Genomic DNA, 57,671 nt, shown 5'->3' with positions numbered 1-57,671 from the left:
GACAGAAGCACTAACTCTCAATCCCGAAACCTTTTATTTAACATTTACGCGATCGCGTTGTATTGTGTGTGAACAGTGTATTCCCACCTGTCCCCTACAAGCAATTTCCACCAATTTATAGTTTCGTAGCCATGAAATCCCATCAGATCGCGCCTATGCTTTGGGTGTCAATTTTCTTACTGATGCTCACCTATATGGTGTTTGGGTGGGATTTATTTAACCGACAAATAGAGTGGCACTTCTGGGTAATTATTAAATTAACTATTATCTTACTCGCCCTATTTTTCACAGTTCCTTTAGAGAATTTAAGCCGTCCTCTCAATCGCTGGTTTCAGTCCAATATTGGCGCTTTTTTATCTGTAGTTTTTGGAGCTTTCTTACTGGTAGTATTAGCCACCAGGATGGAAATTTTTACCACTCTTCTGATGTCTTTATCCGCCACCATTCTCACCCGTATGGAACTACAAACCCACAGCACCAAAAACTGGCAGGCATTTTTAGTCCTGTGTCTCGTGTCAATGCTGGGGTTAGTAGTCGGCTGGCAACTTCATCACCTAGCGAGTATAATTTAGGTGTAGGTAACGAGGAGTTCCGGTTGTAATACTTGATTTAATTTACCACTACGATATCCTTCTAGGTCTAAGGTAACATATACAAAACCCAATTCCTGAAAAGTTTTCACTAAAAGTGGCAAATCATTTTGAATTATAAACTCCTGAATTTGTGCTGGTGGCAGTTCAATCCTAGCCGTGTCTCCCTCGGAGCGCACCCGCAGATTTTGCCAACCCAAACGGCGCAAATAAACCTCAGCACGTCCGACCCTCTGCAATTTAGCGATCGTGATTTCTTCTCCATAGGGAAAACGGGAACTTAAACAAGGTTGAGAAGGCTTATCCCAGCAACTTAACCCCAGATATTTAGAGATTTCCCGCACCTCAGCTTTAGTAACTCCCACCTCTGCTAAAGGCGATCGCACTCCCCTTTCCTTAGCGGCTTTCACTCCCGGGCGATAGTCCTGCAAATCATCAGCATTCACACCATCAACTATGTATAAATAACCCCGTTGTCTAGCTAAGGGTTTAAGCTGATCATGCAGTTCACTTTTGCAGAAATAACAACGGTTAACCGGGTTAGCGGTGTAATTAGGATTAGCCATTTCCTGAGTGTATATTTCCTCATGAGATATGCCAATCATCGCCGCCTGAATGCGAGCATCTTCCAAATCTTCCGGTAACAGGGAAGGCGAAACAGCCGTGACAGCTAAAGCGCGATCGCCCAAAATATCATAGGCAATTTTCGCCACCAACGTACTATCTATTCCTCCCGAATAGGCAATTAATGCCTGCTCCATTTCAGCAAATAGGGATTGAAGTTGTTGTAATTTCTCGATCACCATAGTTTTTTGTGTTATTTACCCCTAATTACAGGTTATCATCTTCCCTCGGTTATGGCATACCCCCTCTCTACTAGGAGCGATCGCACAGACAAAAATTGAGCCGGGGGGTTTCGCATCAGGAAAACTCCGGCTCATGTTCTTAATTCGCAATTGCTAAGATCAGATTCTCATTATCGGTTATATCGCTTAATATCCTAACCCACCCACTCTAAAACGGCTTCCTCGCGGGTATTAGTGTGACGTTCGGGAGTTTCACGATTAAACTTCATGTGAATCGAACGGGTTTGCTCACCATCAGCAGCAACGGCCATAATTGGATAGTCAAATTGACCATCAGGGAAATACATTTGGAATCGGAACGTACCATCAGGATTGAGTTTAATCGGTCGTCCGCCAATACTAACCTTAGCATCAGGCTCAGTTGCACCATAAATGATTAACTCAGCATCAGCCACCAACCAGAATTTACGGGGACGAATGGGAGGCATTGATGCAGCCATCCCAATACCAGACATCCCGATACCGGACATAGAGTAGCCTAGGGCGGAACCGGACATAGTGAAACCGATACCAGACATCCTTTCCGCCATACCGACACCGGACATTCCCACGCCGGACATGGAGTAGCTTAGGGCGGAACCGGATTCGGTCATTCCCACGCCGGACATGGAGTAACCCATACCGACACCGGACATTCCCACACCGGACATGGAGTAACCTAGGGCGGAACCGGATTCGGTCATTCCCGCGCCGGACATGGAGTAACCCATACCGACACCGGACATTCCCACACCGGACATGGAGTAACCCATACCGACACCGGATTCGGTCATTCCCACACCGGACATGGAGTAACCTAGGGCGGAACCGGATTCGGTCATTCCCACACCGGACATGGAGTAACCTAAGCCGACACCGGACATTCCCACACCGGACATGGAGTAACCTAGGGCGGAACCGGATTCGGTCATTCCCACACCGGACATGGAGTAACCTAAGCCGACACCGGATTCGGTCATTCCCACGCCGGACATGGAGTAACCCATACCGACACCGGACATTCCGACACCGGACATGGAGTAACCTAAGCCGACACCGGACATTCCCACACCGGACATGGAGTAACCTAGGGCGGAACCGGATTCAGTTATCCCTAAGCCGACACCGGACATTCCCACGCCGGACATGGAGTAACCCATACCGACACCGGACATTCCGACACCGGACATGGAGTAACCTAAGCCGACACCGGACATTCCCACACCGGACATGGAGTAACCTAGGGCGGAACCGGATTCAGTTATCCCTAAGCCGACACCGGACATTCCCACACCGGACATGGAGTAACCTAAACCGACACCGGATTCAGTTACGCCTAAGCCGACACCGGACATTCCGACACCGGACATGGAGTAACCTAAGCCGACACCGGATTCAGTTACGCCTAAGCCGACACCGGACATTCCGACACCGGACATGGAGTAACCTAAACCGACACCGGACATTCCGACACCGGACATGGAGTAACCTAGGGCGGAACCGGATTCAGTTATCCCTAAGCCGACACCGGACATTCCCACACCGGACATGGAGTAACCTAAGCCGACACCGGACATTCCGACACCGGACATGGAGTAACCTAAGCCGACACCGGATTCAGTTACGCCTAAGCCGACACCGGACATTCCGACACCGGACATGGAGTAACCTAAGCCGACACCGGATTCAGTTACGCCTAAGCCGACACCGGACATTCCGACACCGGACATGGAGTAACCTAAGCCGACACCGGATTCAGTTACGCCTAAGCCGACACCGGACATTCCGACACCGGACATGGAGTAACCTAAACCGACACCGGACATTCCGACACCGGACATGGAGTAACCTAGGGCGGAACCGGATTCAGTTATCCCTAAGCCGACACCGGACATTCCGACACCGGACATGGAGTAACCTAGGGCGGAACCGGATTCAGTTACGCCTAAGCCGACACCGGACATTCCGACACCGGACATGGAGTAACCTAAGCCGACACCGGACATTCCGACACCGGACATGGAGTAACCTAGGGCGGAACCGGATTCAGTTACGCCTAAGCCGACACCGGACATTCCGACACCGGACATGGAGTAACCTAAGCCGACACCGGATTCAGTTATCCCTAAGCCGACACCGGACATTCCGACACCGGACATGGAGTAGCCTAAACCGACACCGGATTCTGTTATCCCTAAGCCGACACCGGACATTCCGACACCGGACATGGAGTAGCCTAAACCGACACCGGATTCTGTTATCCCTAAGCCGACACCGGACATTCCGACGGCGGACATGGAGTAGCCGAGACCGACACCGGACATTCCGACACCGGACATGGTTTCACCGACACCTGATGCCCACTTACCGACACCAGAGGGGAAAATATAGGAACTGATGCCATGTTGGAAGCTAGAAACATGGTGCATGGAACCAAATAGGGAACCAGCGATGCGTTGAGCTTCTGCTTCTTTGGCTAGATTGAAGAGGTCGTCGTAAATGCGATCGCCATAAGATAAGCCAGGGGGTGATAGTTGGGCAAAAGTTTGACCCTTGAGTTCATCACCCCAAGATACTGTAATGAATTGGTCATCAATCCACTCAGAGGGATAAATGGGGGGAACCCGAACCGCCTGGGAACGGGCCATAGCTAACCAGCGACCATCAGCGCAACGGTAGCCAATTTCGATCACATAATCGCGATCGCTTACAGGAATTGGCAAATACCATTCCCGCGCCATTTCATCACAAGGGTATTCCTGAACGCTGTGGGGAGTCTGATTTCTTAGATTTATATCTGTTACGTCATAAATCCGTAAAGCCAGTTGTTGCCCACCTAATCGCCGGAATTGTTCTTTTTGTTGACTGGAGATATCCCAGTAAGCATAAGCCCATTCCGGGTCTCTTGCCATCAGAACTACGCGACTTTCACTATATCCGCTGCCAAGTTCCACTAGATTTTCATCAACTGAGGACAGGAAATCATCTGTTTGTTCTTCCTGGCCTAATGTAAACTTTGCTACTTCCACTTCTGCTTTTGCCTCCAAAGTACGGGATTGACTAGGGGATGAAAATCTTTGACGTTCAATATCTTGAATGGCAGCTAAAAGCTGGGCTTTACGCATTCGGCTATAGCGAGAAATACTGTACTCGCTGGCGACTTTGCGTAATTGTCGCAATGTCATTTCTTCCAAGGGGGGTCTTTCTTTGGCCATAGGTTGGTGATCTCCATGTGTTCAGACAGCAGGCTGTTGGCTCTGTAGATTTTCTTTGGGATCGTGGGGATCGCCCTCGTTAATCAACATATTGCAGAAAATATCCAGAGGGGTCAAGGGGTAATCCAAAAAATTATAAGTAAATATACTGTTTTATAAGGTTTTTGGGATCATTATGTCATAGTTTCATGATATATCATGGAATTGGGGATCGTCTGCATCCCCAAAAAAATCCCCAGCGTGGGCCTGGGGTTGTAGGTAGATTCTTGAAAAGTGGAGTGGGGGGTTGGGAGTGGCCAAAGCTAACGAATTATGTCCCAATCCCGTATCCGCCAAGGACCCTGATCCCGGACGAGTTGATATCGAACCTGTAGGGTGCTATCCTCAGACCTCTCCATTTGATTACCTTGATAGAATTGGGTAACTTCCCGCACCTGAGCATCAACAGTACCTTGATTGGGATTATTCTCATTGACATCAACACTCTGGACCCTAACTTCATGCTGAAAACGCCTGTGGGAATTTTCCTGCCTCAATGACTCGGAAACCCCCATCCACCGAGTCAGGGAAGGCTCAACCAAAATTTCCCTTAATCCTTCAGTTTGATGTTCAGGACCCAGAGCGACAGATTTAGCAGTCAACCACTGATTAAGTACCTGTTGCGCTACAGTGGGATCCAGGTCAGCCGCTAGGGGGTTCTCTGGTTCGGGTTCAGGAATAGCGATCGGAGAATTATCAAGGCGGATTTCGGGTCCATCGACTGTCAATCTCGGCCCACCCATTCCCTCTAGGGCATTACCAATCCAACCAAAAATGGCACTCAAAATCATCCATAATAACCAAATCCCAAACAATCCCACCAAAGCTACCAAGATTAATCTTTTAACCTTGTAGTTGGATTCATGAGTTGACTTACCCCTACTTCGTCTAGGAGAGTGAGGCTGAGGGCTACCCTGACCCAGTGGTGGCAGATTAGCCGTAGGAGTACCGTTTAATCCGGCGCTAGAAGATGCCACCGCAGAGGGTTGATGAGATGTGGATGAACTCCCTCTGGCTGGTTTTTGTAGGTAGGTCGATTCATTAGTAGATTGATTGAATCTACCTGGCGGGGTGGTTTGGGGAACCTGTGCGGAGGGAGAATTAGCACCACTATAAGATGACTGAGATCCTGTAGGCATTCCCACAGAACCGGTAGGCTTAGGCACATTGCTTAGACCATCAGGACTAGAGGAGTAAGGTGCTGATTGAGCGGGATTTGCAGATGTTGAAACTGCGGGGGTCGATCCGGATTGTGCGTAAGTCAATTCATTATCTGACCTACTGCTGCGGCGAGGTTGTACTACTACCCACTCATTTGATGTGGCACGCGCCTCGGCGGGAAGTGCCTCTAAATAGGATTGAACCTGCTTATTAGCAAAATATTCTTTCAGAGAAACTGACTGATTTTGCAAATCCCGGAAATGGGGGAAAACTTCTTCGGCTAACCAGTGTTCTGCATACAGACATAACCCGGGTAACAGGTCTGGCGAATCTACAGAATTTTCCCGAATAAAGGCGATCGCTTCCTGTTCCTGGCTCAAATCTAAGGCTCGACTAGCTTCTTCAGTTTGTCCTAGTAACAGACAACAAACTGCTTTTTCTAAATGCACATCCTGGCGGCGACCTAACTGCATTAACATTAACTTAGCTTTGCGAATCAAAGCAGGTTGGGCGCGTGCAAATCCCTGAGCCAATAAAGCATAAACAGCCAGGTATGTGCTAACGGCGGAGGGACGATGAGCCTCCATCTCAAATAGGGTCTGTTGTTCGGTGGTGGTTAAAGAACTACGCAATTGCTGGATAAAGCGTAGAAAATCTTCGACATTCAGACCAGAGCGATCGTCACCGTGACCATCAATACCCCCCCTTTCGTGGAGCATTTCCCGCAACAATTGCAATCCCCGCCGACGTTCATCAGCTTTTTGTTCTGGTAGTTGCAGCAGTTCGATGATACGGTAGGGGCGCAGTTTATAAAGGTCTGCCTGCATTTCTCCCCGTAGACTCGCAAACAGGCTTTCTCGTAACAGTAAATCTTGACCCGATTCTAGGGAAATAGCAGCGTTTTCATATTGCCGAGACTGCCACTGTTCCCGACCTAGTTCTAAATATGCTAGGGCTACGGTGAGAATTATATCCGGCAAAACCAGATCAGGATCTCCAAACCGACCATCTTTCAGACCAATACTGCTGGTTCCTATCAAGGGACGAGTCAGGGCGACAACTTGTTCATATTCCCCTAATTCTTGCAAGATCAGCAATGCGCCCACAAACTGGCGATCGTCTATCTCTATACTGGCTCGGTGAGAATCTGCGTCCTTTCCACCCCCGGCCCCCGACAGGCTCATGACATTCGGGCCTCCGAGGGTTCTCACGGTACGCGAGCCAGGATCGTAGGTCTTGGCTAGAAAACCCATGTCATAGGCCCCGCGTTGGTCTGGGTCTGACAGGACTGCGTAGGCTTCATCAATTAACTGCTTTCGAGCATCGATCGCCAGATCAGAATACTCCCGCCTGGGAAGCTGCTGTTGGCGATCGCCTCGAGCCTGCTTTAACTGGTCCGCAGTCGCTTGGATTGGTAAGCCTAAAATTCGGTAGTAATCTAGTGGAATACGCATTCTGGTTCATCCCCAAGGGCGAGCGACTGATTTAGGGCGGGTTGGGCATCTTCCCGGACCATGCCATCTCACTGTCCGGGATATAGGGCAGGGGTCAGGAGGAGTGGCGGAAGACGGAGTAGGGAAAAAAATTGTCGGTTTACTATTCCTATTCATCGGGTCTTTCCGAAAAACCAGTTTAACCGACCCCTACCAGGCGAGTTCGTGTGGCTTATCTGTCACGTAAAACTCCTGGGAGGGTTGGAAGCTCCGTGATTGATCACGGAGAGGAAAACCGACTCAAGCGGCTTTAGCCGCCAGCACCCCCTTGCGGGGTGGAGGGGTATGGTTGCCCCTCCATGGAGCTATGGTTGGCTCCGACTCCCTTGCGGGGTAATGTTTGCTTCGCCAATGTTCAGAGTCGGTACTATCCAAATCGCACGTCCTTAACCCCTTAGAGATGTTTAACGATTCGGTTCTAGAGCCTGGAACTAGCACGCATTCCAGGGTAGGAACTTTAACTCTTGCTCTGAACGGAGCCAGTTAAGGCTATAGCTGGTCAGCTACCTGAAAGGGGGGCACGAAGCCCCCGTGCTTCAGCCGGGGGTGCTGACTACGATCTACCGGGCGTGAACCCGTCCCCACTGTCCCCGCGAATAAACCAACGGGGATTTTTAATTATATCCTACACAATGTGGTGCATTCTACCCCAAATATTAGGTTAATTATAGGTTAGTCCTTGCTATTTATCCCGTCCTCGATCGCCTACCCTGAAAAAACTTCGTTTTGCCCCTATTCCTATAGAATAGTCTCTAGCAGCGGCGGGTTTATGTGGCGGGGAGGCGGCGGGTCTATGTAGTTCATCTGTTACTGGGATCTACCGGGCGTGAACCCGCCCCTACAAATTACCATATACCCCGTGAACCCGCACCTACTTATAATTAATTGGCAGCACGCAGCAGTAAACAGTTTCACAAGGTAACGCAATGGTTAAGGAACGCACAGTACCTAGTTTTCAAGTCGATTCTGTAGTCATCACCCGAGAGGAAGGGTTGATGCTTTATGAGGATATGGTGCTAGGGCGCTTATTTGAGGACAAGTGCGCTGAAATGTACTACCGGGGTAAAATGTTCGGGTTTGTTCATCTTTACAATGGACAGGAAGCCGTCTCTACCGGGGTAATTCGCTCTATGCGCCGCGACCAGGATTTTGTCTGTAGTACCTATCGCGACCATGTACACGCCCTCAGTGCTGGAGTTACCGCACGAGAGGTTATGGCTGAATTGTTTGGTAAAGCCACTGGTTGCTCTAAGGGTCGTGGCGGTTCGATGCATATGTTCTCGTCTCAACATAATTTGCTCGGCGGCTTTGCTTTTGTGGCGGAAGGTATTCCTGTGGCTACGGGGGCCGCTTTTCAGAGTAAGTATCGCCGGGAAGTAATGGGAGATGAAAGTTCTGATACGGTCACGGCTTGCTTTTTTGGGGATGGAGCCTGCAACAATGGACAGTTCTATGAGTGCTTGAATATGGCAACTCTCTGGAAGTTACCTATTTTGTTTGTGGTGGAAAATAATAAGTGGGCTATTGGTATGGCTCATGAACGGGCGACTTCTGACCCGGAAATTTATAAGAAAGGCCCCGCTTTTGGAATGCCTGGTTATGAAGTTGATGGTATGGATGTTTTGGCGGTTCGAGAGGTGGCTCAAAAGGCGATCGCTAGAGCCCGTGCTGGTGAAGGTCCAACCCTGATTGAAGCGTTGACTTATCGTTTCCGAGGTCACTCTTTGGCTGACCCTGATGAATTGCGCGATCGCGATGAAAAAGAGTTTTGGTTTGCTCGTGACCCTATTAATAAGTTTTTCGCCTATTTGACTGAACATAATCTCGCTGATAGTGACGAGTTGAAGGCGATCGACAAAAAGGTTCAGGATCTCATTAATGACGCGGTTGAGTTTGCTCAGACTAGCCCTGAACCTGACCCTAGCGAGTTATATCGCTACGTTTATGCTGACGACTAAGGGATGGGTTGATACGCCACCCAATAGGGCGGGTTGATACGCCACCCAATAGGCGGGTTGATACGCCACCCAATAGGCGGGTTGATACGCCACCCAATAGGGCGGGGGCGGGGGCGGGGGCGGGTTTATGTGACTGATCTGTTACTACCATATAGCCTGGTGAACCCGCCCCTACAGAAGACCCCGGTGAACCCGCCCCTACAGAAGACCCCGGTGAAACCGCCCCTAAAAGGCGAGTCGGTTGCTAACCTAGGATTTTAGTAAATGCCAGCATTCAGTGGCGATCGCCCAATCTTCCTCAGTGTGGATCACAAATATCGGTACTTGGGAATCACTGGCGGCGATGTTACCATCTCCTTTAATGTTGCGGTTTTTATCGGGGTCTAATTTGAGTCCGATAAATTCAAAATCTTTGCAGGTTTCTTGACGCACTAAACCTGCGTGTTCTCCAATACCTGCCGTCAACACTAAACCATCTAGTCCCCCTAAACTGGCTAACATTGAACCTATCCCAGTTCGCAGGTGGTGAATAAACATCTCAAAGGCTAATTTAGCCCGTTCGTTGCCGCTACTCTGTTCCTCTTGAACATAGCGCATATCTCCAGATATTCCGGTAATTCCCTTTAACCCCGATTGTTGATTTAGCATTTGATTAAGGCGATCGCTATCCCACCCATATTCACGCATCAAAAAAATCAAAATTGCTGGGTCAATCGAACCACTCCGAGTTCCCATCATCAAACCTTCTAAGGGGGTAAATCCCATAGTAGTATTCACACTAATTCCATCCCGAATAGCCGCCAAAGAACAACCATTCCCTAAATGGCAAGTAATTAACCGCAAAGACTCCAATGGTTTCCCAATTAATTGAGCTGCTCTCTGTCCGCAATATTTATGGCTTGTACCATGAAAACCATAGCGCCTAATTCCTTTGGTAAACCATTCATAAGGAATCGGATAAACTGCCGCATATAAGGGAATTTGACTATGAAAGGCTGTATCAAATACCGCCACCTGTGGCACATTTCCTAACACCTTTTCTATGGCTGAAATTCCCTGTAAATGAGAGGGGTTATGAGCCGGAGCTAGGGGGATTAATCGGGCGATCGCATCTTTCACCTGCTCATCAATTATGGTCGCCCTAGAATAGTCAGTTCCTCCATGTACTACCCGATGACCAACTACATTAATTTCCCCCAGACTATTGAGGACTTTAGTCTCCCCTTCTATCAGGCTATTTAACATTTTGCCAATGGCTTCTGCCTTCTGTTCCGAATCAATTTTACTCTCCGATTTTACCCCATTAGCTTTCACTTTCATTTCCCCAAAAGGTGGCATTCCCCAATCAATAGCCGCCTCCCAAATCGGTTCTAGGGGAGATGCTGGTAGGCTATCTCCGCTAATATCATATAAGCAGCTTTTTTGGGAACTTGAACCAGCATTTAACACAAAAATTTTCATAGTTTAAATTTATGCTTTAATAATAGTTTATTGATGGCTTTTTGGGGTGTTTTAGTGATGACGGGCTAGTTGATTGGCCGGGAGAGGGCTGCGGGAGAGGGCGGGTTGATCTGGCTTATCTGTTACTACCATATATCCCCGTAAACCCGCAAGGAAAGGAACCCCGACCATATTGGTTTAACCGTTTGAGCAACATTTGGCTACTTCTATTAATGGAATTGGCGATAATGGAGCCACCGAACTAATTAGTTAATGGAATGATGATCAGCAGCAAAATTTACCTTAAAATAGACTAAAGACCACTTAAAGTCAAGTTAAAATCAGGTTAAATCTTGATAAACATCACCCAATTAATCATGAAAACTTGCAATTTCGGGAATCTTAGGATATTAATAGAGAAACTCCGTCCTATCGGATCATCCAGAATGTTAGCATTAGCCTAACCTACCGGGAAATATCTATCTAAAGTAGGATGTCAATAAGGTAAATCAAGGTAAATATTTATGGTGGCAGCACCCTCTCAAACGTTAGAGACAACCTATCCTCTCAGTGACGAAGAGATACGGAAAACTCATGCCTACTGGCGTGCTTGCAATTATCTTTGTGTAGGGATGATCTACCTGCGAGATAATCCGTTACTAAAAGAACCCTTAAAGCCTGAACATATCAAATATCGCCTTCTGGGTCATTGGGGGTCTAGTCCCGGTTTAAGTTTTATCTACATTCACCTAAATCGGCTAATCAAAAAATATGACCTGAATATGATCTATATTGCTGGTCCAGGACACGGCGCGCCGGGTGTTCTCGGTCCGGTATATTTAGAAGGAACTTACTCGGAGGTTTACCCGGATAAAAGTCAAGATGCTGAAGGGATGGGAAAATTTTTCAAACAGTTTTCATTCCCTGGCGGTATCGGTAGCCATTGCACCCCAGAAACCCCAGGTTCTATCCACGAAGGGGGGGAACTAGGTTATAGCCTTTCCCATGCCTATGGTACAATATTTGACCATCCAGAACTGATTACCGCGGCAGTGGTGGGAGATGGAGAAGCGGAAACGGGACCCCTAGCAACAGCTTGGCATTCCAATAAATTTATCAATCCTATCCGCGACGGTGCGGTGTTGCCGATACTACACCTAAACGGGTATAAAATTGCTAACCCCACCATTCTGTCAAGAATTCCTAATGAGGAACTCAAAAACCTATTCCGAGGCTATGGTTATACTCCCTATTTGGTGGAATGTAGCCAAGATGAGGATTATGGATCGGCTCATCAGAAAATGGCCGCGACCCTAGAACATTGTATCAACGAAATTCGCGATATTCAACAACAGGCTCGTAGCAGTGGAAAGGCTACCCGTCCCCAATGGCCGATGATTATTTTGCGATCGCCTAAAGGTTGGACAGGTCCGAAAGAAGTAGACGGTCACAAAGTTGAAGGTTTCTGGCGCGCGCACCAAGTCCCCATGTCTAATGTCATTGGGAACCCCCATCAAATGAAAATCCTAGAAGACTGGATGCGAAGTTACCAGCCAGAAGAACTCTTTGATGAAAACGGAACTCTTATTCCTGAACTCAAGGAACTAGCGCCAACGGGTGTCCGTCGCATGAGTGCTAACCCCTTTGCTAACGGTGGTATTTTGCGGCGTGACTTAAATATGCCAGACTTCCGTAAGTATGCTGTAGAGGTTCCTAAACCGGGTCAAAGTGAGGCGGAAAACACTCGACCTCTCGGCAATTTCCTCCGAGATATCATGGGTCAAAATATGACGAATTTTCGGATGTTTGGACCTGATGAAACTGCCTCTAATCGCCTTAATGCTGTCTATGAAGTCAGTAAAAAAACCTGGATGGGTGAGTTCTTAGAGGAGGACTTAGACGGTAGCGAATTAGCCACTGATGGTCGGGTTATGGAAATGTTAAGTGAGCATACCCTCCAAGGCTGGTTAGAAGGCTATTTGCTGACTGGATGTCATGGTTTCTTTCATACCTATGAGGCTTTTGCTCATGTGGTCGATTCCATGTTTAACCAACACGCTAAATGGTTGGAAGTTTGTAAAAAAGAGGTGCCTTGGCGCTCTCCGATCGCCTCTCTGAATATCCTACTCTCTTCTACGGTTTGGCGACAAGACCACAATGGTTTTAGTCACCAAGATCCCGGTTATGTGGATTTGGTTACTAATAAGAGTCCTGATGTGGTTCGGGTTTATTTTCCCCCTGATGCTAATTGTTTACTGTCCTGTGCTAATCATTGTCTCCAAAGCAAAGATTATGTCAATGTCATTGTGGCGGATAAACAAAAACATCTACAATTCCTGAATATGGATGATGCTATTAAGCATTGTACTAAAGGAATTGGGATTTGGGAATGGGCTAGTAATGATGATTGTGGTAAAGACCCCGATATTCCTGATGTGGTGATGGCTTGTTGTGGTGATGTCGCCACTAAGGAGTCTTTGGCGGCGACCGCCATTCTCCGGTCAGAATTTCCGGAGTTGAAAATTCGCTTTATTAATGTGGTCGATCTGTTTAAGTTACAACCGGATACTGAACATCCACACGGTTTGTCTGATTGGGATTTTGATAGTTTGTTCACGACCGACAAACCTATTATCTTTAATTTCCATGGCTATCCTTGGTTGATTCATAAGTTGGCTTATCGTCGCACTAATCACCCTAATTTGCACGTGCGCGGCTATAAGGAAAAGGGTAATATTAATACACCCTTGGAATTGGCGATCGAAAATCAGGTCGATCGCTTTAATTTGGTGATTGATGTCATTGACAGAGTTCCCAAATTGCGATCGGCGGCGGCTTATGTTCGCGAACGCATGAGAAATGCTATCATCGAAAATGTCGCCTATGCCTACGAACATGGTCGGGATCAGGAGGAAATTAGTAATTGGAAGTGGCCTTTTTAGCTGATACCATCTCCGGGTCAACTGCTGACCCATTAGTAGGATAACTTAACTTGATTAGGCGATTCGCTGACAGTTGGTCTAACATATACTCATGCGATCGCCTTTTTTTATCCTCAGCATAGACGGCTGATCTCATCACTATTTCAGGAGACTAAAAACATGACCATTATTCTCGCAGGAGACATAGGAGGAACCAAAACTATTTTATCCTTATTTGACGCAAATTCTCTCGATACCACCGCCGCCGTCCCCCAAGTTAAATCATTATTTGAGCAAATATATCCTAGTCAGAATTATATTGATTTAGTCCCCATAGTTAAAAAATTTTTAGAAGCAGCATCTCAGCAAGTTCCTGAATACGCAAAACCGGAAAAAGCGACTTTTGGGATTGCGGGTCCTGTGGTCAATAATAGCTGCGAACTCACTAACTTGAGTTGGTCTTTGGACAGCGATCGCCTTCAGCGAGAACTAGATATTTCCCCAATGAAACTAATTAATGATTTTGCTGCTATTGGTTATGGCGTAGTCAGTTTATCACCATCAGATTTACACATTCTCCAACCCGGAAAACCCGATGTTTCTGCGCCTAGGGCTGTTATAGGTGCGGGAACAGGTTTAGGAGAAGGTTTTGTGATTCCCCTTTCCCAAGGCGGCGGTTATCAAGTCTTTTTCAGCGAAGGCGGTCATACTGATTTCGCACCCAGATCCGAGTTGGAATTTCATCTCCTAGGCTATTTACGAGAACTCTATAATATTACCAGAGTATCCGTAGAAAGAGTAGTCTCGGGGATGGGAATTACCGCGATTTATCAATTTTTGCGCGACCATGATATTTCTCAAGAATCTCCCGAAATTTCCGGAATTTATCATACATGGAAACAGGAAATCGGACAAGAACACAAAACTGTAGACCTCGCCGCCGAAGTCTCTAAAGCCGCCTTGGCTAAAAGTGATTATCTCTCGGTTCAGACTATGAAAATTTTTGTGGAAGCCTATGGCGCAGAAGCCGGAAATCTCGCCCTCAAATTACTACCATACGGCGGGTTATATGTGGCTGGGGGAATTGCTGCTAAAATTCTCCCCTTAATACAGGAAGGAAACTTTATCAAAGCCTTGAAAGATAAGGGTCGCGTTAGTCCTTTATTAGAACAAGTACCTGTCTATATTGTTCTTAATCCTAAAGTCGGTTTAATCGGTGCCGCATTATGTGCAGCACAAATCTAAACAAAAAACTATTTCGGTTTGGGGGTTGACTTGCGGTGATGTTTATGCCATAATTATTAACATGGGAAAAGGTGGCGGAATATATAAGCTAAAATCTATGGCTGGGCTAATCGATAGTGAAGCTAATCGATAGTGAAGCTAATCGATAGTTAAACGGTCAACCCTTGAAACGATAGCCGGAGTTAAGAGATAGAAGAGAGATAATTATACTCAGATAGAAACAATTAAGAATTGTGGAAGTTTCCGGGGTTGAGCAACTATGATGTGTTATGAAGGGAATACGAAATGCGATCGCATAATCTCCTATGGTAACAATAGGCTTTTCCCGTAGAATCTGGAAGCGGTTTTTCCTAGTCTCGCTGTTTATCCTCACCATAGCCGGGTGTCGAATTTTCAGCAGTCAACCCGTTGGTGAACCGATGGTCAACATATCCCCACTACCTCTTCCCCAACTTCCCGAGTGGATAGAAGAAATTAGTCCTACAGAGGAAGCCACATCTTTAGGTCAGATTAGAATCACTTTTAGCAACCCGTTAATTCCGGTTGAACGTCTGGACTCTCCCAACCAGAGACAACAACTCAGACACTTTGACATCAACCCCAAAATACCGGGAAGATTCCGATTTCTGACACCCCGGATGGTAGGTTTTCAAGCGGAAGAAGCCATTCCCCTAGCCACCCGCTTTCAGGTGACGCTAAAAAAAGGACTCAGCGACCTCAGCGACCATCAACTAGAGTCAGACATAGCCTGGACTTTCAACACTCCAGCCATTCAACTGTCAAACCTTCCGGGGACGGAAGATAACCCTGGTTTCCCTGACCAACCGATAGGTTTAGACCCCACCCTAAAATTTACATCTAACGTAGAACTAGATCTCGCCTCAGTCAACGACCATATTAGAGTCATTTCCGACAAGACCAAAAAAGCCATTCCTCTACGGGTAACACTAGATAGACCGGAAACTGATGGGGGGGATGTGGCGCGAGAAGACAGAGATAGGCTATTTTCCCATAGCTGGGATTATAACATAAAATTTCAGCAAAAGCTAGAAAAAGCCAGCCGTTACACCCTAGAAATCACACCCGGACTGCAATCAAAAACGGGAAATCTAGCCAGCCAATTTCTAATTTCCCACCCAATTTACACCTACGAACCCCTACAGTTTCAAGGGATACAATTTTATGGACAACCTGGGGAAGGTGGAACCTATGGAAGATTTACGAATGGGAGTCCTCAACTGAAATTTAATAACGGAATTACGGCGCAATCAGCCAGAGAAAATATCACGATAAACCCGCCACCAGCAGCAGATGCGCCGCCGCTGATACAATCATACGACGGTAACGATACAATCAGCTTAAATCCCTGGTCTTTGCAACCTCAAACAAATTATGTAATTACCATTGGCGCTAACCTGGAAGATACCTTTAATCAAAGGCTAGAGGAACCCATAAACCTTAACTATAAAACCGGAAATCTTGCGGCTGACCTGTGGACTCCTTCTGGTTTAAATATTTTTCCATCTGGTAACAATTTACAAATTAAAATTTCTACTGTTAATATACCCGAATCCAGCTATCAAGCAGCTTATGCAATTATCCAGCCAGAAGATTTAGTCTATGCAGATCAAGCCTATCCGAGTCGGGAGGGTAAAAACTTACTACCCACCTCAGATAAATGGCAAACTTTTAGGATTAATGATGGTGCGACTAATCAAACTATCGAAACTTCGATTAATCTGCGAGACAGGTTACAAGGGAAAACGGGAATGTTAGCCTATGGAATTAAAGCTAAAACGACTTCCTATCAAAAACATGGTGTGAATCAATGGAATGAACCTAGCTTTTATGGGATGGTTCAGTTAACTAACTTAGGTGTGTTTTCCCAGTGGTTTCCAGAGTCGGGAATGGTGAGAGTTAATCATTTAGATGACGGTTCACCAGTAGCATCAGCATCGGTGGAAATATATCAATCTCAACTGAATGCTAGATCATTTCCTAAACCAACTGCTTGTGCTAGGGGAATTACTAATAACCAGGGATTGCTATTGTTAACGGCGGAAAACCTCCGGGGGTGTATGGGAGGTAATCGGTTTAATGAACCTCCAGAACTCTTGGTAATTGCTAAAGAAGGGGAAGACTGGGCATTCACTCGCAGCTACTCCTACAGTGGCGCTTATGGCTATGGAGTTTATGCGGGTTGGGATGAAAATCAACCGATTTCTCGCGGAACTATTTTTTCAGACCGACAACTATATCAACCGGGTGAAGCTATAGCTTTAACGGGAGTGGCTTACTATTTACAAAATGGAGAATTACAGCCAGATAAAAATACGGTGTATAATCTCACGTTAGAAACTCCGACGGGGGAAAAACGAGAATTAGGGGATTATTCAACTAATCAATTTGCTACGTTTTCGGTAGAATTTACGGTGAAGCCAGATGACCCTTTGGGGAATTATGTAATTCAGGGTAAAGGTATTAGTGGGGTAGAAATTTTTGGTAATTTTCGGGTCGCAGAATTTAACCCCCCTAACTTTAAGGTTGATTTGAGTCTTGACCGTCGATTAGCTGTGGGTCAGGATAAGGTTATGGCGACAGTTCAGGGAGATTATTTATTCGGTTCTCCGGTAGTTGGTGGTGAGGCTAAATATTATGTGACGCGGACTGCTAGTGATTTTACTCCCATAGGTTGGGAAAAATATCATTTTGGAAGACAGTGGTTTTGGCCGGAAGAAAAACCGACGATTTCTAGTGATGTCTTACAGCGATCGCAAAATTTAGACGTGGCGGGTTCGGGAAGTGAAATGATCACTGTTAGCGGTGATGTTCCCTATCCCCTCAGATATCAAGTTGATGTGGAAGTGACAGATGTTTCTAACCTGTCGGTCGCGGACTCCCAAAGTTTTACGGTCTTACCTAACCATCAATTGATTGGACTGAAAAGCAAATTTGTAGCTAATGTTAATCAGGCTTTTCCGGTGGAAGTGATTGTTACTGATGTTGAGGGTCAATCAATTAATAATGTTCCGGTGAAGCTGGAATTGCAGAAAATGAATTACAGCAGTATTACCCGGGTGGTAGAAGGGGGACAAACTAACCGAAATCAACTGGAATATCAAACAGTGGATACTGTAGATGTCAGGAGTGGTAATACGGCGAAAACTGTAGAATTAACGGCGAGGGAATCGGGTTCTTATCGCATTCAGGCGAGATTTGCTTCGGACCCATTAAATACACCGAAAGCTACTGATATTCAAATTTGGGTAACGGGTGATGGTCCGGTGAGTTGGGGAAATCGTTATGATAACCGTCTCGAAATTAAACTAGACCGCGATAATTATCAACCCGGAGATATAGCGACGGCTTTAATTCAATCACCCTATAGGGAGGGAGAGTTATTTTTCGCAGTAATTCGCGATCGCATTTTGTATCAAACCCTAATTCCGGTGAAAGGCGGCGCACCAGAAATCCGATTTCAAGTCACACCCGAAATGCTACCTAATGTGGCTGTAGAAGCGGTATTAGTCCGTCAGGGAGAATCTCTATCACAACTGGAACCGGGAAGTATAGATAATCTGGTATCTATCGGAATGACTCCGTTAAATGTCAGCAAAAATAGCAAATACTTACAAGTCAAAATTAACCCGAATCAACCGGAATTTCAACCGGGTTCCCAAGCTACGATTAACCTAGAGTTAACGAAGGATAATTATCAACCGATTAGCGGACAAATTACTTTAATGGTGGTTAATGATGCGATCTTGCAACTTAACGGCTACCGACCCCCCAACTTAGTAGATACTGTATATGCTGAACAATCAATATCGACCCGATTAACAGATAACCGTCCTGATGTGGTAGTACAATCATTAATGTCACCGTTAGCTAAAGGTTGGGGTTATGGTGGAGGATTTTCCGCCGCCACTGTTGATACATCTAAGTTGCGTCAAGACTTCCAAGCGTTAGCCTACTATAACGGTTCAATTATCACGGACAACCAGGGAAAAGCCACGGTTAATTTTACGTTACCTGATAATTTAACCACCTGGCGAGTTATGGCGATCGCTACTGACGAAAATTTAGAATTTGGGTCAGGGGAAGCGACATTTATCACCAGTAAATCCCTATTATCTAATCCGATACTACCACAATTCGCACGGGTAGGCGATCGCTTTTTGGCGGGAGTTTCCATCACCAACCGAGACCACCTGAAAGGACAATTAGACATCACCGGAGACCTGAGTGGTGGACTGTTATTTTCAGCGGGGAATAAAACCAGCCACCACCTGAAAACCCAAGCCGAAGTAGACACGCAAGCCTATCGTTTTCCGGTGTTAGTTGAACAAGTGGGAAATTCCCAGGTAAAATTCACCAGCAGACTGCAAAATCAAACTGATAGTTTTCAAGTTCCTTTGGAGGTAAAACCCCTAGAAACAACGGAACAGGTAATCGCCTCAGGGACTACCCGCGAAACTGTTACCATTCCCATTAATATTGATGAAAAGGTAGTCCCAAATGCGGGAGGTCTAACTATTTCCCTGGCTAATAGTTTAATCCCCCAATTAACCCAACCTGCGACCCAAATTTTCCAACAGCCAACTTTACCATTCTTAGAACCAATAGCCAGTCGTTTATTAATAGCAAGTAATCTCCAACTTCTGGATAAAAATCCTAATGATTTATCCGGCTTAAATTTGGAATTGCAAGCTAATGATGCTATCACCAGATTAGCAGGTTTACAAAAAGAGGATGGCGGTTTCGGCTATTTTTCCGCCGCGAATATTTCCGATCCTGTCCTATCTAGTTACGCCGCAGAAGCCTTAGCAAAAGGATCTCAGGCTGGATTTACGGTTAATAATAATATGATTAACCGCCTGAGAAATTATCTGAATCAAGTAGTTGCTAATCCTGCTGATGATGGCTTCTGTGTTGATAATATATGTAAAAGCCGCCTGCGTCTTGAAGCCTTAATCGCCTTATCCTACTTGGGAGAAACCCGCAGTGATTTCATGGCAGAAATTTACGGCAATTGGCGGGAATTTGACCCCGCTACCCAAATTAAACTAGCTGGTTATTTAGCCAACTTCCCCCAATGGGAAACGGAATTTAATACCATTTTCCAAGATATCCAAAAACACATTTATCAAACGGGACGGACAGCGACGGTTAATTTACCCCCCGGATATCAATGGTTAGCCTCTCCGACGGTTTTACAGTCTCAAGCATTACGCCTATATATAACCCAAAACCAACAGCCAGAAACTATCAGTAGATTAGTCGAAAGTCTGTTAAACTTGCGTCGTGAGGGAATTTGGCAAAATGACTATGATACCGCCGAGGCGTTAACGGCGTTAGTGGCTTATCAACAAACCCAAACCACGTCGGAAAGTTTCCGGGTTAATTTGCAAGTAGGGAACTACATATCACAGCAAATCGAGTTAGGAAATGATGGTAATTCTAGCTTTAATCTTAACCTACCTATGGCAGAATTACCCCAAGGAAATTATCAACTATCGATTCAACCTGAGAATTCGGGTAATTTGCATTATTGGATCAAATACAGTTATCGCTTAGAAGGAAAACAACCGGGTCAACTTAATGGTCTTCGGGTTATTCGGACTATTCGACCAGCTAACGAAACTCAAATTTGGCAAACCTATAGCCTCGCAGCGGAGTCTAAACCTTTAACGGTCAAACCGGGACAGGTCTTTGATATTGGCTTGGAAATTATCGCAGATCATCCCGTGGATAAAGTGGTGATTGTTGACCCCCTCCCGGCGGGTTTAGAAGCGATTGATAGGAGTTTTGATACCAGTAATCAGTCCTTACAAACTCAGGCTGATAGTTGGGAAATTGCCTATCAAACTATTTATCGCGATCGCATTATGGCTTATAGCGATCGTCTCATACCTGGTGCTTATCATGTTCATTATCTAGTACGTTCTGTCACCCCCGGCGAATTCATCTGGCCGGGTGCAGAAGCCTATCTACAATATAACCCAGAAGAGTTCGGACGAACTACCTCTGGATTGTTAGTGGTATCCGATAGATAGACTCGGAAAAGCTCCGCCTATTATACCATAAATGGAGGATAATAGCAAGTAATCATAATCAATTATGTTAAGACTTGGTGTATAGTTTCTACAAGTTGTTCAAGAAAATCAACGCAGTCGCTAACTAGACGGTCATCAATAGGCCATCTGTTTCCGATGCCAAAAGAAGGGTCTATATCAGCTTGATGAGCAATTTTATTTCTGCGATCGACTATTGCACTAAGTTGTTGTTTGATATCTTGTGCTGATTTCCCCATTTGCTGCGCTACCTCATCCCACAATTTTTGCTCATAAATAAGACGAATAGCATCGGCTATTTTATCTGGTTTTTGAAAACTCTTATATCCCAGGTTTTCTCGGAGTTCATCATTGAGTAATGAAGTCTGATTGAGTTTATTTTGAATCGCGCTTGATATCAGCGGAAGCAAATCTGATACACTGGGAGATTCTGGCAGAAATGACCCGGCTTGGCTTAACTGAATTTCTGTTTCTAACCAAGATTCAATATTCATCAGCATTAATCTGTCATTGGTAGTGTTACCTAATGACACTTGAAAACGTGAAAAGGCGGCAGTTTGAGGACGTTCACCTTTATAAATTTCTAACATTCCCAGGGTGACAACTTCATGGATATAGTAATCTAACGCACTTACGGCTAAAACCAGGGATGCTCGTAAAATATCAGATAAATCTAAAGCCGGGGTCGATTGAGATTTAATATAGTTATGAACATCAATTAAATCCCTAACACGAGCAATACTGACCCGAAATTGGTCAAGCGCTAATTGCATAACTCTGAGAAGTTAATCCGATAATTTTATCTGCTAGGTCGGCAAATACCTGATAAAATTCTTGCTGTTTTTTCTGATTGTTTTGGTAAACTTTGCCAGCTTGTTTTAATTGCTCACGAGTTAAAGCATAAATCGGAGTTTGATGCTGTTGAGACAGAGCAATCAGACTATTAAAGTTAGAAATCTTAGTTAAAGTAAAAGTTTCGCTAATACCTTGCTCAAGATAACTGGGAGTAGGTAACATTAAACCAGATTGTCTGAACACAGGAACCAATTTATCCTTAACATCTGCCTCGATTCTATCAATCCATTTTTGAAAAGCTACAGTTTCCCTACCGTGAATAATGCGATAATTCTGAATAATAGTTCCCAGAAACCGAAGTTTAAAATCAGGAAATGGATATATTGCCTCTTTTAAAATCGGTAAGGAACTGGCTTTTTTCGCCCATAATGACCATTTTGGCAAAATTTTACTCAAGGATTCAATCGCCATCACGGAGAAGAAATCAGCGGTAGTAGGAATGATAAAAAAGTCGCTGGTCATCAACAAATTTTGATTAATTGAATTTAAGCTAGGACTCATGTCAATTAAAATATAATCCGCATTAAACCGCGCGGCAGTTTTGTTAAACAAGTCAGTAATAGACCCGGGTAAATTTTGGAGTGTTTGAATCGAACTACTTAACTCTTGAGCAATACCTAGGGTAACTTCATACTCAGCAAATCCTACATTACCCGGAAGTAAAAATAAGCCTTCTTGACCTGATAAAGGAACACAATTTACGGCGGCAATGGGTTTGGGTTGACCTTCAAAAGCTGGCGCGAGTCCGGTTTTAATGTTGGAATGTGTATTGTAGATAGCTTCGATTCTCCCTTGGTCATCTTCGGTATCTTCACCTAAAGCCATACCAGTTAAATTACATTGTGGGTCAGCATCTACAATAATCACTTTTTTGCCTTTTGCTGCTAACATCCAACCTAAGTTAAATGTAGTGGTGGTTTTACTGACTCCGCCTTTGTGATTAAATAGGGCGATTTTCTGAACCATGATATTTACCCTGTTTTGAACTCCCCAATAATTATGGCTAATTATAGCAAATAATCATTGCCCCAACTGTCAATAATAATCTCTATGGAGGTTTGAGACTCAGTTCAGATGCTGTCTGATGTTGCTGTATCAATTCTGAGGTGATGGTGAACAGGTGAGAGTGGTTGGGGTCTCTGTGGATATGGGGAGACTCATGGCTAAATTTTATGGGTCATGTTAGGATGGAGCCAGAGGCGCGGCGGTGGCGGTTATGGTTCTAGGGGCGGCCGCGAAATCTATGGAGCCGTAAAAGGCTGAAACGCTTACCCAGAGGCAGATGAAGCCCCAACCAGAAAATTTTTTAAAAAAAATAGGCAAAAGGGTTGACATAAGTTGAAAGATTCGCTAAGTTAATAAAGGTGAGAGCGACACAAGCTCGAAACGAAAAGGCGAAACAAAACACAAGCCCCCATCGTCTAGAGGCCTAGGACACCTCCCTTTCACGGAGGCGACAGGGATTCGAATTCCCTTGGGGGTACTCAAAAGTTAAGATTAGGGTAGAGATTGCGAGAGTGGTCTCTACCCTTGTCTCTTTGGTGATAGTTGGCTAACCTCAAGGGAGGATCTGGCGCATATAATTGCCCCATAATTGGGCTGCATTAGCGCTACTGCCAAAAGTAGGGGAATTGTCGTCATTACCGAGCCAAATGCCTGTGGTGAGTCTCTGACTGGGTATGTAGCCAATAAACCAGAGGTCAACATTGGAGTTAGTGGTGCCAGTTTTTCCGGCTTCCCCTAAACCCAAACTAGCATCCTGACCTGTACCCCAACGAATTACCCCTTGTAGCATGGAGGTCATGGTTTCTGTGACGAGGGGAGAAAGGACCTGGGGGACTCTGGGATTTTCCCGATCATAGGCATAAATGACCCGACAGCTATTAATATCGATGGGGTCGGTGCAATCACTGCTATCTAAAATACGTCTAATGGCGTGGGGATGGTGAGCCAAACCTCGATTACCGATGACATTAAAAGCGCCTGTCATCTCTAATAGGGTAACTTCACTTTGACCCAAAACCAAACCGGGAACGGGATTTAAATCGGAGCGAATGCCTAGCCGTCGTGCCATATCGACGACGGAATTTAAGCCGACTTCCTGGGCGACTCGTAGGGCGGTGACATTTTCAGATAAAGCCATGCCGCGATACATATCGACAGACCCACTACTACGATCGCATCCTCGAAAAGTTTGCCCTTGCCAAGTCAGAGGTTCACAGGAATAGGTTCTACCTGGGGGGATACCCCTATCTAAGGCGGCGGCATAAGGAAACAGCTTAAAGGTAGATCCGGGCTGTCGTAGGGCTTGAGTCACGCGGTTAAATTGACTATCCCCATAACTGAGTCCTCCGACCATAGCCATGACAGCGCCATTGCTGGAGTCGAGAGTTACTATTCCCCCCTGAGAAAAGCCAGCGCCCGCCCCGACAGTAGCTAGATGTTGTTGCAGAGACCTCTCAGCGACGGCTTGCATTTGAGGATCTAAAGAGGTTTCGACAATAAAGTTACCCTCTCGCGCCAATTGACGGCCGAGAAGTTTCTCGATTTCGGTAAATACATAATCATAAAAGTAGGGTGCAATGGTACTTTCGAGAATTTCCCGCGCCTGGGGGTTAATTTCAATACGCGATCGCCGCGCCCGATCTGCCTCTTCCGAGTTAATCATTCCCAGGGCTTGCATTCTCGCCAAAACGCGATCGCGATACTGAACAGCTAACTCATAATTTTGAATAGGATTAAAACTATTGGGGGCGGGCAGAATCCCGGCGAGGGTGGCGGATTCCGACAGGGTTAAATTAGCGGCGGATTTGCCAAAATAGAACTGAGCGGCATTTTCAAAACCATAGAGGTCTAAGCCTAAATATACTCGGTTTAAATAGGTAAGTAACAGGGTATCTTTGCCGTAAAAAGTCTCTAATTTTAGGGCAACGATCGCCTCTCTAGCCTTGCGCCCGGTGGAATCTTCTGTGCCGACATACTCCCTAAATAAAGTCCGGGCTAACTGCTGGGAGATGGTACTACCACCTTCTCGAATTTCACCCCCTTGTAAATTGGTGACAAAAGCCCTTAAAATCCCGATGGGGTCAATACCCAAATGCCAATAAAAACGGCTATCTTCTGAGGCGATAACGGCATTGGGTAGGTAAGGCGAAAAATCGGATAAAGCCTCCAATTCCAGTTGTAAATTATTGTTAGTGGGACCCCGCAGCGGCTGACGATCGCGGGAATAAACGACGACGGGACCATTGATAGAGCGAGGGAGAGGTCGCACTGTAAAATATTGCCACTGCCACAAGACGACCAAGGCAACTAAAGCACTAATACCACAGAAGGCATAAAGACCAGAGCGCAGTAACCGCAAATACACGCTAGGGGGATCTACATACTGAACCCTAACACCATTAGCAAGTTCTGGGGGACCCAAGGTAATGACATCCCCATGACGCAGGGGAAAAACCTCAAGCCGCCGCCGTCCCTTATAGATCCCATTGGTTGAATTTTCGTCTTGGATCAAAAATTGTCGAGAGGGATGTTCTCCAAAAATGGTTTTATGTGGTGGTTGTCGTAGTAAACACAGATGCACTTGACTAACGACCGGATTGCGAACCACGATATCACTAGATCGCGAAGAACGACCAATGATATAGCGATCGCCCAATAGCGGATAAACATCAGCCTTATCCGCATCGGCATTTTGCACCCAAAGTTCAGGAACCCTACTATTAGGCCTTAGCACCAGCCGGGAGAAGTTGACTCTGGCGTGAAGGGTCTGCACAACCTGGGTGATGGCACTTATAACTGTATTTGACTTCGGGTCCGGCTTTTTAGATGACATATTTGGCGACATTTCGCATATAGCCGTTATTTGAGACTCAGTGGCGGTAACCGACTCGGAAAATTATACACCTACTTGTCCTAGTCCGTCGAGTAGTGATTCACGGTTGGGGCAAATCAATGGATAATCCTATAGAGGGTATCACGCTGGAGGGGTTTTCGTTGAACGGAGGCGATCGCCTCTTTCAGGTCTTCTACGGTCCTACAGGTTCCTCCCTTCGCCCCTGCCATAGTGGTGATATGTTCTTCCATTAGGGTGCCGCCGATATCATTACAGCCCCATTTTAGGGCTTCTGTGGCACCGGATAAACCCAATTTTACCCAACTAGGTTGATGGTTAATAATCCAGTTACCGAGGAAAATACGGGCTACAGCCATTAATCTGAGGCTATCAGCTAAAATTGGTTGGTCTCTTCCTACTCGGCGGCGTAAGGGGGGAGGTGCTTGTTCCCCGACAAAAGGCAGAGCAATAAATTCGGTAATTCGGGCGGGATAATTGCGATCAATGGCTTTTTGTTGTAGCGATCGCAATTTGTGCAAGTGGTCGATCTGCTGTTGGGGGGTTTCAATGTGACCACATAATATGGTGCTAGTGGTGGGAACTCCTAGACTGTGGGCGGTTTCTACAATTTCCAACCAGGTGGCTGTATTAATTTTTTCTGGACAGATGATCTGGCGAATGCGATCGTCTAATACTTCGGCGGCTGTTCCTGGCATAGAACCGACTCCCGCATCCCGCAGTGAACCTATGACTACATCATAACTGAGGCGATCGCCACGGGCAATAAATTGCACTTCCTGGGGGGAAAAAGCATGAAGGTGTAAATTGGGAAACTCGTTTTTGATGGTTTTCACCAACTGGAGATAGTAGGGTAAAAACTGACCGTTAATCTGAGCCTGGGGATTTAATCCTCCCTGCATACAAATTTCAGTCGCCCCCCTTTCCACAGCATCTTGGGCTTTTTCGAGAATTTGCTCAAAACCCAACCAAAAGGCTCCGGCTTCCCCTTCATCACGCCGGAAAGCGCAAAAATTGCAATGCTGTTCACAAATGTTGGTAAAATTCAGATTGCGATTAATTACATAGGTTACAGCATCTCCACAATCACGCGATCGCCACTTGTCTGCCACCTCTCGCAGACGTTCGGTAACTTTCGGGTGATTTGCTTCCAGTAGGGTTAATCCTTGCTCTGGGGATAAATCAGCCCCTTCTGAGGCGTAATCTAAAATAGCATCAACGGTTTGAGTTAACATACAATCTAATCAATAGTCTCCCAAGTTAAATCGGTCAGCATATTTACCCAAGTTCTTTAGTTAATTGGATGACAGCAATGATATTACAATCTGCTTTATCTATTCGAGTTCCCAGACCACAACTGCTCTGGTTTTCCCCCAAATTGGGGAATGTACCGATGGTGATGCTTATGGGTGCAACTATGTTCCTGTTCACGATCGCACCTATTCTAGCTCAGGAAGAACCCGCACCGGAATCGTCCCCCACTTCCGAAATCGATCGCCCCTCTGTTGATCATAATCAATTACACAATCAGGGAATTGAACAATTCCATAAAGGGGAACATCGCGAAGCCCTAGACAGCCTAGAACAGGCATTGCAAATTCGCCGCCAACAAGGCGATCGCCTGGCTGTAGCAGAAACACTCAATGCTATTGGTGAAGTTTACAGCAATTTTAACGAAAGCGATCGCGCTTTACCAGCTATTCAAGAAGCCCTAGAAATTTATCGCCAACAAAACCCCCAAGCCGCCTCGGAAACAGATCTCGTCCAAAAGGGTCAAGCCCGCAGTCTCAATCTCCTCGGTTTTGTTCGCCGCCAACAGGGTGAATTTTCCGAAGCCCTCCAACACCACCAAGAAGCCCTCAGATTAGCTCAAAGTGCAGGCGATCGTAGTGAAATGGGGGAATCCTTACATAATATCGCGGCTGTCTATGCTAGTCAAGCTCAACCTACCCAAGCCCTCGACTATTATGAACAAGCCAGGGCTATCCGTCAAGAGGTGGGAGATTTACGGGATCTTTCTCGCACCCTGAACAATTTAGGCGCACTTTATTTTAGCATAGGACAAGTAGAAAAAGCCCTAGAAATTTATCAACAAGCCCTAGCTTTTCGCCGCCAAATAGGAGACCAAGCGGGGGTAGGGCGGTTATTAAGTAATATGGGTTATATATACCGCGAAAATGGAGATGATTTCCAATCCTTAGTACATTTTCAGCAAGCGGCTCAACTCTTGGAACGCATCAGAGATAACGCTGGGGCGGCTCGTATCTTGAATTTAATGGGGATGATCTATGAAAATTTAGACCAGGTTCCCCAAGCGATCGAAACCTATCAGCAGGCTGCTAATTTGGCTAAGGAAGCTAATGATTTGGGTCTAGCGGGGACGGCACTTAGCCAGATAGGTCGCCTTTATAACAGTCAGGAAATGTGGGAAAAAGCCCTGGAAATTTACCAGCAAGCCCTAGAAATTTACCAACAGTCAGACCAGCAGCCAGAGATTAGTCAAATCCTCAATAATATAGGTTCCATTCATGAGAACTTGGGGAACTATTCCCAGGCGCTAGAAACTTTAAAAAGTGCGTTATCTATCATCCAAGAAGCTGGAGACCCAGAAGCTGCACAGGCGACTCTCAACACGATTCAATCCCTGGAAGAAAAGTTAACGGAAAATGAAAATGAATAATTAATAATTAATAATTAATAATTAATAATTAATAATTAATAATTAATAATTGTAGGGGCGCGCCTCCGCAGTTAGTCAGAGGAATGAGCGACGCGCTTAATAAACCCGCCCCACCCCACCGGGGAATTAATAAACCCGCCCCACCGGGGAATTAATAATTAATAATGAATAATTAATAATTGTAGGGGCGCGCCTCCGCAGTTAGCTATAGGAATGAGGGAAGCGCTTAATAAACCCGCCCCACCCCACCGGGTAATTAATAATTAATAATTAATAATTAATAATTATTAATTAATAATTGTAGGGGCGGGTTCCGCAGTTAGTCATAGCAATGAGGGAAGCGCTTAATAAACCCGCCCCACCCCACCGGGGAATTAATAAACCCGCCCCACCGGGGAATTAATAATTAATAATTAATAATGAATAATTAATAATTGTAGGGGCGGGTTCCGCAGTTAGTCATAGCAATGAGGGAAGCGCTTAATAAACCCGCCCCACCCCACCGGGGAATTAATAAACCCGCCCCACCGGGGAATTAATTGTTAATTGTTAATAATGAATAATTGTAGGGGCGCGCCTCCGCAGTTAGCTATAGGAATGAGGGAAGCGCTTAATAAACCCGCCCCACCCCACCGGGGAATTAATAAACCCGCCCCACCGGGGAATTAATAATTAATAATTAATAATGAATAATTGTAGGGGCGCGCCTCCGCAGTTAGTCAGAGGAATGAGGGAAGCGCTTAATAAACCCGCCCCACCCCACCGGGGAATTAATAAACCCACCCCACCGGGGAATTAATTGTTAATTGTTAATTGTTAATTGTTAATTATGGTTGATGGCAATGTCGCAATAGGTTTGGGTAGTAATTTGGGGTTGTCTGGTCAAACAGTAGAAACCGCCCTAGAATTACTGGAAGGCTATGAGGGAATTAGGGTGAAAAAACGATCGCATTGGTATCGGACAATTCCTGTGGGACCCCCTCAGCCGGATTATATCAATGGGTGTGCTATTCTGGAGGTGACTGTCTCCCCTCAGTCCCTCTTGGAAACTCTGCTAGAAATTGAGAAGACATTGGGGCGGGTGCGTGGGGAAAGATGGGGACCGAGAACCCTAGATCTTGATTTATTGCTGTTCGATGATTTAATCTTGAATACACCTACCCTAGAAATACCACACCCGAGAATGCGCGATCGCGCTTTTGTGTTAGTCCCCCTAGCGGAAATAGCCCCGGAGTGGATAGATCCTATCAGTAAAAAGGCGATCGCCCAATTGCTGGAAACTATCGATCAGTCAGGAGTCCAAAAACTAACTTTAACTAACTAATGAAACTAGGTTCAGAACCCCCCGAAATTCTCGCACAACAACTCTTTTATCGAGGTCGGAAATTTAACTTTGATGTCCACCGCCTTCGCCTTCCTAATGGGGCGATCGGTCAGTGGGAATGTGTTAGACACCCCGGAGGTGCTTTGGTAATTCCCGTTACCCCAGAAGGTAAATTGGTATTGGTCAGACAATATCGATTTGCAGTGGAAGGGCGGACTTTGGAATTTCCAGCCGGGACGGTAGAAGTTAACGAAGACCCCGCCGAAACCGTCCGGCGCGAAATTGAAGAAGAAACAGGCTACCGCGCTCATAAGTGGCGTAAACTAGGGCAATTTGTCCTCGCGCCGGGTTATTCTGATGAAATTATTTACGCCTTTCTCGCCGAAGATCTCGAAAAACTAGAAACTCCCCCCGCACAAGATGAAGATGAGGATATAGACACGGTTTTGATGACTCCCCAAGAGTTGGAAAAGGCGATTTGGGAGGGGGAACCTGTGGATGCTAAATCTATCGCTAGTTTTATGTTGGCTAAACCGTTTCTATAACTCTGTGTGTTTATGTCGGATTTAATCTTATTTTGGCATCGTCGAGATCTGCGGATTTCCGATAACTGGGGACTGGCGGCGGCGCGTCGGGTGACTTCTCAGGTGGTGGGGGTCTTCTGTCTTGACCCGGAAATTTTGAGCGGTGATGATATCGCCCTGGTCCGTGTGGCTTATATGATCGGCTGTCTCCAATGTTTACAACGCGACTACCAACGGGGGGGGAGTCAATTACTGATTATTCAGGATAACCCGGCTCAAGGTCTGCGAAAATTGGCGGTGGCTTTGGGGGCGATCGCTGTTTATTGGAATCAAGACGTTGAACCCCTCGCCAGACAACGCGATCGCTCTGTAGAAGAGTCTCTCACAGAGGTGGGGATTAAAGTTGAGACTTTCTGGGATCAGGTTTTGCATTCCCCAGAAGCCATTTTTACCGGGTCTAAGGAACCCTATAAGGTTTATACTCCCTATTGGCGCAAATGGATTCAGCAGTCGAAACCAGAACCCTGTGATACCCTAAAATCTAGGGGGCTGACAGAGGCTCAGGAAAAGGCGGCTCTGGAGGCGGGAGCGATCGCTTTACCCACCGCTAAGGATTTGGGATTTATCTGGTCGGAACCTTTTATCCTAGAACCCGGAGAAACGGCCGCGAGCGATCGCTTGCAACTCTTCTGCGATCAAGCCATTTATGAGTATGACGAAGGGCGGAATTTCCCCGCTATTGATGGCACTTCTCTGTTGAGTCCGGCTTTGAGATTTGGGGCGATCGGTATCCGTACCTTATGGCAAAAAACCCAAGAAATTATGGCTTTAACTCGCAGTGACGAAGCCCGCCACCATATTCAAACTTGGCAGCAGGAAATCGCTTGGCGGGAGTTTTATCAACAGGCTTTATATCACTTCCCCGCCTTAGCCACGGGAGCATTTCGTCAGCCTTTTGACCGTTTTCCTTGGTCAGATAATCAAGAACATTTCCAGGCGTGGTGTCAAGGACGCACCGGATATCCTATTGTTGATGCCGCTATGCGTCAACTCAATGAAACCGGATGGATGCACAACCGTTGTCGCATGATTGTCGCCAGTTTTTTGACCAAGGATTTAATCATCAATTGGCAATGGGGAGAAAAGTATTTTATGCAAAGACTTATTGATGGGGATTTAGCCTCAAATAATGGTGGGTGGCAGTGGAGTTCCTCCAGTGGGATGGACCCTAAGCCTTTGCGGATTTTTAACCCCGCTTCCCAAGCTCAAAAATATGACCCGGAAGCTGAATATATCCGCCAGTGGTTGCCAGAATTGCGGAATTTGGACACCGCCCACCTCGTGACTGGCAAAATTTCCAGTAGCGATCGACAAGCCTGTGGCTACCCACAGCCCATTGTAGACCACAATCGACAACAAAAATTGTTTAAGTCGATTTATTCCCAATTAAAGGCTTGACAAATTCCCCCAACTATGGCAGGATATTAAATTGTGCCAAACAAATACACCCACTCATGCGGAACTGGCGGAATTGGTAGACGCGCTAGATTCAGGTTCTAGTGTTCGCAAGGACTTCCGGGTTCAAGTCCCGGGTTCCGCATTTGGAAGGAAATGGGCTGGGGAAAGTTGGGCTGATATATGCCACTGTTAACCGTGTTGGCATTTGCACTCGTTTTACACTCACTCCCAATAATGCGATCGCTTTTGAGTGCATCAGTGTGATGGTAGAATGGGGGCTCAAGTTCCGGGTTCCGCATTGGGAAACAAACCCCGTTGGGCTGGGGGAAGTTGGGTTGCGCTGCGCTTCACCCAACCTACTAAAGCTAAGAGTCGGGGGCACAGGCTACCCGAAAACCGTAGTTGCTGTTGAGGTTGCCCGGGTCGAGCCTGTTGCGGTAGGCACAACGGCAGTTTACTGGATAGTAGTCCCACGAACCGCAGCGCAGCACTCGTTTTTCTTTGCTTACCAAAAACTTGACTAAATATTCAATAGGATTTTGATAACGATTATCGTTCCCAACATCCCACACACCACCATCCGAAGGCGCACCATTGTAGCTGTCGTGCCAGGGGTCAGCGCACCATTCCCAAACATTTCCGTGGATATCATACAAGCCAAAGGCGTTGGCGTGTTGAAACTGACCGACGGGGGTGGTTTGTTGGCGGCAGGCTCCCTTGAGTCCTGAGCTATAGGTGTAGTTGCCATTGTAGTTGGCGAGGTCGGTGGTCAGGGTATCACCGACGTGAAAGGGGCTAGTAGTTCCGGCGCGGGCTGCATATTCCCACTCCGCTTCACTGGGTAATCGGTAGGGTTTGCCAATTCTTTTCGAGAGGCGGGCGCACCACTCGATTACATCATACCATGAAACTTTTTCAACCGGAAGATTTAATCCTTTAAAATATGAGGGGTCTAGGCTCAAGTCCCGTTGGAGTTTGGGGAAACTAGCCACTTGTCGCCATTGTGCTTGGGTAACCGGATATTTCCCCATGAGGAAGGGTTTAATGGTGACTCGGTGTTGGGGTCTTTCATCATCAGAACTTCCAGCTTCACCACTCGGCGCACCCATAATAAAGGTTCCCCCCGGAATTAGCACCATCTCCAGGGTTACACCATTTCCCAGGTCTTCGATAATACATTCAGCCTGACCGCGACGGCAGTTAATTTCTTGTCCATTTGAATTTACCGTAACGATGTCAAATTTAAACTTCTGGATTACCGGTTGAAAAGTTTTATTGGGAGTCTGTTTAACAGTCGGTGGGATGACGGTTTGAGGAGTTGTTGGGTTGGTCGGTTTCCCATAATATCGCTGTAAATCTGCCCATACTTCGGCTACAGATTGATAGCGTTTTTTAAAGACTGTCTCAACCAAACGCTCTAAGATTTTGCCTAATTTATCACTCACCTGATTGCCATTTAAATAGTCACGCCACACCCATTCGGCTTCTAAGGAGTCATATAAATCGAACGGACTCACTTGGGTTAGCAGATATAAACAAGTCACCCCTAAACTATATAAATCACTCCCATATTGAGGTTTTCCCATAGCCTGTTCCGGGGCGCAATATTCCGCCGAACCGATAACCGTTCCCGTGACGCTAAGAGATGTGCGCCGCACCTGTTTAGCCGCCCCAAAATCCACTAGGACTAACTTGTTATCACTGGCGCGTCTAATGATGTTTTCGGGTTTAATATCCCGGTGAATTACTTGATTTTGGTGGACGAAATCCAAAACTGGCAATAAATCCTTGAGCAGCGAAATGATTTGATTTTCGGTAAAAGCGCCTTGATTATCTAACTCCTGTTCTAGGGTTTCCCCTTCGATAAACTCCTGAATTAAATATTGACGGTTATCAGCCGTAAAATAAGCCAAAAGTTCCGGGATTTGGGAATGTTTGCCGAGGAGTTCTAAACGTTGGGCTTCTTGGTCGAATAATTGGGCGGCTTTTTCTAGGGTAGCGGTTCCTTGCGCCTGGGGAAGGAATTGCTTAATCACGCAGGGAGGTTTAGAAGGTTTGAAGTCATCCACTGCCAGAAATGTGCGTCCGAACCCACCTTGTCCGAGGATGCTTTTAGCATAGTAGCGTTCTGCCAGTCGGAGTTGACTGCCACATTTTTGGCAAAACTGGGAACCGTCGGGGTTGATGTGGAGGCAGTCTGGGTTGAGACACTGGCTCATAATCAGGATGGTTATTGATACCTGATTCTACATTACCATAAATGCCGAAAATTAACCCGCTTTTTCACAGACACCTGATTTATCACGGCTGGCTGGGAAGTTGGGTTTCGCTGCGCTTCACCCAACCTACATCGTTGTTGTTTACACAAGGGCAATTTAAATTTAACATTTCTTTACACACAAATCCATATTTATGGTGTAAAATTGGGGAAATATAAAAAAAGCTCGCTGCGATCGCTCAAAAGGGTAAATGGCTAACAGGGTAAAGGGCAAAAAAACAAAAGCGCTAAGGGCTAAGAGTCGGGGGGGCACAGGCTACCCGAAAACCGCTGTTGTCGTAGAGGAGGTCCGGGTCGAACCAGTTGCGGTAGGCACAACGGCAGTATTCTGGATAGTCGTACCACGAACCGCCGCGCAGCACACGTCTTTCTTGGCTTCCCAAAAACTTGACTAAATATTCAATAGGTTTTTGATAACGATTATCGTTCCCAACATCCCACACACCACCATCCGAAGGCGCACCATTGTAGCTGTTGTGCCAGGGGTCAGCGCACCATTCCCAAACATTTCCGTGGATATCATACAAGCCAAAGGCGTTGGCGTGTTGAAACTGACCGACGGGGGTGGTTTGTTGGCGGTAGGCTCCCTTGAGTCCTGAGCTATAGGTGTAGTTGCCATTGTAGTTGGCGAGGTCGCTGGTCAGGGTATCACCGACGTGAAAGGGGCTAGTGGTTCCGGCGCGGGCTGCATATTCCCACTCGGCTTCACTGGGTAATCGGTAGGGTTTGCCGATTCTCTTCGAGAGGCGGGCGCACCACTCGATTACATCATACCATGAAACTCTTTCAACGGGAAGATTTAATCCTTTAAATCTTGAGGGGTCTAGGCTCAGGTCCCGTTGGAGTTTGGGGAAACTAGCCACTTGTCGCCATTGTGCTTGGGTAACCGGATATTTCCCCATGAGGAAGGGTTTAATGGTGACTCGGTGTTGGGGTCTTTCATCATCAGAACTTCCAGCTTCACCACTCGGCGCACCCATAATAAAGGTTCCCCCCGGAATTAGCACCATCTCCAGAATCAAACCATTTCCCAGGTCTTCGATAATACATTCAGCCTGACCGGGACGGCGGTTAATTTCTTGTCCCTTTGAATTTACCGTAACGATGTCAAATTCAAACTTCTGGGTTGCCGCTGGGGGAGTTGTATTGGTAATCTTTTTAACAGTCTTGGGAATGATGTTTTTAGGATTCTTTATGATAATCTGTTTCCCATAATATCGCTGTAAATCTGCCCACACTTCGGCTACAGATTGATAGCGTTTTTTAAAGACTGTCTCAACCAAACGCTCTAAGATTTTGCCTAATTTATCACTCACCTGATTGCCATTTAAATGCTCCCGCCACACCCATTTTGATTCTAAGGGGTCATATAAATCTGACGGACTGGCTTGGGTTAGCAGGTATAAACAAGTCACCCCTAAACTATATAAATCACTCCCATATTGAGGTTTTCCCATAGCTTGTTCCGGGGCGCAATATGCCGCCGAACCGATAACCGTTCCCGTGACGCTAAGAGATGTGCTATGCACCTGTTTAGCCGCTCCAAAATCCACTAGGACTAACTTGTTATCACTGGCTCGTCTAATGATGTTTTCGGGTTTAATATCCCGGTGAATCACTTGATGTTTGTGGACAAAATACAAAACTTTCAATAAATCCTTGAGCAGCGAAATGATTTGATTCTCGGTAAAAATTCCTTGATTGTCTAACTGCTGTTGTAGGGTGTCTCCTTCGATAAATTCCTGAACTAAATATTGACGGTTATCAGCGGTAAAATAAGCCAAAAGTTCCGGGATTTGGGAATGTTTGCCGAGGAGTTCTAAACGTTGGGCTTCTTGGTCGAATAATTGGGCGGCTTTTTCTAGGGTAGCGGTTCCTTGCGCCTGGGGAAGGAATTGTTTAATCACACAGGGAGGTTTAGAAGGTTTGAAGTCATCCACCGCCAGAAATGTGCGTCCGAACCCGCCTTGTCCGAGGATGCTTTTAGCATAGTAGCGTTCTACCAGTCGGAGTTTACTGCCACATTTTTGGCAAAACTGGCAACCTTCGGGGTTGATGTGGAGGCAGTCTGGGTTGAGACATTGGCTCATAATCAGGATGGTTATTGATACCTGATTCTACATTACCATAAATGCGGAAAATTAACCGGCTTTTTCACAGAAACCCGGTGGCTCACGGCTGGGGAAGTTGGGTTGCGCTGCGCTTTACCCAACCTACTAAAGCGCTACCCGAAAACCGACGTTGCTGAGGAGGTTGACCGGGATGTCCCCGTCGCGGTAGGCACAACGGCAGTGAGCGGGAATGTAGTACCACGAACCGCCGCGCAGCACTCGGCTTTCTGTTTTTCCCAAAAAGTTGACTAGGTATTCTACTAGGTTTTGATAACGATTATCATTGCCATAATCCCACACACCACCATCCGAAGGCGCACCATTGTAGCTGTCGTGCCAGGGGTCAGCGCACCATTCCCAAACATTTCCGTGGATATCATACAAGCCAAAGGCGTTGGCGTGTTGAAACTGACCGACGGGGGTGGTTTGTTGGCGGTAGGCTCCCTTGAGTCCTGAGCTATAGGTGTAGTTGCCATTGTAGTTGGCGAGGTCGCTGGTCAGGGTATCACCGACGTGAAAGGGGCTAGTAGTTCCGGCGCGGGCTGCATATTCCCACTCCGCTTCACTGGGTAATCGGTAGGGTTTGCCAATTCTTTTCGAGAGGCGGGCGCACCACTCGATTATATCATACCATGAAACCGATTCAACGGGAAGATTTAATCCGGCAAATTTGGAGGGGTTATAGTTGAGGTCTCGTTGGAGTTTGGGGAAACTAGCCACTTGTCGCCATTGTGCTTGGGTAACCGGATATTTCCCCATGAGGAAGGGTTTAATGGTGACTCGGTGTTGGGGTCTTTCAGCATTATAACTTCCCGCTTCACCACTCGGCGCACCCATAATAAAGGTTCCCCCAGGAATTTTTACCATCTCCAGAGTCACCCCATTTCCCAGGTCTTCGATAATACATTCAGCCTGACCGCGACGGCGGTTAATTTCTTGTCCCTTTGAATTGACCGTAAGGATGTCAAATTTAAACTTCTGGATTACCGGTTGAAAAGTTTTATTGGGAGTCTGTTTAACAGTCGGTGGGATGACGGTTTGAGGAGTTGTTGGGTTGGTCGGTTTCCCATAATATCGCTGTAAATCTGCCCATACTTCGGCTACAGATTGATAGCGTTTTTTAAAGACTGTCTCAACCAAACGCTCTAAGATTTTGCCTAATTTATCACTCACCTGATTGCCATTTAAATAGTCACGCCACACCCATTCGGCTTCTAAGGAGTCATATAAATCGAACGGACTCACTTGGGTTAGCAGATATAAACAAGTCACCCCTAAACTATATAAATCACTCCCATATTGAGGTTTTCCCATAGCCTGTTCCGGGGCGCAATATTCCGCCGAACCGATAACCGTTCCCGTGACGCTAAGAGATGTGCGCCGCACCTGTTTAGCCGCCCCAAAATCCACTAGGACTAACTTGTTATCACTGGCTCGTCTAATGATGTTTTCCGGTTTAATATCCCGGTGAATCACTTTATGTTTGTGGACAAAATACAAAACTTTCAATAAATCCTTGAGCAGGGAACTGATTTGATTTTCGCTAAAAGTCCCTTGATTATCTAACTCTTGTTGTAGGGTGTCTCCTTTGATAAATTCCTGAATTAAATATTGACGGCTATCAGCGGTAAAATAAGCCAAAAGTTCCGGGATTTGCGGATGTTTGCCGAGGAGTTCTAAACGTTGGGCTTCTTGGTCGAATAATTGGGCGGCTTTTTGCAGGGTAGCGGTTCCTTGCGCCTGGGGAAGGAATTGTTTAATCACGCAGGGAGGTTTAGAAGGTTTGAAGTCATCCACTGCCAGAAATGTGCGTCCGAACCCGCCTTGTCCGAGGATGCTTTTAGCATAGTAGCGTTCTGCCAGTCGGAGTTTACTGCCACATTTTTGGCAAAACTGGGAACCTTCGGGGTTGATGTGGAGGCAGTCTGGGTTGAGACACTGGCTCATAATCAGGATGGTTATTGATACCTGATTGTACGTTACCATAAATGCGGAAAATTAACCGGCTTTTTCACAGACACCTGATTTATCACGGCTGGCTGGGAAGTTGGGTTTCGCTGCGCTTCACCCAACCTACAATGGTACACTGGGGAAGTTGGGTTTCGCTGCGCTTCACCCAACCTACAATGGTACACTGGGGAAGTTGGGTTTCGCTGCGCTTCACCCAACCTACAATGGGGAAGTTGGGTTTCGCTGCGCTTCACCTCACCTACATACTCGCCTAACCTACATACCTCGGAAAGTTGGGTTTCGCTGCGCTTCACCCAACCTACATATTCACACAACCTACAATGGGAATGGACAATTGACGACTAATTGGCGATAATCTAGTGGTGAACATTAATCCTCTGCTGGGAAAAAGGCTTTGTTATGCTTACCCTTGAAACTTTATTTGATGAAGGGTTTTATTTGGCACAAAATCAGGACGTTCAAGATGCGATCGCTAACGGGGTTTTTCAGACCGCCTTTGAGCATTTTTCTCGCTATGGACAATTTGAAGGACGAACACCTAACCCGATTTTTGATGGGGAATTTTATCTGGCACAAAATCCCGATATTCAGTCGGAAGTAGAGGCGGGAATTACCACTGCAGCGGCTCATTTTGTTAATATTGGACAAACGGACAACCTCAGCCCTAATCCCTTTTTTGACCCGGTTTTTTATCTACAACAAAATCCTTCAGTCGCTCAGGGAGTAGCTAACGGGGAATTTACGGCATTTGAGCATTTTTTCAAAATCGGACAATTTCAGGGGTTGGACCCTAGCGAGTCCTTTGATACGGAGTTTTATCGCGATCGCAATTTTGATGCTGTTCAGGGTATAGAAGAAGAGATAATTGGCAGCCTTTTTGAGCATTTTTTTCGGTTTGGTTCGCCGTTGGGGAGGTTGGGCGCACCCCCACAGTTCGGCGATGACCTCAGTAATGCGATCGCTTTAGATACTCTCTTGGGAAGTCGGACTATAGTTAACTCGGTTACGGATGATAACCCGGTCAATATTTATGAATTTATCATTCCCAATAATGGCAGTGAGTTTAGCCTATTTCTGCACGGTTTAAAAGCGGATGCTAATGTGGATTTAATCCAAGATTTTCATCAAAATCAAGCGGTTCAACCTGATGATATTATCGCCTCTTCAAATAACCCGGCTTTGGCTACAGAATCTATTGAGATTGACCTATTGCGACGGGGAACCTACTTTGTGCGGGTTTCTCAGTTTCAAGGGGAAACTATTTATGCCTTGGAATTGTCAGCCATTCCCCTGGATATTTGAACCCCATGGCTAACTGATAATTGTTAATTATTAATTGTCTGGGAAGCCCGCAGTTGACCGCAGGCGGCATCAGCATCTAAACCGCGAGAATAGCGAACGCTGACTGCTACCCGTCGCTGTTCCAATTCCTTGACAAAATCCTGTATTTGTGAGGGACTAGGGCGCTGATAATCCACCTCATTAATGGGGTTATAGGGAATCAGATTAACATGACTTTGAAAGCCCCGCATAAGGCTGGCTAATTCCGTGGCGTGGGTGGGTAAATCATTAACTCCAGATAACATCACATACTCAAAACTTACCCGCCGCCCGGTCAATTTCACATAATCTCGACATTCAGAGATGAGGGATTCTAGGGGATAGGTTTTGGCGCTGGGAATCAGTTGTTCTCGGAGAGTTTGATTAGAAGCGTGTAAACTAACAGCCAGGGTAATTTGTAGCTGATATTCGGCTAATTGGCGGATGCGGTTGGGAATGCCTACGGTGGAAAGAGTAATCATTCGCTGTCCGATACCAATATCTCTATTTAAGCAGGTAATAGCAGCGATCGCATTTTGAGTATTAAGTAAAGGTTCCCCCATACCCATAAAGACAATATGGCTGACACGGCGTTGGAAGTCTTCCTGAACCGTGAGAACTTGATCTACAATTTCATGGGTTTCCAAGTTACGGAAAAACCCCCCCTTTCCGGTCGCGCAAAAATCGCAAGCCATGGGACACCCCACCTGAGAAGAAACACAAACCGTTAAGCGGTCATGGGTAGGAATGCCGACAGTTTCAATAATTTGACCATCGGATAATTTCAGCAAATACTTAATCGTGCCATCACTAGCAACCGCGCGATAATGAATAGTTGAACGACCAACGGGTATGGTGGCTAATTGCGATCGCCACTGTTTCGGAAACACAGTTATTTCCTCAAGGGATTTAGCCCCTTTCTGATAAATCCACTGATATAATTGCTTTCCCCGATAAGCTGGTTGTCCCTGTTGCTGAACCCAATCAGTAAGTTCAGGTAAAGATGTCCCCAGTAAAGGTTTAAAAGCTGGTTCAACTGCGATCATAAATAGCTACCCTGTGCTTAAAAATTAATCCGCTGATTGTGGCTTTTTAGTTAACAGAAATTCCCGTAACTGACTGAGATTAACCGTTTGTCCTAAATTGAGAGGTAACACAGAAACACCTTCTAAGCGAGACTGTACCCAACCCTCTCCCCAATACCATTCATGAAAGCCATCAATCCCCCCACTGAGGAGAAACCGCAAACAGTTAGACTCAGCCACATCAACATAATGTTTAATTGTCACCGGACCCAGTGAACTGGTGAACTTGAGACCCACATTAAACTGTTGGGGGAGTCCTGATGAAAATTGCACAGGCCACAACCACTGTTGAACGTGGTGGGGATACAACAGACTTTCGCGAATAGTCGCCTCGGAGGCATCTACCTCAATCCTTAGACTGCTTTTTTGAAAACTACCCAGCATAAGTCACCATGATCAAACCAGTTAGCGATCGCACTTATCGGATCACAAACGACTCCCCATTATAGCAGTTCTAGTAGGGTGCGTCAGAACCCGAAAATGGCAATCATCACCGCCAATCTACCCAACTGACGCACCTCACACCTGGTAGCTTGTCGGGTGCATAATCATGAGTAAACCCGCCTCGCCCTTCCGGCTATCAGGGAACAGGGACAGGCAGGAACTAAATGGATAATGGATTATGGATAATTGTAAGTTGTAAATTGTAAATTGTCAATCATCAACTTTCCGAAAACTATGGCTGATCAACTGATACGTGCTACAGCCGCCGACGGCGGTATTCGCGCTGTGGGGGTAATTACCACTCGTCTAACCGAGGAAGCGAGAAAACGGCATAAACTATCCTATGTAGCCACAGCAGCCCTAGGACGGACAATGGCAGGGGGTCTGTTGCTGGTTTCTAATATGAAGCGTCCCGAGTCACGGATAAATATTCAAATTCAAGGGGACGGACCTTTAGGAGGTATTGTAGTCGATGCGGGGCTCGATGGCACTGTGCGGGGTTATGTTGGCAACCCAGAAATCGAGTTAGCGCCTAATGCTTGTGATAAACTAGACGTAGGCGGCGCAGTGGGTAAAAATGGTTATGTTTATGTAGTGCGGGATGTTGGCTATGGTTATCCTTACTCCAGTACAGTGCAACTGGTGTCAGGAGAAATCGGCGACGACCTGACTCATTATCTGGTATCATCAGAACAAACCCCATCAGCCTTAGTGTTAGGGGTATTTGTGGATAAAGAAGGGGTACAGGCTGCTGGAGGGCTGTTATTGCAGATCCTCCCCAAAGCCGCCACTGATTTAGCACTGATAGAGTTATTAGAATCGAGAATTGGTGCTTTATCTGGTTTTACCCCTCTGTTGCGCGCCAGTCAAACTCTCCCCCATATTTTTGAGCAATTGCTAGGAGATTTGGGGTTAAATGTTCTGCCGGAAACCCAATTGCTACAGTTTCATTGTGGCTGTTCTTTTGAACGGGTTTTAGGTGGTCTCAAGATGTTTGGACAAGCTGAACTGCGAGATATGATTCAAAAGGATAGCGGCGCAGAGGCTAAATGTGAATTTTGTGGCCAGACTTATCAGGCCACTACGGAAGATCTGCATGAGTTGATCCGAGACTTGAACCAGGATCACGATCAGTTGTCCGAAAAGATTGGCAGGGTTTTATAGAAAACTTCCCTAGGGGATTAGAAGCGAAGGCTAAAATACAACCTGTTCAGAAATCATCTGATCACCTCTCAAAGTCCCTCTCCGTCTCTGGGAGAGGGATTAGGGTGAGGGTAATGTATTAAGCGACTGGTGAACAAGCTGTAATTCCCTAGGTGGGGTGATTGCGATCGCTTTCCTAACAGTGCTATAAGAATCAAGCAGCACCTTACTTTTTCCCCGTGGATAGTTGGTAGGGGGTGAATGCAGCGTGAGGATGGCTTAACCTATGATTGACAGGAAACCGAAACAAAACCGTTGGCTGGAATTGCGTTCCCCAAAAGTGGCGACACCACCAGCGATATCTGACAGAGTAGGGTCGCCACCAAAATTGGTGCGGGGAAGTTCTGAACAAATACAGCCTGAACGTAAAAGCCGTAAAGAACGGTTAAAAGAACTGCGGATGCTGTTAGAATCGGAAACGATCAAAAGGCAACCCTCACCACCGCCAGAACCGGAAATCAAGCCAGAACCTACTGTATCATCAACTTTGGTGACAGTGGTTCCCCCAACTGTTGAACCGGAAACGCCTTCACCAAAGAGAAATAACCCCATTATGGCATCTCTACCCTTGTTGGGGTTGCTGTTGGTGTTGGCGACTCCCCCAGGGGTGGCTTATGTGGCTAGTACGTTACTGTTGCGATCGCCTGCTTTACCTAACTGTCCTAAGATTTTTTGGCCACTGGCTTCGGCATCTCTGCGTCTGTACTGCGCTGAAATGGCTGCCAGTAAAAACACTTTAGATGATTTCCTCCTAGCCTTTGAGTTGGTGAGTGTCCTGCCAGAAGACCATCCCCTCCGCCCGGAAATTAACCGCCACATTGACCAATGGTCGATGGGTATTATGAATTTGGCAGAGTCTCAGTTTCAAGCCGGAGAATTATCTGAGGCAATTCGGATAGCGAAAAAGATTCCCCCGCAAACTTCCGCATCAGCTAGTGTAGAACAGCAGATTAAACAGTGGCAAGAAATTTGGAAAAAGGCTGAGGGTATTTACGGCAAGGTTGAAGATTTGATGCGCCGAGAAGAGTTGAATTTGGCATTTAGGGAAGCTACCCAGTTATTGAATGTGGGGAATAATTACTGGGAAACGGTGCGATATCAGAAATTAACGGATTTGCTACAGATAGCCAGGGAAGATAGTCGGAAATTGGCAGAAGCCCGAAGTTTGGGGAATCAAGGGGGGGTTAATAACCTATTACTGGCAATTAAAAAGCTAGAGGAAATTTCTGATCAGAGCTATTTGCAAGAGCCGGCGAAAAAAGAAGTTTCGGCTTTGAGTAAGTCGATTATGACTATAGCGGAAGATATCCTGAATCAGGGTCAATGGCAAGAAGCGATCGCTACGGTGAATAAAATTCCCAGCAGTGCTAACCTGACGGAGGAGGTTAAGGATTTTATCGTTTTAGCCCGCGCCCATGTTCCGGCGCTGCTGGATACCCCAGAAGGACTCACAGATGCGATCGCTCAAGCGGGTACTATTGAACGTAATCGGCCGTTATACTGGAAGGCACAACAATATATTCGGGGCTGGCAGCAGGAAATTGCTGATCTGACAATTCTCAATGAGGCGGAAAGATTAGCCCGTAGCCAAACTATACCGGATTTAAGGGCGGCGATCGCTAAATTACAACTAATCCCGGTTTCTCATTCCCGTGGTAGTGAAGCCCGGAAAAATATTAGCCAATGGAATCGGAAAATTGAGGAAATCGAAGATAGACCATTATTGGATATGGCGGAACAGTTGGCGAGTTTTGGGGATGTTGATTCTCTCAAGGCGGCGGTAGAAAGGGCTTCTCAAATTGGTCGCGGTCGGGCATTATATGATGAGGCTCAAGAACAGATTAAAGAGTGGCGTGTCAGAAGTGAGCGCCTAGAGTTTCAACCGGTTCTCGACCGCGCTCAAGAATTAGCCGCCCAGGGTGATTTTGCTAATGCTATTGCTGTGGCTGAACAAATTAGACCCGGTTTATTGATGTACGAAAAAGCCAGGGCTGATATTAACCAATGGCGATCGCAATTGCAGGATATCCAGAATTTACAAAATGCCGAAACTTCTGCCATTCCTGGCACTATAGATGGGTTAATTCGTGGCATTCAATTAGCCGACCGAGTTTCTCCTTCTAGTTCGTGGCGTTGGCGTGCAGATCAGCTCATTAATGATTGGAGTCAAACCTTATTTACTCGCGGATTAGATCAGGCGATTTATGATATACCTGGGGCTATAGAAACCCTAAAAATGATTCCCCCAGGTAGTACCGTTTATAATTCCGCTCAAGCTCAAATTTCCGATTGGCAATCTTGGTTAAACCCACCGACTCCGGTTCCCAATCAACAGCCTACTCCGCCTAGGTCAGTATCTCCCAATATTGAATTTGAGCAGCCACCCGATCTAAACAAACCAATTAGATGGGATAACTCCATTGATGACCCTCAACCACGCCTTTAAAAAATTCGCCCAAAAATTAACCACAATTGGGGTTGATTGACCTTATAATTGGGAGCAAAAGAACTACAGGCATGACTTACTGGGACAAACCATTACCCCATAAAATCCTAACCCCCGCCGAACTACTCCAGCTTTATGCTAGTGGTAAACGAGGGTTCATCGGCGTAGACCTACAAGAGGTAAACCTCGAAGGAGCCAATTTAAAAGAATTACTCCTCTGGCAGGCTAACCTCAAATCCATTAATCTCCGTCGCGCTAATCTTAGCAACACCCATCTATTTGCTAACCTCTGTAAAGCTAATTTGTCCGACACCGATTTAAGCAATGCTAAACTACTTTATTCTGACCTGAGAGAAGCCAACTTGACCAGAGCTAAATTGTTCAAAACCAATCTCAAAGGGGCAGATTTACGCGGCGCAAATTTAAGCTACGCTAAACTAGCATACGCTGACTTAACCGAAGCAGATTTACGCGGCGCAAACTTCTATAATTCCGTTCTATTTTCAGTCACCATAAATCGCGCTCATATTGAAGATGTTGATTGGAGTAAAACTACTTTAGTTAAAACCAATCTCCGGGATGCACTATAATTCAATTAGCTTCTGTCTCTGTCTCCCCCCAAGGAAGTGAGTCAGTTACATGAGTCACCGCTCACCATAGACCTCATAACTTTCTCGTCCCCACTCAAGACTGGTACATCAGCTAACTCAGAAAACCGATATTTAACCCATATTCAACGGAATTGTCGTTGATATCTCTGTAAAGCTAAAATACCAGTTATAGTAGTTACTCAATAATTATGGCTTCCATTGCTCGCAAAAACCTCATCGAAGATATTCCCCGCTTCCTAGCGGCTCAGGCTGGGATTATGTTTGCGGTGAGTTTAGTTACCATTCAAAATGGTATTCTTAACGGGTTTGTGCAATCCTCATCCCTGCTTATTGATAAATCTAGCGCCGATATTTGGATTACCTCCGAAGACATGGTGCATCTCAATCTCACCATGCCACTAGCCCTAGAACAACTTACCAAAGCCCAAAACGTTCCCGGGGTAGAACTAGCAGAACCTCTAATTTTTCAAAGTGCGCGTTGGCGCGATCCGACTGGTCAAATTCAAGCTATTAATTTAGTCGGTTCTAACCCTGACGGGAAACTGTTTGCTCCCTGGAATATTATTGAGGGAGATTTGGAATATCTCAAACAACCATATCGGGTAATAGTAGATGAGAGTAATTTAAACTCCCTACAGGTTAGCGGCGTGGGAGATACGGTTACTATTTCTGGCTTAGAAGCCAAGATTGTCGGATTAACTCAAGGGACTCAACCCATTGTTAATAGTATTTTCGTCTTTGCTTCCCTGAAAAATGCTAACGCCTATGTTAGCGTACCTCTACAAACTCAGACCCGATGCACTTTTGAGAATGGCAATCTTAACTGTGTTAATGTTTTTGATGATTCTGGCGATCGCCAAACCCAAACGGATATTTCTCCTGAACCTAGACCCCTAACATTAACCGACCCCATTACTTATATTTTAGTGAAAGCTAAACCCAATCAAGACTTACAGGAACTACAAGCGGCATTAGAAGCTACTCTCCCCAATACACGCGCTTATACCAGAGAAGAAATCGCCGAAAAAATCCAAGAATACTGGCAAAAACGCACCGGAGTGGGTTTCGTTTTGAGTTTAGGGGCTGTGGTCGGAATTTTGGTCGGTATGATTGTGGTAGCTCAAATTCTTTATGCTTCCGTCGCTGACCATATCAAAGAATTTGGTACTCTCAAGGCTATGGGCGCTCCCGATCGCCTGCTTTATTCTGTGATTTTAGAACAGGCTTTTTGGATGGCTGTTCTCGGCTATATCCCCGGAATGGCTCTCTGTTTAGGTGTCGCTAGTTGGGCTTCTGCTACCCAAGGTATTTTGATTTTGATTACCCCGGCTTCTGCTGTAGGGGTGTTTTTCTTAACTTTAGTAATGTGTGGCGGTTCAGCTTTCTTTGCTATCCAAAAAGTCACTCGCGTAGACCCTGCGATCGTCTTTAAGGCTTGAAAATTTCTATATAAAAAGGTTGACAGATACAAGAAAATTATGCTATTTTGGTAAGAAACCGGGTTTCTCAATATCAAGTAGCGATCGCATTCCCGGTGACTCAAAGAAACCCGGTTTTTAGTTAGGCGATCGCATTGTGGGAAGAAGAAGGCGATCGCTCCAAGATTTGTTAAACTATAGGTATAATTATAATTAATGTTCCCGGTTGATTCACGGCTAATGCAAAAAACTCGACAGTTAACTGCAATTATTGAGAGAGAAGGCGACGGATATTTTTCTTTGTGTCCCGAACTCGATCTGGCGAGTCAAGGTGACACGGTGGAAGAAGCGCGATCGAATTTAATGGAAGCGATCGAACTTTTTTTGGAGATGGCTGATGCTTCGGAAATTGAACGTCGTTTCAATAATAATGAGGTTTTCGTTGAGTCGATGGAGATTACAGTTGGGTAAGTTGAGGGTTTTATCGGCGAAGGAAGTGTGCAGAATTTTAGAAGAACAGGGTTTCGTCGAGTTAAGGGTGCGTGGCAGTCATATTATCATGCAACGGCGGGAAGCCGAATCAACAATAACCATTCCCGTTCCCAATTATAAAGAATTAAAAATTGGAACTTTGCGATCGATTATTCGACAGTCCGGTTTGTCTCGTTCTTTATTTGAGATTGATGAATGAACCGGACGTTATATAAGAAGCCTGGTTGATAAATTGTGCGATCGCTTTTTCGAGAAACCAGAAACCGGGTGTATCTAAAAATCTACTTAGCTCTAAATTGAAAGTTTTTGGTATTTCCCAGAAAGTCACTGCCACAGTAGGTTCTAACTTTTCCTTTATAATTTCCACGATTGAAATACCTGTTGGGAATATATAAATTAAAATTAGTGTACACGCTGTATTGATATGTAGGACGAAAAGTTGCACTGGTTGACAACTGATTATCCCTGGTTTGATACCCTCGAATCGTGCTTCTTACCTTCCGCCCATTTTGATGATAGAAATAAGTAATAGCTCGACAATTACTATTTTTCAGGTGAGCCGTCTTAAAATCAATAACTATTCTCATGTTTCGACCAGACGACCTTCTGACATTATGGTAAACGTTTAGATTGGTTATTCTCACTCTAGGCTGACTTTCCCAAGCGTAAAAACCCAAAAAAGCCGTAATTGCAAAACCAACAATAACTGAAAAAATTAACCTATTTTTATCGGCTAATTTTGTCCGTTGATGTTTGGCAAACGCTGCGATGATTCTGCGGCTCAGTTCTTGTTCATCATTCATCGAAAACCTCATCCTTTTTTCGTGACAACTCTGCTTTAATTTTTTCTCCGATTTCCTTTTTTTGTTCAGGACTTAATTCTTGATTTTGGTCTTTGTTGGAAACATTAATCCGTGATTTTTTAATCGCTTCTATGGAGCCTAGGAAGTCCGGTAATTCAATTTGGTTTCTCCCCTGTCTAGCCACTCTCATTGCAGCATCAATCACCGCATTTTTGATATCGCGACCACATACATCATCAACTTTAGCCAGTTCTGCTACTGACACATTTTCTGCTTTTGGCATTTTGGCGGGAAGATGTTTCGCCCAGATTTTTTGACGACAAATTTCGTCAGGCATGGGAAAATTTACATGACGGACTCTGGTTTCAAAGGCTTTATCATAGTTTTGCACCAAATTAGTCGAAAAAATGACAACTCCCCGAAATCTTTCCAAGCAGATTAGTAACTGACTTCGCATTGAGTTAATGGCTTGTTCTGAGCCTTGATTAACGCTAGTGAGTCGTTTAGACAGTAAAGAATCAGCTTCATCGATAAACAGCAAGGCTTTTTCTCGCTCTGCTGCCATGAAAATTGCCTCAACATTTTTCGGCCCTTCCCCGTGATACATACTCTCAATTTGAGCGTAACTGGCGACCAAAATAGGGCGGTTGATTTTAGAGGCGATCGCGTGTGCCGCTAAAGTTTTACCCGTTCCTGGCTTCCCATGAAAATTGAGAGCAGTACGCGGAAAAGGTTCAATTTCTCGCAAACCCCAATCATCAAAAACTTTGGACTCTAACTCAATTAAGTCAACGGCCAAAAGTAGGTCATTTTCTACTTCTTTGGTGACCACTAATTGTTCAAAAGTAAATAAAGGCTGGGTGGGTTGATATTTTTTAGCCCGATCTTCAGGGGACAAATCATAGGGAGATTTATTTGCCGTTGGTTCGCTAGATCCGATAGATGGTTTTTGACCGTTTTTCTGGATTTCCAATTCAGTCCCCACAGTAATCTGAATATTCTCAAAACCAGTTTCATCTAATAGCTTGCTAACTGCATTCGTTAGTCTGCTTCGACAAAGAACAGCAACATCTTCAGGAATTTGGTCAGGGATCCCATATATAATCAGGGAAGGTACTTTTTTCATTAGCTAAACTAATTTACTAAAATCAGCAATGTTAAGCAAGCAAAGTAAACAGTTACCTATATTTTTTGAAATACAGATTATAAAAAATTGAAAAATCACAATATGACCCCATGCACAGTACACCTTATTTCGCGATTTTAAGAAAACAGATTGCGGAGATTAGATTCTATTTGAATGTTTGGGTTTAGTATAAATCCCAAACAGCAACTTCTTTTCTGCCGTAACTATGAGCTTGTTGTATTGTAGAATCAACAGCATCAGCCTCAATAACTCTAACGGCACCAAGTTCGTTGGTTTGTTTGTTAAAACCTGCTTGCACAATATTGTAGTCTCCATTGGATAATTTTTTTGCTATAGTAACAGCTATTTCGCCTGAATTAGAGCGATTACGAAAAGCGACGTACTTGCTAAACCAACTGATCACTTGATCCAGCGTTAGAAGAATAAACGTAACGGTTACATAAGTTGTTGCTGAAACTATTGCCCATACAGCAGCCCAAGTTAAAACGCTTACAGGGTCCATGTTGATCTCCTTACAATACAAGAATTAAATCTTTGTCACCAAAATAGTCGTGCAACTCTTCATCTAATTTCCTGGCGACCAATTGGCGACCATAGGGTTTACCGAATGAGTCACAAACTAAGTCATTATTTTCGTCCAAAAACATTTGGATGATATGATAGCCTTGGGGGTGAGGTTTACGCATGATAGCTCCTTTGTTGACTCTAGGATCGCTGGGTCGATCGCTTACAAAATACTTAATAGCATCCTCATAGGTAATCAAGGGGATAACTTCCGGTATTTTAATAAGATCGCGCCACCAGTCGTTAAATTTTGAAAACGCACTTAAATCCAGTTGATATTCGGGTGCGCTTTTGCCTTTAAGTTTGACGAAAAATAAATTCCTATTGCCGAAATTTTTTGCTAATTCTCGGTCTAACTGTTTGGTCACTAATTGGCGGCCATAGGGCGTTCCATCTGGGCGACAGATAAGCTGATTATTTCGATCTAAAAAGACCTGTGCTATCAGTTCACCTTCTGAGTGATACTCTCGGATAATAAGTCCTTGCTTGACTCTATAATCAGCGGGTATATCACTATTGAAATAGCTGATAACCTCTTGGAAAGTTATGATGGTTTGAACCTCTGGCAGTCCCAAAAGGCGAGGAGACAATTTCTTGAACTGAGTAAGTATTCGTTCTTCCTCTTGGTGACTGATGGTTTCATCTTTCCCAGAGGAATCTTGACAAAGCCAGTTAAAAATCATCGCATGGGTTTTCCTTTGTATCAAAAAGATTAACAATGTATAACTAACCGTATATCACTATCTTGACACAAAAAATATGAATTAACAATAATAAATCTGGTTAATTTAGTATAAAAAAATAATTGAGGCTCAGGTGCAACTTTTGTGCAAAAAGTCTAATTTAGTTCACAAAAGGAGAAAATAGTGTACTATGGTATAATTTGATAACAGTACCCCCGTTGACCTATGGACGTTCAAGAAGTCTTACAATGGACCGATCGCCTGGTGTTCTCGAAAACAGGTAAACATCTTGACTCCCTCCAGAAAGCCGTTTTAGAAGGAACTTGGGAACGAAAAAAATACCCGGAAATTGCTAGAACTTGCAATCGCAGTCACGAACGCATCAAGCAAGTGGCAAGGGAGTTATGGCAATTGATATCGGCTGAGTTGGGAGAAGATGTCAGACAGTCTAACTTTAGGGCGACAATGGAACAGATGAAGTTCTCTAACATCTCAAATTTTGGTTCTGACTATGTACAAATTGTGGGCGATATCAATATCTGTAGCGGATTATACAACCACCCCCCCAACACCCAAAACCGATCGCAACCTGCCGCCACCACCGAATATCAACGCCACCACGACCTCAGCGAAGCCCCAGAAATACATCCCCTCTACAGCAGAACCCACGAACTCGATACCCTCAAACAATGGATACTCGCCGAACATCATCGCATCATCGCCATTACCGGGCTGTCTGGTATCGGTAAAACCAGCCTCGCTAGACAACTCGTGGAAGACATCAAAGAAAACTTCGATCGCATTATATGGCGATCGCATCGAAAATACCCCAACCTCAACGCACTTAAAAGCGACTTACTTCAGTTTATCGACACCACTACACCTAGCCATAATTCCATCTTAGATTACTTGCGATCGCATCGTTGTTTAATCATCCTCGACGACTTCCAAGAAACCCTCACCCCCGGCGAATTTGTCGGAACTTACCGCCCAGAATATGACCGTTATGGTCAATTCATTTACGAAATAGGGCGATCGCCTCATCAAAGTTGTTTCCTTGTCCTCAGTTGGGAACAGCCTACCGAAATTGCCACCATGGAAACCGAAAACCGCCACGGAAAAACCCTGTATTTACAAGGTTTCTCAGCATCTGCAACCGAAATTTTAGCGACCCACAACCTCCAAGATACAGAACACTGGATAGAACTAATCCAGCTTTATGGCGGTAACCCCTTATGGTTAAATATAATAGCAGCCACTATTTTCGATTTATTTAACGGTAGCGTCTCCCAATTCCTATCTTATCCTAGCTTCTTTTTGGGAGATATTGAACCTATATTAAACCAACATTATCTCCGATTATCGTCACCCGAAAAATTAGTTATGCTGGGCTTGGCTAATCAAAACGGTATCACTGAAATTGCCGATAAACTAGCAGAAAATCTGTCCGAATCTGACTATTTAAAAGCCGTACAATCTCTGAAAAGACGCAGTTTAATTGAAACTAAAATCGAAAATTATGTCTCGGTTTTGACACTGACACCCCCGATTAAAGAATATTTTAAAACCGTGGGGGTCAGCACTGCGAGTTTTACCCTCAATTAGTCTGAGAATTAGCCGCCGCTGGGTAATGGTCGTTATAGCTTTCCTGATTAAAGAAATATAACGTGCGGATAGGATAGGGGATATTAATATCAGCCTCATCACAAGCCTGTTTAAGATCTATCATAACCTGCGTTGTCACCCGTCGTACCTGTTTCCGTTCCGGGAAAGTCCAATAGCGAACCATGAGGTCAATAGAACTGTCTCCAAAACCCACTACATCGACTTCTACTTCTGGTTCTGACAAGACACCCTCGACGGTTTTGGTGGCGTTTAATAGGGTTTCTACAGCCATTGGTAAGGGGGTATTATAGTCTACTCCAATGGCTAAATCAGTGCGACGATGACTTTCGGCTGTCTTGACCTGTACGGGACTGGTAAACAGTATCGAATTAGGAATTACCACCCTTTCCCCGTGATAGGTTAGCATTTGGGTAGACCGAATGGAAATATTTTCGATAGTCCCTTCGTAATCCTCTACAACTATCTGATCACCAATTTGGAAAGGTTCTTGTAACAGTAATAAAATCCCGGCTAAGAAATTTTTAAATATATCCTGAAAGGCAAAACCAATGGCTACGGAACTAAGTCCTAATAAACCGATAATATCCCCTAGGCGGAGGTCAGGGAAAGCAATTACACAGGCGATAATTACTCCTCCCGCCCAAGTCAATACATAACCTGTGTGAATCAGCAGAACTTGTAAAGATGTACTGCGGACAAATCTCGGTGCTGTGGAGTTTAAGAATTGTCTAACAAAATTGGCGGCGAACCGAGTTATTAACAATACGATTATGGCAAGAATTAAGGCTGGGATTACTTGGATAGCTGAACCTACTAAACTTAATAGGCTAGACTGAATTTCTTGGACTAAGGCATTCATAAAGATTGAGTAGTAATAGGATTTATCCCGATTTTGAACAGGGGAATAATTGCTGTTAGCTGGATATGTGAGCCAATAGCTAAAAACCTATAATATCATAACCCTTGGGGTGGGATTGTGGCTTCTACCCGCAGATAGATACAGCAGCCAGGAATGAATGCGGCAATTATCCAATGTAATTAATAATTAATAATTAATAATTGTCGGGGTGGGTTCCTGTAGGGGCGGGTTCCTGTAGGGGCGGGTTCTGGAGTTAATTAGACTTAGCACCAGTCAACCTGATAAACCCGCCCCCGAAACCAAGGGACCCCTGGAGTTAATTAGACTTAGCACCAGTGAACCTGATAAACCCGCCCCCGAAACCAGTGAGGTGGGTTCCTGTAGGGGCGGGTTCTGGAGTTAATTAGACTTAGCACCAGTCAACCTGATAAACCCGCCCCCGAAACCAAGGGACCCCTGGAGTTAATTAGACTTAGCACCAGTCAACCTGATAAACCCGCCCCCGAAACCAAGGGACCCCTGAAGTTAATTAGACTTAGCACCAGTCAACCTGATAAACCCGCCCCCGAAACCAGTGAGGTGGGTTCCTGTAGGGGCGGGTTCTGGAGTTAATTAGACTTAGCACCAGTGAACCTGATAAACCCGCCCCCGAAACCAGTGAGGTGGGTTCCTGTAGGGGCGGGTTCTGGAGTTAATTAGACTTAGCACCAGTCAACCTGATAAACCCGCCCCCGAAACCAAGGGACTCCTGAAGTTAATTAGACTTGTCACCAGTCAACCTGATAAACCCGCCCCCGAAACCAAAGGACCCCTGAAGTTAATTAGACTTAGTACCAGTCAACGTCATAAACCCGCCCCCGAAACCAAAGGACCCCTGAAGTTAATTAGACTTAGCACCAGTGAACCTGATAAACCCGCCCCCGAAACCAAGGGACTCCTGAAGTTAATTAGACTGGTCACCAACCTGGGGTGGTGTGGTTTGATTATATTATAGGTAGGACTAGCTTCTGGTGGATAGATTGAGGTGAAAAGATACGCTTCTGACTCTAATTGAGAAGGGTTTTGACAGTTTTTGAAGTGAAAAAAACGATCGCACCTAGAATTTCCTCACTTGGTCTTTTTCGCCTCCAACAGTTTTTTGAATACCAAAGTTACAAAGGACAAACTTCCCAAAACTACGGCGGCAGAATAGGATGCAGTAGTCTGATATTGAACGTGCATTTCCTCGACAAATAGGGGCAAAGTCTGAGTTTTGCCGATAATATTTCCCGAAACTACGGCCACCGCGCCAAACTCTCCCATAGACCTGGCATTAGTGAGAAGAATGCCATATAATAAACTCCAGCGAATAGAAGGTAAAGTCACCCGCCAGAAGGTTTGCCAATCATTGGCTCCCATAGTTTTAGCGGCTTCTTCTTGTTCTGTGCCAATTTCTTCTAAGGCTGGGAGAACTTCCCGCGCGACAAAAGGCATACAGACAAAAGCGCTGGCTAAAACCATACCGGGGAAGGCAAATAATATTCTGATATTAGCAGACTGTAAGGCTGCACCAAACCAACCCTGTCGTCCGTAGAGTAATACTAGCATTAATCCGACTACTACGGGGGAAATGGAAAAGGGGAGGTCTATGATACTTAATAATAGTGTTCTTCCGGGGAATTGATGACGAGCGATCGCCAAAGCGGTCACAATTCCAAATATCACACTAACTGGTACTACAATAGCATCAATCATGACGCTTAATTTGGCAGCGTGCAGAAATTCCGGTGAGGTCACAGCACGGGCAAAACCACTCCAGCCGTTTCTAAATGCACCGACAAAAATATTAGCAGCAGGTACAAATAAGACTAACCCGACAAACAGAATGACAGCGAGGACTAAAGCCACCTCAAAATTGCTCACCTGGGTTTGAGAGTTTTGGGCGGGTTGGATTAATTTTTTGGGATGCAAATATCCGATATTTTGGGGTTTCATATATCATCCTTATTAAAAAAATAGTTGCCCGCAAGTTTACGGTCTTTGGTTAATGCGATTACCCCAACTTTGCAGACAGTTGATGATTAATAAGGAGGCTAAAGAAACCAGTAACATAACGGTACCAATAACGGCAGCCCCGGCATAGTCAAACTGTTCGAGACGTTGGAAAATCAGCACGGGAGCAATCAAATCTTGAAAAGGGATATTACCAGCAATAATAACAATGGAACCATACTCTCCGACAGCGCGAGAAAATCCCAAAGCGACCCCGGTTAAAATAGCCGGCATTAAAGGAGGTAATATAACTCGGCGAAAGGTTTGCCAACGGGAAGCACCCATGCACCAAGCGACTTCTTCGAGTTCGGGTTCCAATTCCTGAAGCACGGGTTGGACAGTTCGCACGACAAAAGGAAGAGAAATAAACACCATAGCTAAACCGACCCCTAGACGGGTAAAAGCAATTTTAATACCCAGGGGAGCTAATAAACTTCCTATCCATCCATTTTCAGCGTATACGGTAGCAAGGGTGAGTCCCGCAACGGCTGTGGGTAGGGCAAAAGGTAAATCTATGGCACCATCAATTATTTCCTTTCCGGGGAAACGATAGCGCACTAAAACCCAGGCGACTGCGACTCCGGCTATACCATTAATAGAGGAGGCATAAATAGCAGTAAAAAAGGTAACTCGGTAGGCAGATAAAGCGACGGGATGGGTAGTAATTCGCCATATTTCTGCCCAAGTAAGATTGGCGGTAAATGAAATTAGGGCAAGAATGGGCAGTAACAGCATGATGCTGAGATAACCACCTATTCCCCACCAATACCAGGGAATTTTTGGTAAAAACCGGGTGAATGATGATAGAGATATTGATAAGGTTGTGAGCATGATGGTTGCGCCAATTAAAGGAAGTTGGAGAACAATTAAAATGGCTGGGCAACCTGATTACAAGCTGTGAGAATTTGAACTAGCGACCGATTTGGGCTTGGATTTCATCGAACATAGCACCGTCAGCAAAAAATTGGTTTTGGACGGCATCCCATCCCCCCAAGTCTTCTACTGTAAATAGATTGGTGATAGGAATAAAGCGATCGCTAAATTCCGCCTCAATTGTGGGGTCTACGGGACGAAAACCAGCCTCAGCAAATGCTCTTTGGGCTTGGGGAGTATATAGAAACTGCACAAAGGCTTCCGCCACTTCGCGGGTTCCGCGTCTGTCTACAGTGGCATCAACAACGGCAATGGGATTATCAATAGAAATATTAGTCTGGGGAATTACATAGGGCAAAGTTTGACCTTGCTGTTGAGCCAGTAGCACTTCATTTTCATAGTTAATTAAGGCATCCCCTTGTCCTTGTCGATAGAAAACTTCGGTAGCTTCCCGGGCATTTCTTGGTAATACGGGAACGTTTCTAAAAACCTGTTGCACAAAGTCGAGGGCTTGGGCTTCGGTTTGACCGGTTTCGGTTTTGGCTCCCCACAGGACAAGGAAATTCCAACGAGCCCCCCCGGAGGTTTTGGGGTTGGCGGTGACAGTTTGAACATCATCGCGGGCTAGGTCCTGCCAGTCTTGGATATTTTGGGGGTTCCCAGGTCGGGTAATAATGGCCGCGACGGAACGGTGAACGATCGCATTATTGGGCGCTTCATTTTCCCATCCCGGTTCAATTAGTCCTGCTTCCTGAATGGCTTGGGTATCCAGGGCTAAGGCGAGGGCTACGATATCAGCCTCTAAACCATCAATGACGGCTCTAGCTTGGGAACCGGAACCGCCATAGCTTTGGCGAATACGGACATCTTGACCATGTTGGGCTTTCCACTCCTCGGCGAATTGGGGAATGATTTGTTCGTAGGCGGCTTGGGTGACGGCGTAGGAGACTAGGGTCAGATCTACGGAATCTCGGGCTGTATCCCCTGTTGTGCCACAGGCAGCAATCACCCCACTGGCGCTAATTCCCACGATAAACAGGGAAAGGCGCTGTGGCCAAGGCTTGGAATTGAGATATCGGCTGGGGAAGTTGGCTTTCATGGCTACATCCTTAATCTGAGAGATGGGAGCCTGATTGGGCTTTGATTGCAATCGTAGCACATTTTAATTATATGTCAAGTGTAACTGAAATATAAATGTTTTGCGATACGCTTGCAAAATAAATACAGGTGGTGTATTATAAAAGTGGAGAACAATTAAGTGGCAATGGCCAAGCCAGCAGAACCAGGGGCAATCCAGGAGATTGCGGAGGAACTAAGTCAAAACAACTATCTGTTTCGGGGTTTGGATGCGACTGAACTGTCGGAGGTACTCTCCACGGGAGAAGTCACACCCCAAAAGCTGTACTCGGGTCGTTCGGTGTATACGGCCTTCCGTCCTGATACGTCGATCGCATCCCTTTATGTGGTCAGCAGTGGTGGTCCGGTAATCCTGCGGAGTTCACCTTTAGACCGAATCATTGCTATCACCTATCCGGGTAGTTGTTTTGGAATGCGAAATCTGGCTTTAGGCTATGGGCGAGTGTCGCGGTCTTTTCCGAGTTTGGTGGAGGCTTACAAAACCACTGATGCGATCGAGATTGACCTAGACATTATTAAAACCCTCCACGCTGAGAATGAGATATTCCGCGATCGCTACGATTATTTATTTGAACTGCGGGAAAAATTCCAATATCACCTACTTAACTGTAGTACCCATCCCCCCCAAGCGGTGGCTGCATTATTAAGGGGACTCATCTACCAAGAGCGATCGCTTTTGAATCAACCCCAAGCCGATGATATTTATGTTTTTGACCTACCCATTGATATCATCGCCCACGCCGCCCAACTTAACCACCGCACCGTTGAACAGGTCTTAAAAGGAATGCGTAAACAAGGGCTTTTACTACCCCCTCAAAATGACGATTCCTCTAACGACACCATCCGGGTTTGTGACCCCGAAGGACTCAAAGAAATCTACAGCGCCACCCG

42 protein-coding genes and 2 tRNA genes (2 of these 44 running past the window's edge) are annotated in these 57,671 nt (G+C 45.6%); 21 read left to right on the top strand and 23 right to left on the bottom strand.

Annotated features, from left to right (window positions below; translation table 11 throughout):
* Both NLZ44_RS20695 and NLZ44_RS20690 read left to right on the top strand, forming a co-directional pair.
* Positions 1–121: the final stretch of an NIL domain-containing protein gene (locus NLZ44_RS20695; protein ID WP_006618054.1), read on the top strand. The gene continues 284 nt to the left of window position 1, outside the view; 121 of the gene's 405 nt are visible here — the last part of the coding sequence; its start codon lies off the left edge, out of view; the stop codon is at positions 119–121.
* 10 nt (positions 122–131) lie between these two features.
* A complete protein-coding gene (locus NLZ44_RS20690) occupies positions 132–572 on the top strand; it encodes a hypothetical protein (protein WP_111892376.1) in 441 nt (146 codons plus the stop codon).
* Here the strand turns inward: NLZ44_RS20690 and larE are convergent.
* The 3 genes from larE to NLZ44_RS20675 form a co-directional block, all read right to left on the bottom strand.
* On the bottom strand, positions 569–1,396 hold the full coding sequence (gene larE, locus NLZ44_RS20685) for an ATP-dependent sacrificial sulfur transferase LarE (RefSeq protein WP_111892374.1): 828 nt from the start codon (positions 1,394–1,396) through the stop codon (positions 569–571). The two genes, NLZ44_RS20690 and larE, sit on opposite strands and share 4 nt — an antisense overlap.
* Before the next feature lie 194 nt (positions 1,397–1,590).
* Complete coding sequence (locus NLZ44_RS20680) at positions 1,591–4,650, bottom strand: DUF4912 domain-containing protein (RefSeq protein ID WP_493751001.1); 3,060 nt, start codon at positions 4,648–4,650, stop codon at positions 1,591–1,593.
* 302 nt (positions 4,651–4,952) lie between these two features.
* Positions 4,953–7,304: an IMS domain-containing protein gene (locus NLZ44_RS20675; RefSeq protein WP_493751000.1), complete on the bottom strand. Its 2,352-nt coding sequence runs from the start codon at positions 7,302–7,304 to the stop codon at positions 4,953–4,955.
* Between the two features lie 965 nt (positions 7,305–8,269).
* Here NLZ44_RS20675 and pdhA point away from each other — a divergent pair.
* Positions 8,270–9,301 (top strand): pyruvate dehydrogenase (acetyl-transferring) E1 component subunit alpha, encoded by a 1,032-nt coding sequence (gene pdhA, locus NLZ44_RS20670; RefSeq protein ID WP_493750999.1) that lies wholly within the window; start codon positions 8,270–8,272, stop codon positions 9,299–9,301.
* A 249-nt stretch (positions 9,302–9,550) separates the two neighbouring features.
* Here the strand turns inward: pdhA and NLZ44_RS20665 are convergent, their stop codons facing one another.
* On the bottom strand, positions 9,551–10,762 hold the full coding sequence (locus NLZ44_RS20665) for an acetate kinase (protein ID WP_493750998.1): 1,212 nt from the start codon (positions 10,760–10,762) through the stop codon (positions 9,551–9,553).
* A 503-nt stretch (positions 10,763–11,265) separates the two neighbouring features.
* Between NLZ44_RS20665 and NLZ44_RS20660 the strand changes: the two genes are divergently transcribed.
* Complete coding sequence (locus tag NLZ44_RS20660) at positions 11,266–13,683, top strand: phosphoketolase family protein (protein ID WP_493750997.1); 2,418 nt, start codon at positions 11,266–11,268, stop codon at positions 13,681–13,683.
* Here the strand turns inward: NLZ44_RS20660 and NLZ44_RS20655 are convergent.
* Positions 13,658–13,819: a hypothetical protein gene (locus NLZ44_RS20655; protein ID WP_493750996.1), complete on the bottom strand. Its 162-nt coding sequence runs from the start codon at positions 13,817–13,819 to the stop codon at positions 13,658–13,660. The genes NLZ44_RS20660 and NLZ44_RS20655 overlap by 26 nt on opposite strands.
* A 23-nt stretch (positions 13,820–13,842) precedes the next feature.
* On the opposite strand from NLZ44_RS20655, the gene NLZ44_RS20650 reads away from it, so the two are divergent.
* A complete protein-coding gene (locus NLZ44_RS20650; RefSeq protein WP_493750995.1) occupies positions 13,843–14,907 on the top strand; it encodes a glucokinase in 1,065 nt (354 codons plus the stop codon).
* 305 nt (positions 14,908–15,212) lie between these two features.
* On the top strand, positions 15,213–20,963 hold the full coding sequence (locus NLZ44_RS20645; protein WP_493750994.1) for an alpha-2-macroglobulin family protein: 5,751 nt from the start codon (positions 15,213–15,215) through the stop codon (positions 20,961–20,963).
* A gap of 62 nt (positions 20,964–21,025) precedes the next feature.
* Here NLZ44_RS20645 and NLZ44_RS20640 read toward each other — a convergent pair whose 3' ends face one another.
* Both NLZ44_RS20640 and NLZ44_RS20635 read right to left on the bottom strand, forming a co-directional pair.
* The gene (locus NLZ44_RS20640; RefSeq protein WP_006624000.1) at positions 21,026–21,754 is read right to left on the bottom strand and encodes a HEPN domain-containing protein; all 729 of its coding nucleotides are present in this window, start codon (positions 21,752–21,754) and stop codon (positions 21,026–21,028) included.
* A complete protein-coding gene (locus NLZ44_RS20635; RefSeq protein WP_493750993.1) occupies positions 21,738–22,802 on the bottom strand; it encodes a ParA family protein in 1,065 nt (354 codons plus the stop codon). Before NLZ44_RS20635 ends, NLZ44_RS20640 begins: the two co-directional genes overlap by 17 nt.
* 444 nt (positions 22,803–23,246) lie before the next feature.
* On the opposite strand from NLZ44_RS20635, the gene NLZ44_RS20630 reads away from it, so the two are divergent.
* Positions 23,247–23,319 (top strand) — tRNA-Glu (locus NLZ44_RS20630).
* 75 nt (positions 23,320–23,394) lie between these two features.
* Here NLZ44_RS20630 and NLZ44_RS20625 read toward each other — a convergent pair.
* Both NLZ44_RS20625 and cofH read right to left on the bottom strand, forming a co-directional pair.
* A complete protein-coding gene (locus NLZ44_RS20625) occupies positions 23,395–25,674 on the bottom strand; it encodes a transglycosylase domain-containing protein (RefSeq protein WP_493750992.1) in 2,280 nt (759 codons plus the stop codon).
* A 116-nt stretch (positions 25,675–25,790) separates the two neighbouring features.
* Entirely contained in the window at positions 25,791–26,927 is a 1,137-nt protein-coding gene (gene cofH, locus NLZ44_RS20620; RefSeq protein ID WP_493750991.1) for a 7,8-didemethyl-8-hydroxy-5-deazariboflavin synthase subunit CofH, read from the bottom strand.
* Between the two features lie 77 nt (positions 26,928–27,004).
* Between cofH and NLZ44_RS20615 the strand changes: the two genes are divergently transcribed.
* The 5 genes from NLZ44_RS20615 (at position 27,005) to NLZ44_RS20595 (ending at position 31,820) form a co-directional block, all read left to right on the top strand.
* The gene (locus tag NLZ44_RS20615) at positions 27,005–28,372 is read left to right on the top strand and encodes a tetratricopeptide repeat protein (protein WP_493750990.1); all 1,368 of its coding nucleotides are present in this window, start codon (positions 27,005–27,007) and stop codon (positions 28,370–28,372) included.
* Positions 28,373–29,201: 829 nt separating this feature from the next.
* A complete protein-coding gene (gene folK / locus NLZ44_RS20610; RefSeq protein WP_493750989.1) occupies positions 29,202–29,696 on the top strand; it encodes a 2-amino-4-hydroxy-6-hydroxymethyldihydropteridine diphosphokinase in 495 nt (164 codons plus the stop codon).
* The gene (locus NLZ44_RS20605; RefSeq protein WP_006669340.1) at positions 29,696–30,241 is read left to right on the top strand and encodes an NUDIX hydrolase; all 546 of its coding nucleotides are present in this window, start codon (positions 29,696–29,698) and stop codon (positions 30,239–30,241) included. The genes folK and NLZ44_RS20605 overlap by 1 nt, the downstream gene beginning before the upstream one ends.
* Before the next feature lie 12 nt (positions 30,242–30,253).
* The gene (locus tag NLZ44_RS20600) at positions 30,254–31,678 is read left to right on the top strand and encodes an FAD-binding domain-containing protein (RefSeq protein WP_493750988.1); all 1,425 of its coding nucleotides are present in this window, start codon (positions 30,254–30,256) and stop codon (positions 31,676–31,678) included.
* Positions 31,679–31,736: 58 nt separating this feature from the next.
* Positions 31,737–31,820, top strand: a tRNA-Leu gene (locus NLZ44_RS20595).
* Positions 31,821–32,043: 223 nt separating this feature from the next.
* On the opposite strand, the gene NLZ44_RS20590 is transcribed toward NLZ44_RS20595, so the two are convergent.
* The 4 genes from NLZ44_RS20590 to NLZ44_RS20575 form a co-directional block, all read right to left on the bottom strand.
* Positions 32,044–33,897, bottom strand: a complete 1,854-nt coding sequence (locus NLZ44_RS20590) for a bifunctional serine/threonine-protein kinase/formylglycine-generating enzyme family protein (RefSeq protein WP_493750987.1) — start codon at positions 33,895–33,897, stop codon at positions 32,044–32,046.
* Positions 33,898–34,183: 286 nt separating this feature from the next.
* On the bottom strand, positions 34,184–36,046 hold the full coding sequence (locus NLZ44_RS20585) for a bifunctional serine/threonine-protein kinase/formylglycine-generating enzyme family protein (protein ID WP_493750986.1): 1,863 nt from the start codon (positions 36,044–36,046) through the stop codon (positions 34,184–34,186).
* 126 nt (positions 36,047–36,172) lie between these two features.
* Positions 36,173–38,014 carry a bifunctional serine/threonine-protein kinase/formylglycine-generating enzyme family protein gene (locus NLZ44_RS20580; protein WP_493750985.1) on the bottom strand — a complete coding sequence of 614 codons (1,842 nt, stop codon included), beginning with the start codon at positions 38,012–38,014 and terminating at the stop codon, positions 36,173–36,175.
* 82 nt (positions 38,015–38,096) lie between these two features.
* Positions 38,097–38,231 (bottom strand): hypothetical protein, encoded by a 135-nt coding sequence (locus NLZ44_RS20575; RefSeq protein WP_008050898.1) that lies wholly within the window; start codon positions 38,229–38,231, stop codon positions 38,097–38,099.
* Positions 38,232–38,437: 206 nt separating this feature from the next.
* Here NLZ44_RS20575 and NLZ44_RS20570 point away from each other — a divergent pair, with 206 nt between their 5' ends.
* Entirely contained in the window at positions 38,438–39,340 is a 903-nt protein-coding gene (locus NLZ44_RS20570; protein WP_493750984.1) for a calcium-binding protein, read from the top strand.
* Positions 39,341–39,363: 23 nt separating this feature from the next.
* Here the strand turns inward: NLZ44_RS20570 and rlmN are convergent, their stop codons facing one another.
* Both rlmN and NLZ44_RS20560 read right to left on the bottom strand, forming a co-directional pair.
* Positions 39,364–40,404: a dual-specificity RNA methyltransferase RlmN gene (gene rlmN, locus NLZ44_RS20565; protein WP_493750983.1), complete on the bottom strand. Its 1,041-nt coding sequence runs from the start codon at positions 40,402–40,404 to the stop codon at positions 39,364–39,366.
* A gap of 24 nt (positions 40,405–40,428) precedes the next feature.
* Complete coding sequence (locus tag NLZ44_RS20560) at positions 40,429–40,827, bottom strand: hypothetical protein (RefSeq protein ID WP_493750982.1); 399 nt, start codon at positions 40,825–40,827, stop codon at positions 40,429–40,431.
* Between the two features lie 294 nt (positions 40,828–41,121).
* On the opposite strand from NLZ44_RS20560, the gene hslO reads away from it, so the two are divergent.
* The 6 genes from hslO (at position 41,122) to NLZ44_RS20530 (ending at position 47,256) form a co-directional block, all read left to right on the top strand.
* Complete coding sequence (gene hslO / locus NLZ44_RS20555) at positions 41,122–42,051, top strand: Hsp33 family molecular chaperone HslO (protein ID WP_493750981.1); 930 nt, start codon at positions 41,122–41,124, stop codon at positions 42,049–42,051.
* A 265-nt stretch (positions 42,052–42,316) separates the two neighbouring features.
* Complete coding sequence (locus NLZ44_RS20550) at positions 42,317–44,536, top strand: AAA family ATPase (protein WP_493750980.1); 2,220 nt, start codon at positions 42,317–42,319, stop codon at positions 44,534–44,536.
* A 71-nt stretch (positions 44,537–44,607) separates the two neighbouring features.
* On the top strand, positions 44,608–45,126 hold the full coding sequence (locus tag NLZ44_RS20545; RefSeq protein ID WP_493750979.1) for a pentapeptide repeat-containing protein: 519 nt from the start codon (positions 44,608–44,610) through the stop codon (positions 45,124–45,126).
* A gap of 209 nt (positions 45,127–45,335) precedes the next feature.
* Positions 45,336–46,586, top strand: a complete 1,251-nt coding sequence (locus NLZ44_RS20540; protein WP_493750978.1) for an ABC transporter permease — start codon at positions 45,336–45,338, stop codon at positions 46,584–46,586.
* 219 nt (positions 46,587–46,805) lie between these two features.
* Positions 46,806–47,036, top strand: a complete 231-nt coding sequence (locus NLZ44_RS20535) for a type II toxin-antitoxin system HicB family antitoxin (RefSeq protein WP_006625585.1) — start codon at positions 46,806–46,808, stop codon at positions 47,034–47,036.
* The gene (locus tag NLZ44_RS20530; RefSeq protein WP_493750977.1) at positions 47,029–47,256 is read left to right on the top strand and encodes a type II toxin-antitoxin system HicA family toxin; all 228 of its coding nucleotides are present in this window, start codon (positions 47,029–47,031) and stop codon (positions 47,254–47,256) included. The genes NLZ44_RS20535 and NLZ44_RS20530 overlap by 8 nt, the downstream gene beginning before the upstream one ends.
* A gap of 82 nt (positions 47,257–47,338) precedes the next feature.
* On the opposite strand, the gene NLZ44_RS20525 is transcribed toward NLZ44_RS20530, so the two are convergent.
* From NLZ44_RS20525 to NLZ44_RS20510, 4 genes are all read right to left on the bottom strand, one after another.
* Positions 47,339–47,860 carry a hypothetical protein gene (locus NLZ44_RS20525; RefSeq protein ID WP_493750976.1) on the bottom strand — a complete coding sequence of 174 codons (522 nt, stop codon included), beginning with the start codon at positions 47,858–47,860 and terminating at the stop codon, positions 47,339–47,341.
* Positions 47,853–48,986 carry an ATP-binding protein gene (locus NLZ44_RS20520; RefSeq protein WP_493750975.1) on the bottom strand — a complete coding sequence of 378 codons (1,134 nt, stop codon included), beginning with the start codon at positions 48,984–48,986 and terminating at the stop codon, positions 47,853–47,855. Before NLZ44_RS20520 ends, NLZ44_RS20525 begins: the two co-directional genes overlap by 8 nt.
* A gap of 184 nt (positions 48,987–49,170) precedes the next feature.
* Complete coding sequence (locus tag NLZ44_RS20515) at positions 49,171–49,509, bottom strand: hypothetical protein (protein ID WP_152088655.1); 339 nt, start codon at positions 49,507–49,509, stop codon at positions 49,171–49,173.
* 10 nt (positions 49,510–49,519) lie between these two features.
* On the bottom strand, positions 49,520–50,254 hold the full coding sequence (locus NLZ44_RS20510) for a hypothetical protein (RefSeq protein ID WP_493750974.1): 735 nt from the start codon (positions 50,252–50,254) through the stop codon (positions 49,520–49,522).
* 225 nt (positions 50,255–50,479) lie between these two features.
* Here NLZ44_RS20510 and NLZ44_RS20505 point away from each other — a divergent pair, with 225 nt between their 5' ends.
* Positions 50,480–51,859 (top strand): helix-turn-helix domain-containing protein, encoded by a 1,380-nt coding sequence (locus NLZ44_RS20505; protein WP_493750973.1) that lies wholly within the window; start codon positions 50,480–50,482, stop codon positions 51,857–51,859.
* Here the strand turns inward: NLZ44_RS20505 and NLZ44_RS20500 are convergent.
* The 4 genes from NLZ44_RS20500 to NLZ44_RS20485 form a co-directional block, all read right to left on the bottom strand.
* The gene (locus NLZ44_RS20500; RefSeq protein WP_493750972.1) at positions 51,852–52,739 is read right to left on the bottom strand and encodes a mechanosensitive ion channel family protein; all 888 of its coding nucleotides are present in this window, start codon (positions 52,737–52,739) and stop codon (positions 51,852–51,854) included. The genes NLZ44_RS20505 and NLZ44_RS20500 overlap by 8 nt on opposite strands.
* Positions 52,740–53,846: 1,107 nt before the next feature.
* Positions 53,847–54,713, bottom strand: a complete 867-nt coding sequence (gene cysW / locus NLZ44_RS20495; protein WP_006619894.1) for a sulfate ABC transporter permease subunit CysW — start codon at positions 54,711–54,713, stop codon at positions 53,847–53,849.
* A 36-nt stretch (positions 54,714–54,749) separates the two neighbouring features.
* Positions 54,750–55,601, bottom strand: coding sequence for a sulfate ABC transporter permease subunit CysT (gene cysT, locus NLZ44_RS20490; RefSeq protein ID WP_493750971.1), 852 nt, complete (start codon positions 55,599–55,601; stop codon positions 54,750–54,752).
* A gap of 79 nt (positions 55,602–55,680) precedes the next feature.
* The gene (locus NLZ44_RS20485) at positions 55,681–56,742 is read right to left on the bottom strand and encodes a sulfate ABC transporter substrate-binding protein (protein ID WP_493753040.1); all 1,062 of its coding nucleotides are present in this window, start codon (positions 56,740–56,742) and stop codon (positions 55,681–55,683) included.
* A gap of 165 nt (positions 56,743–56,907) precedes the next feature.
* On the opposite strand from NLZ44_RS20485, the gene NLZ44_RS20480 reads away from it, so the two are divergent.
* Positions 56,908–57,671 carry the 5' portion of a Crp/Fnr family transcriptional regulator gene (locus NLZ44_RS20480; RefSeq protein ID WP_111892120.1) on the top strand. Its footprint extends 31 nt past the window's final position, so 764 of the gene's 795 nt are visible here — the first part of the coding sequence; it begins with the start codon at positions 56,908–56,910; the stop codon falls past the right edge of the window.

Source organism: Arthrospira sp. PCC 9901 (genome assembly GCF_059013425.1).
The sequence above is the reverse complement of the archived record's forward strand: the minus strand, read 5'-3'. Positions and strand labels throughout refer to the sequence as shown.

Coding starts and splice junctions, on each gene's coding strand:
- NLZ44_RS20600 (WP_493750988.1), top strand. CDS start 30,254: ATGTCGGATTTAATCTTATTTTGGCATCGTCGAGATCTGCGGATTTCC.
- NLZ44_RS20680 (WP_493751001.1), bottom strand. CDS start 4,650: ATGGCCAAAGAAAGACCCCCCTTGGAAGAAATGACATTGCGACAATTA.
- pdhA (WP_493750999.1), top strand. CDS start 8,270: ATGGTTAAGGAACGCACAGTACCTAGTTTTCAAGTCGATTCTGTAGTC.
- NLZ44_RS20585 (WP_493750986.1), bottom strand. CDS start 36,046: ATGAGCCAATGTCTCAACCCAGACTGCCTCCACATCAACCCCGAAGGT.
- NLZ44_RS20515 (WP_152088655.1), bottom strand. CDS start 49,509: ATGGACCCTGTAAGCGTTTTAACTTGGGCTGCTGTATGGGCAATAGTT.
- NLZ44_RS20525 (WP_493750976.1), bottom strand. CDS start 47,860: ATGAATGATGAACAAGAACTGAGCCGCAGAATCATCGCAGCGTTTGCC.
- larE (WP_111892374.1), bottom strand. CDS start 1,396: ATGGTGATCGAGAAATTACAACAACTTCAATCCCTATTTGCTGAAATG.
- NLZ44_RS20580 (WP_493750985.1), bottom strand. CDS start 38,014: ATGAGCCAGTGTCTCAACCCAGACTGCCTCCACATCAACCCCGAAGGT.
- NLZ44_RS20545 (WP_493750979.1), top strand. CDS start 44,608: ATGACTTACTGGGACAAACCATTACCCCATAAAATCCTAACCCCCGCC.
- NLZ44_RS20660 (WP_493750997.1), top strand. CDS start 11,266: ATGGTGGCAGCACCCTCTCAAACGTTAGAGACAACCTATCCTCTCAGT.
- rlmN (WP_493750983.1), bottom strand. CDS start 40,404: ATGATCGCAGTTGAACCAGCTTTTAAACCTTTACTGGGGACATCTTTA.
- NLZ44_RS20520 (WP_493750975.1), bottom strand. CDS start 48,986: ATGAAAAAAGTACCTTCCCTGATTATATATGGGATCCCTGACCAAATT.
- NLZ44_RS20590 (WP_493750987.1), bottom strand. CDS start 33,897: ATGAGCCAGTGTCTCAACCCAGACTGCCTCCACATCAACCCCGACGGT.
- cofH (WP_493750991.1), bottom strand. CDS start 26,927: ATGTTAACTCAAACCGTTGATGCTATTTTAGATTACGCCTCAGAAGGG.
- NLZ44_RS20570 (WP_493750984.1), top strand. CDS start 38,438: ATGCTTACCCTTGAAACTTTATTTGATGAAGGGTTTTATTTGGCACAA.
- NLZ44_RS20615 (WP_493750990.1), top strand. CDS start 27,005: ATGATATTACAATCTGCTTTATCTATTCGAGTTCCCAGACCACAACTG.
- NLZ44_RS20625 (WP_493750992.1), bottom strand. CDS start 25,674: ATGTCATCTAAAAAGCCGGACCCGAAGTCAAATACAGTTATAAGTGCC.
- NLZ44_RS20645 (WP_493750994.1), top strand. CDS start 15,213: ATGGTAACAATAGGCTTTTCCCGTAGAATCTGGAAGCGGTTTTTCCTA.
- NLZ44_RS20505 (WP_493750973.1), top strand. CDS start 50,480: ATGGACGTTCAAGAAGTCTTACAATGGACCGATCGCCTGGTGTTCTCG.
- NLZ44_RS20550 (WP_493750980.1), top strand. CDS start 42,317: ATGATTGACAGGAAACCGAAACAAAACCGTTGGCTGGAATTGCGTTCC.
- NLZ44_RS20650 (WP_493750995.1), top strand. CDS start 13,843: ATGACCATTATTCTCGCAGGAGACATAGGAGGAACCAAAACTATTTTA.
- hslO (WP_493750981.1), top strand. CDS start 41,122: ATGGCTGATCAACTGATACGTGCTACAGCCGCCGACGGCGGTATTCGC.
- NLZ44_RS20640 (WP_006624000.1), bottom strand. CDS start 21,754: ATGCAATTAGCGCTTGACCAATTTCGGGTCAGTATTGCTCGTGTTAGG.
- cysT (WP_493750971.1), bottom strand. CDS start 55,601: ATGCTCACAACCTTATCAATATCTCTATCATCATTCACCCGGTTTTTA.
- NLZ44_RS20540 (WP_493750978.1), top strand. CDS start 45,336: ATGGCTTCCATTGCTCGCAAAAACCTCATCGAAGATATTCCCCGCTTC.
- folK (WP_493750989.1), top strand. CDS start 29,202: ATGGTTGATGGCAATGTCGCAATAGGTTTGGGTAGTAATTTGGGGTTG.
- NLZ44_RS20535 (WP_006625585.1), top strand. CDS start 46,806: ATGCAAAAAACTCGACAGTTAACTGCAATTATTGAGAGAGAAGGCGAC.
- cysW (WP_006619894.1), bottom strand. CDS start 54,713: ATGAAACCCCAAAATATCGGATATTTGCATCCCAAAAAATTAATCCAA.
- NLZ44_RS20485 (WP_493753040.1), bottom strand. CDS start 56,742: ATGAAAGCCAACTTCCCCAGCCGATATCTCAATTCCAAGCCTTGGCCA.
- NLZ44_RS20500 (WP_493750972.1), bottom strand. CDS start 52,739: ATGAATGCCTTAGTCCAAGAAATTCAGTCTAGCCTATTAAGTTTAGTA.
- NLZ44_RS20675 (WP_493751000.1), bottom strand. CDS start 7,304: ATGCGTATTCCACTAGATTACTACCGAATTTTAGGCTTACCAATCCAA.
- NLZ44_RS20635 (WP_493750993.1), bottom strand. CDS start 22,802: ATGGTTCAGAAAATCGCCCTATTTAATCACAAAGGCGGAGTCAGTAAA.
- NLZ44_RS20665 (WP_493750998.1), bottom strand. CDS start 10,762: ATGAAAATTTTTGTGTTAAATGCTGGTTCAAGTTCCCAAAAAAGCTGC.
- NLZ44_RS20510 (WP_493750974.1), bottom strand. CDS start 50,254: ATGATTTTTAACTGGCTTTGTCAAGATTCCTCTGGGAAAGATGAAACC.
- NLZ44_RS20560 (WP_493750982.1), bottom strand. CDS start 40,827: ATGCTGGGTAGTTTTCAAAAAAGCAGTCTAAGGATTGAGGTAGATGCC.
- NLZ44_RS20605 (WP_006669340.1), top strand. CDS start 29,696: ATGAAACTAGGTTCAGAACCCCCCGAAATTCTCGCACAACAACTCTTT.
- NLZ44_RS20690 (WP_111892376.1), top strand. CDS start 132: ATGAAATCCCATCAGATCGCGCCTATGCTTTGGGTGTCAATTTTCTTA.
- NLZ44_RS20655 (WP_493750996.1), bottom strand. CDS start 13,819: ATGAGATCAGCCGTCTATGCTGAGGATAAAAAAAGGCGATCGCATGAG.